54 protein-coding genes (1 of these 54 running past the window's edge) are annotated in these 57,671 nt (G+C 40.8%); 9 read left to right on the top strand and 45 right to left on the bottom strand.

Annotation, left to right across the window (positions count from 1 at the left end; translation table 11 throughout):
- Window positions 1–70 precede the first annotated feature (70 nt).
- Both MUS1_RS12885 and MUS1_RS12890 read right to left on the bottom strand, forming a co-directional pair.
- A complete protein-coding gene (locus MUS1_RS12885; protein ID WP_036163226.1) occupies window positions 71–301 on the bottom strand; it encodes a hypothetical protein in 231 nt (76 codons plus the stop codon).
- A gap of 3 nt (window positions 302–304) precedes the next feature.
- Window positions 305–1,387, bottom strand: a complete 1,083-nt coding sequence (locus MUS1_RS12890) for a DUF2066 domain-containing protein (RefSeq protein ID WP_036163227.1) — start codon at window positions 1,385–1,387, stop codon at window positions 305–307.
- A 116-nt stretch (window positions 1,388–1,503) separates the two neighbouring features.
- Here MUS1_RS12890 and purM point away from each other — a divergent pair, with 116 nt between their 5' ends.
- From purM to MUS1_RS12905, 3 genes are read left to right on the top strand one after another with little or no spacing between them, the layout of a single operon-like run.
- Window positions 1,504–2,562: a phosphoribosylformylglycinamidine cyclo-ligase gene (gene purM / locus MUS1_RS12895; protein WP_036163228.1), complete on the top strand. Its 1,059-nt coding sequence runs from the start codon at window positions 1,504–1,506 to the stop codon at window positions 2,560–2,562.
- A complete protein-coding gene (purN, locus tag MUS1_RS12900; protein WP_036163229.1) occupies window positions 2,559–3,212 on the top strand; it encodes a phosphoribosylglycinamide formyltransferase in 654 nt (217 codons plus the stop codon). Before purM ends, purN begins: the two co-directional genes overlap by 4 nt.
- 13 nt (window positions 3,213–3,225) lie before the next feature.
- Window positions 3,226–4,017 (top strand): DUF3108 domain-containing protein, encoded by a 792-nt coding sequence (locus tag MUS1_RS12905; RefSeq protein WP_036163231.1) that lies wholly within the window; start codon window positions 3,226–3,228, stop codon window positions 4,015–4,017.
- A 34-nt stretch (window positions 4,018–4,051) separates the two neighbouring features.
- On the opposite strand, the gene mobA is transcribed toward MUS1_RS12905, so the two are convergent.
- The 14 genes from mobA to MUS1_RS12975 form a co-directional block, all read right to left on the bottom strand.
- Complete coding sequence (mobA, locus tag MUS1_RS12910; protein WP_036163233.1) at window positions 4,052–4,627, bottom strand: molybdenum cofactor guanylyltransferase; 576 nt, start codon at window positions 4,625–4,627, stop codon at window positions 4,052–4,054.
- Window positions 4,628–4,637: 10 nt separating this feature from the next.
- Window positions 4,638–5,636, bottom strand: coding sequence for a glycosyl transferase family protein (locus MUS1_RS12915; RefSeq protein ID WP_036163235.1), 999 nt, complete (start codon window positions 5,634–5,636; stop codon window positions 4,638–4,640).
- A complete protein-coding gene (locus tag MUS1_RS12920) occupies window positions 5,633–8,311 on the bottom strand; it encodes a nitrate reductase (RefSeq protein ID WP_036163236.1) in 2,679 nt (892 codons plus the stop codon). Before MUS1_RS12920 ends, MUS1_RS12915 begins: the two co-directional genes overlap by 4 nt.
- 286 nt (window positions 8,312–8,597) lie before the next feature.
- Window positions 8,598–8,933, bottom strand: coding sequence for a nitrite reductase small subunit NirD (gene nirD / locus MUS1_RS12925; protein WP_036163239.1), 336 nt, complete (start codon window positions 8,931–8,933; stop codon window positions 8,598–8,600).
- A 4-nt stretch (window positions 8,934–8,937) separates the two neighbouring features.
- Window positions 8,938–11,496 carry a nitrite reductase large subunit NirB gene (gene nirB, locus MUS1_RS12930; protein WP_036163241.1) on the bottom strand — a complete coding sequence of 853 codons (2,559 nt, stop codon included), beginning with the start codon at window positions 11,494–11,496 and terminating at the stop codon, window positions 8,938–8,940.
- Between the two features lie 44 nt (window positions 11,497–11,540).
- Window positions 11,541–12,770, bottom strand: a complete 1,230-nt coding sequence (locus tag MUS1_RS12935) for an NAD(P)/FAD-dependent oxidoreductase (RefSeq protein ID WP_245595812.1) — start codon at window positions 12,768–12,770, stop codon at window positions 11,541–11,543.
- Between the two features lies 1 nt (window position 12,771).
- Window positions 12,772–13,617, bottom strand: a complete 846-nt coding sequence (locus MUS1_RS12940) for an ABC transporter ATP-binding protein (RefSeq protein ID WP_036163247.1) — start codon at window positions 13,615–13,617, stop codon at window positions 12,772–12,774.
- 57 nt (window positions 13,618–13,674) lie between these two features.
- Window positions 13,675–14,646, bottom strand: coding sequence for an ABC transporter permease (locus MUS1_RS12945; RefSeq protein WP_036163249.1), 972 nt, complete (start codon window positions 14,644–14,646; stop codon window positions 13,675–13,677).
- Between the two features lie 63 nt (window positions 14,647–14,709).
- Entirely contained in the window at window positions 14,710–16,119 is a 1,410-nt protein-coding gene (locus MUS1_RS12950; protein ID WP_211236466.1) for a CmpA/NrtA family ABC transporter substrate-binding protein, read from the bottom strand.
- A gap of 317 nt (window positions 16,120–16,436) precedes the next feature.
- Complete coding sequence (locus MUS1_RS12955; RefSeq protein ID WP_051436255.1) at window positions 16,437–17,627, bottom strand: CmpA/NrtA family ABC transporter substrate-binding protein; 1,191 nt, start codon at window positions 17,625–17,627, stop codon at window positions 16,437–16,439.
- Window positions 17,624–18,229: an ANTAR domain-containing response regulator gene (locus MUS1_RS12960; RefSeq protein ID WP_036163250.1), complete on the bottom strand. Its 606-nt coding sequence runs from the start codon at window positions 18,227–18,229 to the stop codon at window positions 17,624–17,626. The genes MUS1_RS12955 and MUS1_RS12960 overlap by 4 nt, the downstream gene beginning before the upstream one ends.
- A gap of 198 nt (window positions 18,230–18,427) precedes the next feature.
- Entirely contained in the window at window positions 18,428–19,060 is a 633-nt protein-coding gene (locus MUS1_RS12965) for a response regulator transcription factor (protein WP_036163251.1), read from the bottom strand.
- Window positions 19,061–19,164: 104 nt separating this feature from the next.
- Entirely contained in the window at window positions 19,165–20,496 is a 1,332-nt protein-coding gene (locus MUS1_RS12970; protein WP_036163253.1) for an HlyD family type I secretion periplasmic adaptor subunit, read from the bottom strand.
- A 2-nt stretch (window positions 20,497–20,498) separates the two neighbouring features.
- Window positions 20,499–22,796 carry a type I secretion system permease/ATPase gene (locus tag MUS1_RS12975; RefSeq protein WP_036163254.1) on the bottom strand — a complete coding sequence of 766 codons (2,298 nt, stop codon included), beginning with the start codon at window positions 22,794–22,796 and terminating at the stop codon, window positions 20,499–20,501.
- Between the two features lie 140 nt (window positions 22,797–22,936).
- Here MUS1_RS12975 and MUS1_RS12980 point away from each other — a divergent pair, with 140 nt between their 5' ends.
- Complete coding sequence (locus MUS1_RS12980; protein ID WP_036163256.1) at window positions 22,937–23,308, top strand: hypothetical protein; 372 nt, start codon at window positions 22,937–22,939, stop codon at window positions 23,306–23,308.
- A 39-nt stretch (window positions 23,309–23,347) separates the two neighbouring features.
- On the opposite strand, the gene MUS1_RS12985 is transcribed toward MUS1_RS12980, so the two are convergent.
- Genes MUS1_RS12985 through MUS1_RS13005 form a run of 5 tightly spaced genes read right to left on the bottom strand, consistent with a single transcriptional unit; the run spans window position 23,348 to window position 27,683 of the window.
- On the bottom strand, window positions 23,348–25,297 hold the full coding sequence (locus MUS1_RS12985) for a bifunctional diguanylate cyclase/phosphodiesterase (RefSeq protein WP_036163259.1): 1,950 nt from the start codon (window positions 25,295–25,297) through the stop codon (window positions 23,348–23,350).
- A gap of 10 nt (window positions 25,298–25,307) precedes the next feature.
- Window positions 25,308–25,997 (bottom strand): transglutaminase-like cysteine peptidase, encoded by a 690-nt coding sequence (locus MUS1_RS12990; protein WP_084035621.1) that lies wholly within the window; start codon window positions 25,995–25,997, stop codon window positions 25,308–25,310.
- A gap of 7 nt (window positions 25,998–26,004) precedes the next feature.
- On the bottom strand, window positions 26,005–26,298 hold the full coding sequence (locus tag MUS1_RS12995) for a DUF1244 domain-containing protein (RefSeq protein ID WP_036163261.1): 294 nt from the start codon (window positions 26,296–26,298) through the stop codon (window positions 26,005–26,007).
- A gap of 17 nt (window positions 26,299–26,315) precedes the next feature.
- Complete coding sequence (locus tag MUS1_RS13000; protein ID WP_036163262.1) at window positions 26,316–26,930, bottom strand: tRNA-uridine aminocarboxypropyltransferase; 615 nt, start codon at window positions 26,928–26,930, stop codon at window positions 26,316–26,318.
- 27 nt (window positions 26,931–26,957) lie between these two features.
- On the bottom strand, window positions 26,958–27,683 hold the full coding sequence (locus tag MUS1_RS13005; RefSeq protein ID WP_036163265.1) for a pyridoxine 5'-phosphate synthase: 726 nt from the start codon (window positions 27,681–27,683) through the stop codon (window positions 26,958–26,960).
- A 146-nt stretch (window positions 27,684–27,829) separates the two neighbouring features.
- Here MUS1_RS13005 and MUS1_RS13010 point away from each other — a divergent pair, with 146 nt between their 5' ends.
- From MUS1_RS13010 to MUS1_RS13020, 3 genes are all read left to right on the top strand, one after another.
- Window positions 27,830–28,504 carry a DNA-3-methyladenine glycosylase I gene (locus tag MUS1_RS13010; protein ID WP_036163268.1) on the top strand — a complete coding sequence of 225 codons (675 nt, stop codon included), beginning with the start codon at window positions 27,830–27,832 and terminating at the stop codon, window positions 28,502–28,504.
- A 37-nt stretch (window positions 28,505–28,541) separates the two neighbouring features.
- On the top strand, window positions 28,542–29,183 hold the full coding sequence (locus tag MUS1_RS13015; protein WP_036163271.1) for a DsbA family oxidoreductase: 642 nt from the start codon (window positions 28,542–28,544) through the stop codon (window positions 29,181–29,183).
- 168 nt (window positions 29,184–29,351) lie between these two features.
- Window positions 29,352–29,546: a (2Fe-2S)-binding protein gene (locus MUS1_RS13020; protein WP_036163273.1), complete on the top strand. Its 195-nt coding sequence runs from the start codon at window positions 29,352–29,354 to the stop codon at window positions 29,544–29,546.
- A 12-nt stretch (window positions 29,547–29,558) separates the two neighbouring features.
- On the opposite strand, the gene bfr (MUS1_RS13025) is transcribed toward MUS1_RS13020, so the two are convergent.
- The 18 genes from bfr (MUS1_RS13025) to MUS1_RS13110 form a co-directional block, all read right to left on the bottom strand.
- Window positions 29,559–30,023, bottom strand: a complete 465-nt coding sequence (bfr, locus tag MUS1_RS13025; protein WP_036163275.1) for a bacterioferritin — start codon at window positions 30,021–30,023, stop codon at window positions 29,559–29,561.
- Between the two features lie 12 nt (window positions 30,024–30,035).
- Window positions 30,036–30,509 carry a bacterioferritin gene (bfr, locus tag MUS1_RS13030; RefSeq protein WP_036163279.1) on the bottom strand — a complete coding sequence of 158 codons (474 nt, stop codon included), beginning with the start codon at window positions 30,507–30,509 and terminating at the stop codon, window positions 30,036–30,038.
- A gap of 120 nt (window positions 30,510–30,629) precedes the next feature.
- Window positions 30,630–32,927 (bottom strand): DNA topoisomerase IV subunit A, encoded by a 2,298-nt coding sequence (gene parC, locus MUS1_RS13035; protein WP_036163281.1) that lies wholly within the window; start codon window positions 32,925–32,927, stop codon window positions 30,630–30,632.
- 198 nt (window positions 32,928–33,125) lie between these two features.
- Window positions 33,126–34,013 carry a GNAT family N-acetyltransferase gene (locus tag MUS1_RS15740; protein ID WP_051436256.1) on the bottom strand — a complete coding sequence of 296 codons (888 nt, stop codon included), beginning with the start codon at window positions 34,011–34,013 and terminating at the stop codon, window positions 33,126–33,128.
- Between the two features lie 345 nt (window positions 34,014–34,358).
- A complete protein-coding gene (gene aguB, locus MUS1_RS13045; protein WP_036163282.1) occupies window positions 34,359–35,237 on the bottom strand; it encodes an N-carbamoylputrescine amidase in 879 nt (292 codons plus the stop codon).
- 35 nt (window positions 35,238–35,272) lie between these two features.
- Window positions 35,273–37,171 (bottom strand): biosynthetic arginine decarboxylase, encoded by a 1,899-nt coding sequence (gene speA, locus MUS1_RS13050; RefSeq protein ID WP_036163283.1) that lies wholly within the window; start codon window positions 37,169–37,171, stop codon window positions 35,273–35,275.
- A 152-nt stretch (window positions 37,172–37,323) separates the two neighbouring features.
- Window positions 37,324–38,283: a lipoyl synthase gene (gene lipA / locus MUS1_RS13055; RefSeq protein ID WP_036163284.1), complete on the bottom strand. Its 960-nt coding sequence runs from the start codon at window positions 38,281–38,283 to the stop codon at window positions 37,324–37,326.
- A 1-nt stretch (window position 38,284) separates the two neighbouring features.
- The gene (gene lipB / locus MUS1_RS13060; protein WP_036163285.1) at window positions 38,285–38,929 is read right to left on the bottom strand and encodes a lipoyl(octanoyl) transferase LipB; all 645 of its coding nucleotides are present in this window, start codon (window positions 38,927–38,929) and stop codon (window positions 38,285–38,287) included.
- Window positions 38,930–39,235 (bottom strand): YbeD family protein, encoded by a 306-nt coding sequence (locus tag MUS1_RS13065; RefSeq protein ID WP_036163286.1) that lies wholly within the window; start codon window positions 39,233–39,235, stop codon window positions 38,930–38,932.
- Window positions 39,236–39,262: 27 nt separating this feature from the next.
- Entirely contained in the window at window positions 39,263–40,411 is a 1,149-nt protein-coding gene (locus tag MUS1_RS13070) for a D-alanyl-D-alanine carboxypeptidase family protein (RefSeq protein ID WP_036163287.1), read from the bottom strand.
- A gap of 88 nt (window positions 40,412–40,499) precedes the next feature.
- Entirely contained in the window at window positions 40,500–41,435 is a 936-nt protein-coding gene (locus MUS1_RS13075; RefSeq protein WP_036163290.1) for a septal ring lytic transglycosylase RlpA family protein, read from the bottom strand.
- Window positions 41,422–42,480, bottom strand: a complete 1,059-nt coding sequence (gene mltB / locus MUS1_RS13080; RefSeq protein ID WP_245595813.1) for a lytic murein transglycosylase B — start codon at window positions 42,478–42,480, stop codon at window positions 41,422–41,424. The genes MUS1_RS13075 and mltB overlap by 14 nt, the downstream gene beginning before the upstream one ends.
- Window positions 42,477–43,598 (bottom strand): rod shape-determining protein RodA, encoded by a 1,122-nt coding sequence (gene rodA, locus MUS1_RS13085; protein ID WP_036163293.1) that lies wholly within the window; start codon window positions 43,596–43,598, stop codon window positions 42,477–42,479. Before rodA ends, mltB begins: the two co-directional genes overlap by 4 nt.
- Entirely contained in the window at window positions 43,598–45,472 is a 1,875-nt protein-coding gene (gene mrdA / locus MUS1_RS13090) for a penicillin-binding protein 2 (RefSeq protein WP_036163296.1), read from the bottom strand. The genes rodA and mrdA overlap by 1 nt, the downstream gene beginning before the upstream one ends.
- Before the next feature lie 9 nt (window positions 45,473–45,481).
- Window positions 45,482–45,949 carry a 23S rRNA (pseudouridine(1915)-N(3))-methyltransferase RlmH gene (rlmH, locus tag MUS1_RS13095; protein WP_036163297.1) on the bottom strand — a complete coding sequence of 156 codons (468 nt, stop codon included), beginning with the start codon at window positions 45,947–45,949 and terminating at the stop codon, window positions 45,482–45,484.
- 10 nt (window positions 45,950–45,959) lie between these two features.
- Entirely contained in the window at window positions 45,960–46,313 is a 354-nt protein-coding gene (gene rsfS, locus MUS1_RS13100) for a ribosome silencing factor (protein WP_036163299.1), read from the bottom strand.
- 14 nt (window positions 46,314–46,327) lie between these two features.
- Window positions 46,328–46,993: a nicotinate-nucleotide adenylyltransferase gene (gene nadD / locus MUS1_RS13105; RefSeq protein WP_036163301.1), complete on the bottom strand. Its 666-nt coding sequence runs from the start codon at window positions 46,991–46,993 to the stop codon at window positions 46,328–46,330.
- Window positions 46,983–48,242, bottom strand: a complete 1,260-nt coding sequence (locus tag MUS1_RS13110; protein ID WP_036163303.1) for a glutamate-5-semialdehyde dehydrogenase — start codon at window positions 48,240–48,242, stop codon at window positions 46,983–46,985. Before MUS1_RS13110 ends, nadD begins: the two co-directional genes overlap by 11 nt.
- Before the next feature lie 134 nt (window positions 48,243–48,376).
- On the opposite strand from MUS1_RS13110, the gene tsaA reads away from it, so the two are divergent.
- Window positions 48,377–49,090, top strand: a complete 714-nt coding sequence (tsaA, locus tag MUS1_RS13115) for a tRNA (N6-threonylcarbamoyladenosine(37)-N6)-methyltransferase TrmO (protein WP_036163305.1) — start codon at window positions 48,377–48,379, stop codon at window positions 49,088–49,090.
- Window positions 49,091–49,101: 11 nt separating this feature from the next.
- A complete protein-coding gene (locus tag MUS1_RS13120; RefSeq protein WP_036163307.1) occupies window positions 49,102–49,350 on the top strand; it encodes a hypothetical protein in 249 nt (82 codons plus the stop codon).
- 135 nt (window positions 49,351–49,485) lie between these two features.
- Here MUS1_RS13120 and rpsA read toward each other — a convergent pair whose 3' ends face one another.
- From rpsA to gyrA, 6 genes are all read right to left on the bottom strand, one after another.
- Window positions 49,486–51,168, bottom strand: coding sequence for a 30S ribosomal protein S1 (rpsA, locus tag MUS1_RS13125; RefSeq protein WP_036163308.1), 1,683 nt, complete (start codon window positions 51,166–51,168; stop codon window positions 49,486–49,488).
- Between the two features lie 178 nt (window positions 51,169–51,346).
- Complete coding sequence (cmk, locus tag MUS1_RS13130; RefSeq protein WP_036163309.1) at window positions 51,347–52,030, bottom strand: (d)CMP kinase; 684 nt, start codon at window positions 52,028–52,030, stop codon at window positions 51,347–51,349.
- 19 nt (window positions 52,031–52,049) lie between these two features.
- Window positions 52,050–54,272 (bottom strand): bifunctional prephenate dehydrogenase/3-phosphoshikimate 1-carboxyvinyltransferase, encoded by a 2,223-nt coding sequence (locus tag MUS1_RS13135; RefSeq protein ID WP_245595814.1) that lies wholly within the window; start codon window positions 54,270–54,272, stop codon window positions 52,050–52,052.
- Window positions 54,273–54,343: 71 nt separating this feature from the next.
- Window positions 54,344–55,462, bottom strand: coding sequence for a prephenate dehydratase (pheA, locus tag MUS1_RS13140; protein ID WP_036163310.1), 1,119 nt, complete (start codon window positions 55,460–55,462; stop codon window positions 54,344–54,346).
- Between the two features lie 8 nt (window positions 55,463–55,470).
- A complete protein-coding gene (gene serC, locus MUS1_RS13145) occupies window positions 55,471–56,550 on the bottom strand; it encodes a 3-phosphoserine/phosphohydroxythreonine transaminase (protein ID WP_036163312.1) in 1,080 nt (359 codons plus the stop codon).
- A gap of 95 nt (window positions 56,551–56,645) precedes the next feature.
- On the bottom strand, window positions 56,646–57,671 hold the final stretch of the coding sequence (gene gyrA, locus MUS1_RS13150; RefSeq protein WP_036163313.1) for a DNA gyrase subunit A. 1,683 nt of this gene lie beyond the right edge of the window; the window shows 1,026 of its 2,709 coding nt (coding positions 1,684–2,709); the start codon falls outside the window, past its right edge; it ends in the stop codon at window positions 56,646–56,648.

Consider the following 57,671-nt stretch of genomic DNA (forward strand, 5'->3'; position numbering starts at 1 on the left):
GTCCAACTATTGGGGGTCACTTCATTCCGAGGCGCGGTTTTTTTTATATCTATGAACAAAAATAGAAATTCTATTCTTCGTCTTCTTCAACAATCTCAGTAATCGTTGACTGACCACACCTTAAACACTCACCCTCAATCCAAACTCGATCCGAGGTTTCAAACTCCTTAGGATTCTTCATTCCTAAATCGACTTCGCCACAAGAATTACACCAAGTCTGTGATAAAAAATCATGTTGCTCTTCCGCTGAACGAGCGTAAAAATCGCGTTCAACAGCATCTTCTTTTAGTAATTCTGTCATTTATCAGCCCCCACTGTATTGATAAGATGCCACTCGATTAGCATCTGGATCCAAAGCATTTAAAGGTGCATTAATAAGTAATTGGCTCAAAGAAATACTATTAAAAAGTTTTTGTTTGTCTCCATCGATCTCTACAGAAAACTCAACTTTTTCACCATTCACTTCCACTAAAGCAACATCACGAACAACACTAATGCTTTCTAAATAAGACTGAACCTTGTTCATCGCACTGTAATTTTTAATACCAGCTACTTGAACACTTAACTTACTTGCTGCAGCATTATTGCGTACCGAGGCATAACGGGAAGAAAACACCTTGGCTAAATTAATACCTGCTTGCTCAATAATTTCAGTTGTCGTATCTCCATTTAAGACAAAACGCTCACTTTCGCCATTTTTTAGCAACACTAATAAGCTACCGCCAATATGTCCCGCATAACTACTCACTCTTAAAGCGGCAACCGCATCAGTTTGATATCGGCGACTCGCATTCGTAATACTGTCTTCAAAAAAACCCCAGACATCAGAAGCACTGATACTTTTCTGATCAACATCATCAAGTAATGGAGCGTAAATAGGCACACCGAGTTTACTTGTCGACAAAGCAAATTCTCTTAACACTGTAGAAGGCGCTCTTGATCCTGACAATGTTCGAACACCATTATTTTCATTAGCCAACCAGATAAGTACAGAAGGTCGATTCCCTCCCCAAACTGGCAAACTATTTTGAGATAAAAAGCCATCAATAGACTCTTGATAAAAAGCCACCTTGATCTGCTTACCAGGAACAAGCCCATCTTCAGAAGCCATTAAATCACTCAAAGAAGAAACAGAATGCTGCGCTACCCACGTGGATGCTTTTTTCTTGGCTTCTTTCAATAAGTCTCCAGTGATGGCTTTTTTATCACCAGACACCTTTATTAAGACTTCTTCCGCAGCCAAACCAAACGCTTCATTAAGCATTTTTGCTTCAGATTGAGACACAGGCAAATTAATTTCAGCATCATACAATCCCTTAATTGAGACGGCATTCACTGATGAAATACAAAAAACACTAATAAGTAGTAAAAATATACGAGAATTCATAGCCCTTCCTTCGTTTATTTGCCTATTCTACTGTCTTAATGACAAAGAACCATAGCCCTAATGCGTCACTATGCTAAAATGCATTTTTTTCCTCGTACCATGATAAGGCATAGGCAATGACCAAGTCAGATAAACCATCAATTAGTTATAAAGACGCAGGCGTAGATATCAACGCAGGTAATCAACTTGTTGAACGCATAAAAGGCGTAAGCAAAAAAACCCGTCGCCCTGAAGTAATGGGTGGTTTGGGTGGATTTGGTGCTTTGACACGCCTTCCAACAAAATACAAAAATCCCATTCTTGTTTCTGGCACCGATGGTGTTGGCACTAAGCTTCGTTTAGCAATGGATTTAAACCAACACGATACAATTGGCATCGACCTTGTTGCCATGTGCGTTAACGACTTAATTGTCGCTGGTGCAGAACCTTTACTCTTCCTTGATTACTACGCTACAGGCAAGCTAGATATCGATGTTGCAGCAAATGTCGTAACAGGCATTGGCGAAGGTTGTTTACAAGCGGGTTGCGCTCTAGTAGGCGGTGAAACGGCTGAAATGCCAGGCATGTACCATGATGGTGACTACGATCTAGCTGGTTTCTGTGTTGGTGTTGTAGAAGAAGCCGACATCATTGATGGCACAAATGTAAAAGCTGGCGATACACTGATCGCACTTGGATCATCTGGCCCTCATTCAAACGGTTACTCTCTAATCCGTAAAATTTTAGAAGTAAGTAAAGCTGACTTAAATCAGATCGTTGATGGTGTCGCATTAAAAGACGCATTAATGGAACCAACACGTATTTATGTGAAATCCATCCTTAAATTAATGGAAAGCATTTCTGTTAATGCACTTTCTCATATTACAGGAGGTGGTTTACTTGAAAACATTCCTCGTGTTTTACCTGAAAGTGCTGCTGCTAAAATCGATGCAACAAGCTGGAAACGTCCTGCTGTATTCGACTGGCTACAAGAGCAAGGCAACGTAGAGCAAGAAGAAATGTACCGAGTATTAAATTGTGGTGTTGGTATGGTCCTTGCGATTGATACAGACAAAGCAGAAGAAGCCTTAGCAATTCTAAAAGCTGAAGGTGAAAATGCTTGGATCATCGGTGAAGTGTGCGCTCGTAACGGCGGAAAAGAGGTATTAATCTCTGATTTAGAGACTCAGGCATGAGCTTTCCAATCGTTGTCTTAATTTCTGGCAGCGGTAGCAACTTGCAAGCTTTGATTGATCAAAGTTTGCAAGGTGAACTGGATATTAATATTTGTGCTGTTATCAGCAATAAAGCAGATGCCTATGGATTAGAGCGTGCAAAGTTGGCGGGCATTGCGACTCACGCCCTAAATCATAAATCCTTTGGTAGCCGTGAAGAGTTTGATTCTGAGCTACAAAAAACCATTGATCAATATCAACCTAAGCTTGTCGTACTTGCTGGCTTTATGCGCATTCTCACTGAAACTTTTACGAAACATTTTGAAGGTAGAATGCTTAATATTCACCCTTCATTACTGCCTAAGTATAAAGGGTTGAATACACATCAAAGAGCAATCGATGCAAACGATACAAAACATGGAGTTTCTGTTCATTTTGTTAGTTCAGAACTTGATGCTGGAGCCATAATACTTCAAGCTAGCACTTCGATAGAAAAAGAAGAAACAGCAGAAACCTTAGCTGTTAAGGTTCACGCCTTGGAATACATAATCTATCCGCTAGCCGTTAAATGGTTCAGAGAAGACAGATTAACACTCCATAATGGCCATGTTATTTTAGACGGAGAAACGCTTCCAGAAAGCGGTATTCGTTATCAAAAAGTACTCACATAATATAAGGAAAAGTATGCGCGTTCGTAAAATATTAATGTCTTTGACTGCCATATTAATGAGTATCACGCCCATACTTTCTCTTTCTATCGAACCACCTACATCTGCAGCACAATCTACTTCAACGGAATCACCTTCTCAAAAACCACCAAAAAAAAACACACCTGATGTAGATCCTTTTCTAACACCTTATTCTGCGGTTTACAGCACAGTTTGGAAAAAAGGAATCAGTTTAAAAGTCGAAGGTAAACAAACCTTATCCAAAAAATCAGACAACCTTTGGCAGTTTGTTTTTTCAGCCGATAGCATGATTGCATCTCTTGATGAAACATCGGTATTTTATGTTGAAGACAACCAAATAATTCCAACCAAATATCAATACAAAAGCAAGGTATTAGGAAAAAAGCGCTCTGCTATACTTACTTTTGATTGGGAACAAAACCTCGTTCACAATAATGTCAAAGACAAACCGTGGAACCTTGCAATCAACCCGAATACCTTAGATAAGCTATCAGTTCAATTACAAATTAGACAAGATTTAAAACTGGGTAAAAACGAGTTTGACTACCAAATAGCAGATGGCGGATACATTAAGAACTGGCGTTTCGAACGCAGACAAAGAGAAACAATCAATACTGAGCTCGGACGAGTATCCGCGATTAAAATCATTCGTGTGGATAATTTAAGTAAAGGAAAACAAACTGCGTTTTGGTTTGTTCCGAAATTCGACTATTTATTGGTTAAACTTGAACATAAAGAAGATGGCGAATCCTATCAACTGGATATAGATTCTTTTAAACAGAATTAAGCCTTTATTTACACTAAAGAACTGAGCCACACCTTTAACTCAACTCATCTGGTGTATTCACATTCAATAACTCTTCGCCTTTACCCCATACGACAGATGCACAACCAAAAAATTCATAAAACGCCATAACGCTATTACGGTTCTTTTGCTCTAAAAACCCATCAAGCTTTAATAAAGCAGCATTTGTTGGAAGGATAGCGTGTAAAGGGTGAAAGCCAGATTCGCCTGTTAAGTAATGAATCTGATTAGGTTTTTCAATACTTGCCACTTGTAAAGCAAGGAATGCAGCGGTACTAATTCGAGGAGTATCGCAAGGAGAAACCAATAGATGTGAAGTTTCTACACGCTGTAAACAAGTAAATAAGCCCGAAAGCGGCCCTTTATCATGATGCCTTTCAACATCAGAAATGACCTCAAACCCTAACTCTCGATATAGCTCTATATTTCTATTAGCATTGATAAATACAACATCAGCGACACCCTCAAGAGCAAGCGCAACCCTTAACGCCATAGGCTGACCATCAAAAAGCAGAAGCCCTTTGTCTTGGCTTGCCATTCGTGTACTTTTGCCACCAGCTAGAATCACGCCAGCAAGAGATTCATATGCCATAACGCCTCTTTTATACTACTTTAACCAACCAAGTCTTGTTACGTTTGGACCAAATTTCATCCGCTAATGCCAAGCACTCTTCATGAGGAATAACACCATAAATAAGTCCAGCAACCGATGCGATAGTTTGCCTTACCGCCTGATCACCAAACTGATCTATTTCTTCGCCACTCCAATGGTCTATCAAACGAGATAGATCTAAATTGTTTTTGAGTCGCTTATGCTCTTTTTCCGCTTTTAGCCAACCAGTCGAACTCGATTCACCCTTTTGCCATTTCCACAGAGTAACATCTCGCTCTGGGTTTACTTCAGCTTCACCATTACCACCACGAAAAATAAGCACAGAAGGGTCTTTCAATTTTTCACTAGCAGATACATGTAAAATATCATAACCCGTATGAAATACCCCATGAACGCTATGAGCGGCACCAAATGGATTCATCATACGAACGACAGTATTCACAGGAGAACGTAATCCAAGGGTATATTTCAAATTCATCATGTTACTTAATGTAGAATCTATGTCTGATAATGGCATGTAAGCAAATTTATTCTGAACAACACTCTGCTCCACTTCGATAGGCGAATGACAAATAGGCAAACCTAAAGCTTGAATGGTCTGCTCAACAAAAATACGTTCCTCGCCTTTAAATACATGACCATGCATGACGGTTTTCACACCATAATTAGCCAACGCCAAAGCGGCCAACAAAAACCAAGGCAATTCATTGCGTTTTCCTGCATACGCTGGCCAATCAAGATCAACATCTACATCAAACATTTCTTTTTCATAAAGAAACGCCCGTGTCGCTTTTGTAAAACCCACGGTTTCATCGACGGTTTCTTCACGAATACGAATCAACATCCAAAAAGCACCCAATTGTTCTGGTTCGACATTTCCCGACAATATAAGAGACATCGCTTGATACGCTTCGGCTATAGTTAACGTACGCGACCCTTTTTTTCCTCGCCCTAGGATTTTAACATATTGTGTAAAGGCATTACTCATACAGTGAGCTCCGTGATAATCGGTATAAAGTGTTTCAATTCAGGTAAACAAGAGCCGCAATTTGTTCCGCATTTTAAACGCGCTCCAAGCTCTTCAACAGAGCCCACACCCTCTTTAATGGATTTTTCAATTTGCTTACTACCCACTTGGAAACATGAACACACTATAGTGCCTTTGTCTTCAACGTTCGCAGGTGTTCCAACAAGAATAGCCATTCGATCTGATTCAGAAAGCGTTTCACCTTCTGCTAATTTAGATACTAGCCAATCACATGAAATAAATTCAGGTTTGGGATGGATATACACCACCGCAGTCAAAATATTGCGATAAATATGAGCCAATCGAGTTTGTTGTGTGTTGGGATTATTATACTCTAGCCATTGTCCATTTGATTGCTCTCTTTGATTGAATAAAGACAGAATCGATGTAACATTCTTATTCTTTTCAACAGAGCAAACCACTTCGTAATGATAGCCTTGTTCGGATGGAACAAGACACCAATAAATAAAGTCTAATAACTCTAAAGGTGTACTCGACACAATGACGCCATAACTAACCCCATTGACAGCTTCAAGTTTCACTTGAGCATGCTTCGATTCGGGCTGACCCGATAACGGATCAACCACTTGAGGAATAAGCTTTGAGACAACCGCCGCATTTGAAAATTGCCGCGTCCAATGTATGGGTGCAAAAACATTCCCCGGTGAGACAGCACGGCTGACTTTGGCTTTTAACAAAGCCTCACCATAAGGTGAAGTAATACTGACTAACGCCTTGTCTTCAATTTTAAGGTGTTTAGCATCTTTCGGATGAATTTCTACATAAGGTTGGTCAGTGTGCTTTGTTAATAAAGCGGCATCCCCCGTTCTCGTCATAGTGTGCCATTGGTCACGAACTCGACCCGTATTAAGCGTAAATGGCCATTCAGGCGTTGATGTATGAACCGGTAATACTGGAGTAATAGGAATAAATTTAGCACGTCCATCTGGCGTAAAAAAACGCCCATTCTCAAACATACGAGCTGTACCTTCCGGTTGTCCTTTTGGAACAGGCCATTGCACAGGAATTAAAGCATCGTATTCTTCTTTCGTCATTTGACTAAAATGGCCAATATCAAAATCTCGTTTACCGTTATTTTCAAAAGTAGACAATGCGGCATGCTCAACAAAAATTTCATGCACGCTTTTGTATGAAAATGCGGATTGATAACCTAGACGCTTGGCAACTTCGCAAATCGCCCACCAATCATGCTTAGCGTCACCCGGAGCAGGCAACAAACCTCGCTGACGAGATATTCTACGCTCTGAGTTCGTTACCGTTCCGTCTTTTTCACTCCAACCTGTTGCTGGAAATAAAACATCGGCCATCTCTGTCGTATCTGTATGCGCTTTGCAGTCACTGACAATCACTAATTCACATTTTTCTAATGCACGCCTTACTTGATCCGTGTCAGGCAAACTCACCATTGGATTAGTCGACATAATCCAAACCACTTTGACTTTACCTTCTTCCATTGCTTGAAATAGATCCACCGCTTTCAAGCCATTTTCAGTGGCCATATTTGGTGCTTGCCAAAACGTTTGAACTAACTGGTGCGCGCCCGGTGTTGCAAAATCCATGTGTGCAGCCAACTGATTCGCTAATCCACCCACTTCTCGTCCACCCATTGCATTAGGCTGACCTGTAATGGAGAATGGTCCAGCACCTTCTTTTCCAATGCGCCCAGTTGCCAAATGGCAATTAATAATCGCATTGCATTTATCAACACCAGATGAGGACTGATTAATACCTTGAGAGTAAAACGTCACTGCTTTCGGAGTTTCGTTCCACCAGCTGGCTAACTGCATAAAATCTTGTTCGCTGATACCGCAAAAGTTGGCCGCAGAAAACAGTGTTGGCGTTGACTCATTAGCTTGCTCCAAAGCTGCTTTAAAGCCATTGGTATGGCGAGAAATAAAACCATTATCAAGCACACCAGCCTGAACGGAATGATGTAACAAAAATGAGAATACAGCAGCGTCTGTGCCCGGCTTGATGGCTAAATGTAAATCTGCAATATCACAGGTAGCGGTTTCTCTTGGGTCAATAACAACAATTTTCATATGAGGGCGTTGTTTTTTAGCTTCTGCAATACGTTGGTATAAAATAGGATGCGTCCACGCTGCATTAGAGCCCACCATAATAAGCAAATCACACAACTCTAAGTCTTCGTAATTACAAGGAACCGTATCCGAGCCAAAAGCACGCTTGTAACCAACAACCGCTGAAGCCATACACAAACGAGAATTGGTATCGACATTTGCTGTGCCAATAAAGCCTTTGGCTAACTTATTCGCCACATAATAATCTTCCGTCAAAATCTGCCCAGAAAGATAAAAAGCAAACGCATCAGGCCCATGATCCTTTACTACTTGAGCAATTTTCTCCCCCACAGTATCAACAGCCGACTCCCAAGAAACGGATTCACCTTTAACAATAGGTGTGAGCAAACGGTCATCAGACTGAATAGTTTGCGCGAGACTACTCCCTTTTACACAAAGGCGGCCAAAATTAGCAGGATGATCCACATCACCAGAAACCGGAGGTATAGCTTCCATTGAAGAATCTGGAACCGATAAATTTACACCACACCCAACACCACAATATGGGCAGGTTGTTTTTCCGATTGTTGCCATAGAACACCTTTTCACCTTTTTCAAAAACAAAAAAAGGCCCAATCGCTTTTCTAGAAAAGCGATTGGGCCTCGTTGCCTTTTGTAATATCTGACTGCTTTATGTGTAAACCTTCGTCGACTTACGGTGCATCAGTTGCTTTGTATTAAGCAATAACCAAGCCAATATTAACAAAGTACAAAAAATCCTTCTATTATTTATCAATCCCTTATAAATAGACTCGTTTCCATCTACTGACACCAAAATCCCTTCACAACTTGCGCACTAAAATAATGCAAGACATGCGCATTAAGGCTCAGAAATGTACACATCTTCTCCTTCTAGTTTCGCTTTCCAGTAAGGAATTCGAGCCGTATCGTCTTCCAGACATTCTCCAGAAGACAACACAAAGTGCTGTTTATACAAAGGACTAGCAACTGTCCAGTTACCTTGCAGGTGAGCAACCAAACCGCGGGACAAAACGTTCGCTTTGCCAAATGGGTCCCAATTACCGATAGCAAACACCTTATCATCAGACTCAGGAATATAGAAAAGCGCCACTTGCTGACCATCGACCATAGCAGCCACTCCAGCACCTCTAATAAGATCACCTTGCTTACAAACTAATTTCCACTGTGATGCCATCTTATTAACCCACCTTCGCAATTAATTCTAACTTTTCTTTTTCTGTCGCAGGGCGAATTTGGGCACGCTCTTCAACGAAAACAACATTGTCATCAACACCATCATAGTTAACAAACTGACGGAATGTTTTCAACGCCTCAGGATCTTCCAATGTTGTTTTCCATTCACATTGGAAGGTATCAACAACATAATCCATCGCGGCATCCAGTTCCTCACACATTCCCAGTTTATCTTCTATAACCACTTCTTTTAGATACTCTAGACCGCCTTCAAGGCCATCCATCCAAACTGAAGTTCGTTGTAGTCGATCCGCGGTTTTTGTGTAGAACATTAATACGCGGTCAATGTATTTTATGAGTGTTTCGTCATCTAAGTCAGTAGCAAATAAATCACCATGGCGCGGTTTCATCCCACCGTTACCACACACATACAAATTCCAACCACCTTCTGTCGCGATCACACCAATGTCTTTACTTTGTGCTTCTGCACACTCACGGGTACAGCCAGACACTGCAAATTTGATCTTATGAGGAGAACGCAAACCTTTGTAACGATTCTCTAAATCAACCGCCATCGTCATACTGTCGTTCACACCATAACGACACCAAGTACTACCAACACAAGATTTAACGGTTCGTAATGATTTACCGTAGGCTTGTCCCGTTTCAAAACCCGCATCGACCAGCCTTTTCCAGATTTCTGGCAACTGAGGTAAAGTAGCACCAAATAAATCAATACGTTGACCACCTGTTACCTTGGTATACAGTCTGTATTCTTTTGCCACTTCACCAAGTACAATCAATTTTTCTGGCGTAATTTCCCCACCAGGAATACGAGGCACAATAGAGTAAGTGCCGTCTTTTTGCATATTACCTAGGAAGCGGTCATTGGTGTCTTGCAGGATGATATGCTCTTTTTTCAAGACATATTCGTTCCAAACACTGGCTAAAATAGAGCCAACCGCTGGCTTACAAATTTCACAACCGTGTCCTTTACCATGTTTTTCTAACAAATCATCAAAGCTCTTAATCTTGCCGATTTTAATGATGTTATATAAATCCTGACGCGTGTAAGCAAAGTGTTCACAAATGTCTGTACTGACCTCAACGCCTAGTGCAAGCAACTCGTTGTCGACTACCTTTTTAAGCAAAGCCGCACAACCACCACAACCCGTTCCGGCTTTTGTCACTCCTTTCACATCACCAACAGACAAAGCACCATTACAGACAGCGTCGCTAATATCTTGTTTCGATACGTTATGACAACTACAAATAGACGCTGTCGCCGGCAAGGCATCAACACCCAACGCAGCGGGTGCGCCATCCATTGCTGGTAAGATCAAAGATTGTGCTTGTTCAGGCAGGTCAATCGCATTCAAATAGTATTGCAACAAGGTATCGTAATAACTGTTGTCACCGACTAGCACCGCGCCTAACAGTTTTTTACCGTCTTCTGAGACAACCATTTTGCGATAGCTCTGGCTCAGTTCATCTTGATAAACAAAAACTTTGCAGCCTTGTGAAGTACCATGGGCATCACCAACTGATCCCACATCACAACCAAGCAGCTTAAGCTTGGTGCTCATATCTGCACCAGTAAATAACAAGCCAGCATCGCCCATCAAATGACCCGCTGCAGCTTTCGCCATGGTATAACCTGGCGCAACTAAGCCAAAAATTCGGTTATTCCAAAGCGCACATTCACCAATCGAGTAAATATCTGCATCGCTGGTTTGGCACTGATTATTAATAGTGATACCACCACGCTCACCCATTTCTAGGCCAGACTGCTTTGCCAATGCATCTTGAGGTCGAATACCTGCGGAAAACAAAATCAAATCTGTTTCGAGATGTGTACCATCCGCAAAATTCATACGATGGAAAGCCCTTTCCCCATCAACAATTTCTTGGGTCGCCGTGTCGGTATACACCTTTACGTCTAGACCTTCGATCATCCCCTTCAGAACACTACCGCCCTTTTCATCTAACTGAACAGGCATAAGGCGAGGAGCAAACTCTACAACACTGGTTTCAAGGCCGAGATTTTTTAATGCATTAGCGGCCTCTAAACCTAACAACCCACCACCGACAACCGTGCCTCGAGTCACTGTTTTAGCGCAGTCTCGAATGGCATCCAAATCCTCCAATGTTCGATAAACGAAGGTGTTATCACGTTTGTGACCAGGAATTGGCGGAACGAAAGGATAAGAGCCTGTCGCTAAAACAAGTTTGTCATAAGGTAAAGAGTCGCCATTTTGCAAGAGTAGCGTTTTAGCTTTACGATCAATCTCTGTTACAAGGCTATTTGTAAAGTAACGAACGCCATTATCGTCATATAGCGTACCGTCCGTCATAGCCAAATCGGCCGCGCCTTTACCGGTAAAATACTCACTTAGATGCACACGGTCATAGGCTAAATATGGCTCTTCACCAAATACCGTGATGTGAAAAGTTTCGTGTCCACCTTGGGCAATAATCTGCTCAACAAAATGGTGGCCGACCATACCATTCCCCACTACAACAAGACGTGGTTTATTGGCCGATAGAGGTGTATTGAATGTCATCGTATTCCCCTTACTTTTAACTAGCAACGTCTAAAACAGCTTAATTAGGCTACTTTTGGGCAGCAATATGCTTCCCCAAACACCAATAGTTCAAGCATGTCAGAGACATTGGTTTTGTTTTGAATTAGCTGGAAATACCAGCTTCCATCGGCGACGTTGCCATAAAGAATTGCCCCAACTAATACGCCATCGTTGACGATCAGCTTGCGGTAATGATTTGCTTCGATATCCTTAAAGAAGATGCATGAGTCATCCAGGTCGGCTTGAACCTTCCCGACTGAAAAAAGATTCACACCAGATACTTTTAATTTGGTTGGAGTTGGCTCAATTGAAAATCTAGCATCTTTATCATTCAATACGCTGATTAACACTTTTATCTGATCCCAAATAGGAGCCACCAGACCAAAAGTTTGCTGATCAAATTCACAGCATTCGCCTAATGCAAAAACATCTCGATAAGACGTCTGCATTTTTTCATCCACTACAATCGCCTGATTTGTTTTTAGACCTGCCAACTTCGCCAAAGCAATTTCTGGTGAAATTCCTGCTGCCATAACAACTAAGTCAGCAGTCATACGCTCGCCATCCGCACACATAACCTGATTAACCAAGCCACTTTCCGACTGAATAAAAGAAGATGGCGATTCGCCCAAGCGGAACTCGATTCCCATTTGCTCTAGTCGACTGCGCAATAAAGCAGCGGATTCAGCGTCTAACTGTCGATTCAATAACCATTTTGAGCGATGAAAAACAGTAACTTTATGGCCTCGCTTGACCAGCCCAACAGCCGCCTCTAATCCCAGCAAGCCACCACCAATCACACAAACAGACTGTTTTTTTTGAAGACTTGCCATAATGTTGACATCGTTCCAAGTACGAAAACCCATTACATTTGAAGCCTTTGCTCCATCAATAGGCAGGATCCTTGCTCGTGAACCTGTTGCCATGATCAATTTGTCATAGCGAATAGTTTTAGCACTAACCAAACAAACTACTTTCGTCTCAAGGTCAATACTCTCAACCCCATCACCAGCAATGATAGACACACCTTCTTGTTGCATTTTTTCAGTGTCCACCAAAGACATTTCATGATCTGAAATATCTTTGGCTAACAAAGAAGACAACATGATTCGGTTGTATCCAACCTGAGCTTCTTCGCCAATCAGGGTAATAGAATAATTTGCATTTTTCTGCTGCATCAAATCAAACGCCAGCTTGCTGCCTGCCATTCCAGCACCAACAATAACAATGTGAACGCAGCTTACTTGTCCCACTTTAAGCACTCGCCGCTGTTTTTGTGTCTGTTGTTTTTTTCGCTTTCACAGCAGAAATAGGCTCAACTTTGCGCTGTTTTTCGTATAAGAAAGTCAGCACTTGTGCGCGGTAATCGACATATTTAGGGTCATTAGCTAATGCTAGTCTGTCTCGTGGGCGCTCTAAATCCACTTTTAAAATTTCGCCTATGGTCGCCTCTGGACCATTCGTCATCATGACAATACGATCAGACAACAAGACCGCCTCATCAACGTCATGGGTAATCATGATGACGGTGTTATTTAAGTCTTTTTGAATTTCCATCAGGGAGTCTTGTAGATGTGCTCGAGTTAAAGCATCCAATGCACCAAAAGGCTCATCCATCAGCAACACACTCGGCTCCATTGCCAAGGCTCTGGCAATACCCACACGCTGCTTCATACCTCCGGATATTTCATCAGGGCGTTTATCTGCAGCATGGGTCATATGAACAAGTTCTAAGTTGTGCATGATCCATTCGTGCATTTCTTTTTTCGATTTGGTTTTCTTAAACACCTGCTTAACGGCCAACTCAACATTTTGGTATGACGTCAACCAAGGCAACAATGAGTGATTTTGAAAAACCACAGCACGCTCTGGGCCAGGACCTTTTACTTCTTTTTCGTCTAATAAAATACCGCCTTCCGTTGCATCATAAAGACCTGCAACAATATTTAAGACGGTTGATTTACCACAACCAGAGTGACCAATTAGGGAGACAAACTCCCCTTTTTCAATTTTCAAGCTGACGTTATCAAGCGCTTTAAATGACCCTTTCGCCGTTGGAAATTCGATAGAAACTTTACTGATATCTAAATGTGTCGACATGCCACTCTCCAATTCATGTATCTTTTATTAACGGTGCTCTGATTACTGCAGCTCTGACTAACGAAGAACTTGTGTTTTATCCCAAGAGACAAAACGCTGAATCGTAAGCATGGCTCTATCCAATAAAAACCCGATAAAACCTATCATCAACACAGCAACCATGATCCGACCTAACGAATTGGAACTGCCATTTTGAAACTCATCCCAAACAAACTTTCCTAAGCCTGGGTTTTGCGCCAGCATTTCTGCGGCAATCAGTACCATCCAAGCAATACCCAGTGACAAACGAAGTCCGGTAAACATAAGAGGAATTGCCGATGGAATCACAATCTTGGTGACATGAGTCATCCAATTTAGACGCAACACTTTTGACACGTTTAACAAATCTTTCTCTACCGCTGCCACGCCTACTGCGGTATTAATCAATGTTGGCCACATACAGCACAGAGTCACAGTAAACATGGAAGTTAAAAATGATTTTGAAAACATAGGGTCATCAGACACATAGCTTGCACTCACTACCATGGTGACCAAAGGCAACCAAGCAAGAGGAGAGACAGGCTTAAACACTTGAATAATGGGATTCAGCGCGCTGTATACAGAGCTGTTCAGGCCAATCAAAATACCAAGCGGAATTGCAATCAAACTGGCTAAACCAAAACCTGCTAATACGGTATATAAACTGGTAAATATTTGATCAAAAAAGGTAGGCTTACCTGTATAAGCTCTCAACTTGCCTTCATAACTGGGATCTTTTGCTTGTCGAGCTTCAATACGCTTTTCTTGACGCTCGTAGAATTTATCTTCTTTTACTCGTTCGTTATGATGTTCAGCAACTAAGCTATTCCATTGTTCATATACAACAGACGGCCCTGGAAATTCACCTAAAGAAGTATGAACTCGGCTTGCGCCAACTTGCCATAACAAAACGAAAGCTAAGATACCAAAGAGTGGAAGCAACAAACTTTTCAGTGAAAAGCTTTCAACTCTTTCTTTCAGTGACGCGATGGATAAGCTTGGTATATTCATATTTCATGTCTCACTTAATTAACTGGATAAGACGGTCATACAACCGCCTTATCATTCCTTTATTTATATTTGGTCATTGCCTTTCAAACCAATTTCAAAGCTTTTCAAGTAGTCATTCGGTTTTTTACCGTCATAAGTAACACCGTCGATGAAGTCACTTTGTGGAGCTTTAAATCCATCTTCTTTGTCAAAATCAGGAAACTCAGACGCCATCATCAAACCATCGTCAATCAAGGCATTGGCCGCTTGTGCATAAACATCTGGGCGATAAACGTCTTTCGCTGTTTTCATGAACCATTCGTCAGATTTAGGCTCAGCAATTTGTCCCCAACGACGCATTTGCGTTAAGTACCAGATCGCATCGCTGTAATATGGGTAAGTTGCGTTATGACGGAAGAACACGTTGAAATCAGGCACTTCACGTTTATCGCCTTTTTCATACTCAAAGGTGCCTGTCATACTGTTAGCAATCACATCGTAATCAGCCCCGACATAATCACTACGGGATAGAATCTCTACCGCTTCTGGACGGTTAGCATTGTTGTTTTCATCCAACCATTTCGCCGCACGGATCATGGCTTTCACAACACGAATGTGTGTATTAGGGTTTTCCGCCGCCCAATCGCTGTTTACGCCGAACACTTTCTCTGGATTGTTTTTCCAAATTTCATAATCGGTAATTACTGGAACACCAATGCCTTTAAATACAGCTTGTTGGTTCCAAGGTTCACCCACGCAATAACCGTGAATTGTTCCGGCTTCCATTGTTGCTGGCATTTGAGGTGGAGGTGTTACAGACAACAATGCATCGGCATTAATCTGGCCACTTGTATCGCCTTTTGCTGGTGCATAGTAACCAGGGTGAATACCACCAGCGGCTAGCCAATAACGCAATTCATAGTTATGAGTAGAGACAGGGAAAACCATTCCCATTTTGAAAGGCTTACCTTCTGCTTTATAACCATCAACAACAGGCTTTAAAGCACTCGCACTGATTGGATGAATCGGTTTGCCATCCGCACTATGAGGAATGTTCTTTTTCATTTCAGCCCAAACATCATTAGAAACAGTAATACCATTACCGTTTAAATCCATGCTAAAAGCCGTCACTATGTGTGCTTTTGTTCCGTAACCAATGGTCGCACCAAGTGGCTGCCCCGCTAACATGTGAGCGCCATCAAGCTGACCATCAATCACTCGGTCTAGCAATACTTTCCAGTTAGCCTGCGCCTCTAGCGTGACGTACAAACCTTCATCCTCGAAGTAACCTTTTTCATAGGCAATCGCTAACGGCGCCATATCGGTTAATTTTATAAATCCGAATTTAAGCTCTTCTTTCTCTGGATAACCAAGCTCAGCATGAGCAAGTCCAGATAAAAGCGCAGAACCAACTAATAAAGAAATTCCTATTTTTTTAGTTGAATATGCTAGCTCCGGCAAAGGTAAAACCGTTTTCAAAGATCTCATGTTCATAACTGTGCTCCACTTGAGAAACGTAAAAAAAACAAAAAAAGGCGCGTGCGAATCACAAAAAATGTGTTCGCAGGCGCCTTTGCCATTCATAAACAGCTCTACATTGAACTGTTAATAATGTGGGTGACAGTTAAGCATCATTGCTCACTTCACCAAATTTTCATTAAAATCTATATAGAAATATAAAGCATATTATATGCCAACACAGTCAAGCAATTGATTTATAATGAATTTATTACAAATTAATATCGTGCGAGATCAAAAAAAACATTACGTCGTGCTCACTTCTTACGCACTACGCACTATAAAAAGACACGTTATTCATTAAATCCTTTCAAAATACCCTCTGAATGCAAACGAACATCTCCAGAAGACACGGCCTCTAACCAATTAGGCTCTATACCAGAACTTAGTCGCCAAGAATCATCATCATCCATATCAAGACCTAATGCTTTATAATAAAGATCCTTACGATACACTTGCTCAGCCACGTCATTTAACGAAGGCACTTCTTCCAGTTGTTGCCAACGATGCATTTGCGCCATGATCCACAAAGCATAACTCGGTAAAGGTTTGTTAATTTCACTTCCAGAAAAACGCTGATAGGCTTCCATTGGCCAATCAAATTGGCCTTTGGGTTTTATCGCACTAAAGCCATACACTAGCTGCTCAACAGTGCTATTCAAATAATCGGGATGACTTAATATGCTTAATAATTCAGGTTGATTCGCTGATTCATCAACCCAAGCACAGGCTTTTTCTAAGGCACGAATAATAGCCAAATGAACTGGCTCATTTTGCTCAGCCCAAACAGAGCTCACTCCGAACACTTTCTCAGGTGTACTCCCCCAGATTTCATAACCCGTTACCAACATGTGCCCGACACCTTGCTCTACTGCAAGACTATTCCAAGGCTCACCAACACAATAGCCATCTATTTCACCTGACTTTAGCGCATCGAGCATTTTAACGGGAGGTACGACTGTGATTTGCACATCCTTATCAGGGTCAATACCAACACGACTTAACCAATCCCGTAACTGATAATTATGTGACGAATAAGGGTACACGATGGCAAAACGCAAAGGCACAGCTTGGTGATCACGACTGTCTATAAGCTTTTTAAGGGCAGCACCAGAACGAATATCAGCAGATGAATCTGAATAATGTTGAAGCTCATCATATAGCGCATTACCAATAGTGATGCCATTACCGTTGTGACTAACCGTAAAACTGGTTTGCATTGCCTTTTTTATTGTGCCGATTCCCAAAGTAGCCGCTATCGGCATAGACGCCAACATATGAGCACCATCGAGAACGTTAAACGCAACCTTATCTCGAATGCTCGCCCAAGACGCCTCTTTAGAAAGCACAACATCCACACCTTCATGGGCAAAGAAGCCTTTCTCTTTTGCAATCACAAAAGGAGCACAATCTATTAATGGAATAAAACCGATGCGAACAGGATCACTAGGCAAAAGAAGTATGTTTTCTTTTATAAGGCTCATTTTGAGTCTCCCATTAGTTCCATAACTGATATGATATTTCGAGCAACGTCTGTCATACGCTGACTACGATCCATAGCCAGTTTTCTTAATGCTTTATAGGCAGCAGGCTCATCACATTGTTGATGTTTCATAATTAAACCTTTCGCTTTGTCTATAAGTTTTCTATCTTCCAGTTGGCTTTTTACCGACTCTAATTCAGATCTAAGTGCCTGAAATTCACGAAACCGCGCAATAGCAACTTGCAGCAATGCTTTTACGCTTCCGCTATTCACTCCGTCGACGACATAAGCGCTGACACCAGCTCTAATCGCGGCTTCAACGTGTCGAGAATCGTCTTCTTCGGCGAACATAACAATAGGACGGGGGTTGTCTTGACTAAGACGTGACATGTTTTCCAACATATCCCGATCAGGGGATTCAATATCAATAATAACCATATCTGGCTGATATTGATTAACTGCTTCTGTTAGATTTTTTGCGTTTTCAAGCCGTCTAATGACACGGTAACCGCTGTCGGTCATTGCTTGTTCAACAATAGCTGCTCGGGCAGGCTCGTTATCAACAAGCATCACGGTTAATTCTTTCGCTGGGGGCTCTGTCATGGTGCATTCTCTTAAAAAAACGACTAATACACTTAGATAAATGCAAAATATGCGCCATTAAGAAACACTGAAGTTTAAAATAAGGACAACGAAAAAAACCTATTACAAGGCTTTAATGAAGAAAGGATCGAAGAATTTTGAATCAACTAAAGAGTAACGAGCAAAATAGGTGCAAACACCTATTTTGAAAAAACCAAATCAGAGCGTTTGATCGTTACTTTGCGCCAGTAAGCCTAAAGCCAGCCTATCCTTGGTATTGGTCTTTTTGAAGATGGAGGTTAAGTGTGCTTTGACAGTGCGTTCTGTAATACTCATTTCGAGAGCAATCTGTCTATTTGATAAACCTTTTGCAATATACTGAGCAACACTCAATTCACGCTCAGACAAATCTTCTAAATCATTATGCTGAACATTTATCACTGTTGCTGCTGATTGAGTGATCAACTGTTGAATAAAGGCTTTGCCACCCCAAATCTCACCAGATTCGACAACAGATAAAACCAAAGATAATTGCTCCCGGCCAATGTACGGCGCACATTGCCCACTAACACCGACAGAGAAAAGTCGTAGAGCCGCCTGCTGACTTGACTGATTAGGAAACACTATGATTTTTTTATTAGGAAAATTTAAACACAATGTTACAACATTCTCGACTTGCTTAGAGAAAGAGTCATCACTCAAATAAATAAAACAGTAGTTGAAAGATTGCTTTTGAAGTGACTCGTTCAAATCGTCAAATCTATCAACGCGTTCTAGAGAAGCATTGCTATCGATCACCTGATTCCAATGCTTCCATACGGCATCATCTGCATTCCAGCACAAAATTTTCAAAATAAGTCTCGTCTAATCAAATACGACATAAACATCTTATCTAATAAATAAAAGTAAAATGTTAACATTTGTAACCATTCACAGAACTTGTCTTTTTTTTGTAACTATCTTTCACGAAGCGCATTTTGCTTAGCTTTTAAAATAGGCTTCAGTAAATAATCTAATAACGTTTTCTTGCCTGTAATTATGTCTACTGTCGATTGCATACCGGGAATAATGGGCAAAGGTGCCTCTTTCGTTCCCAAATAGTTTTTATCTGTTCTAACCCTTACTAAATAAAAGCTATTACCCTCTTCATCTAAGATAGTATCTGCACTGATATTTTCAACTATACCATGCAAACCACCAAAAATAGCAAAATCGTAAGCGGACAGTTTCACCACCGCACTAAAGTCAGGCTGAATAAAACCAATATTCTCTGGTCGAACTTTAGCTTCAATCAGCAAAGAATCTTCAATAGGAACAATTTCCATCAAATTCATACCGGGCTTAATCACACCACCCACTGTATTAATTTGAATTTGTTTAACAATACCTTTCACTGGCGATCGAACTTGTGTTCTAGACACTTTATCAGCCAAAGAAACACTGGTTTCTCTTAATTGATCAAGCTTGCTGCGTACGCTGGTTAGATCCTCTTGTGCATCGACACGAAAACTAGCCTCACTTTCTTCTAGCTTACTTTGCGCTTCTTTTAAGGCAGATCGTGCACGAGGAATAGCCAATTGCGTTGCTTCTAAATCACCTTGCAGTTGATTTACTTGACGTTCAAGTTGCAAAAGTTCCACCCGAGAAATTGCGCCTTGTTCAAACGCGGGACGAGTTAAATCTAGCTCCTCTTTCGAAAAAGCATAGCTTTGTTTTAAATTATCCAACTTTGCTTGTAGCTCGATAATCTCTTGCTTTTTCTGCTCTATTTGCTGCTGAAAACTCACTTGATTAGTACGTAAGGAATCCAATCTATTGTTGTATAAATCAAGCTCTCGCTTCACCACTAACGGATAGGCCGTTTGAGTGTCTGCGTCAAACTGTGGAGTCAGTCCGTACGATTCAGCTTGCAAACGAGTAGCACGAACCTGCAAATTGATATTTTCTGCTTGCTGCTCTCGTAAAGAAGACAAAGCCTCAGTATTTTCAATAGTCATCAAAATCTGACCACTATCGACTACTTGCCCAACCTGAACATTAATCTCTTTTAGAATACCACCTTCCAAATTCTGGATTTGTTGGACTTGGCTGGATGGAATAACTTTACCTTCACCAACAGTCACTTCATCAAGTGACGTGTAATTAGCCCAAACCAAAGCTGACGCTATAAAAACAAAAATCACCCATAAAATGATTCTGCCGCCACGCGGCGTTTTCAGCATTAAAGCTGCATTGCGGTCTGTCAGGTACTCTAAATCTTGTTGAGAAATCGTATTTTTATCACTCATAACTAACTGACCTTCAACTTACCTTGACGAAGTGCTTCATGAACTTGTGCTTTTGGACCATCTGCAATCAATCGACCATTATCCATTACGATAATTCGGTCAACCATATCCAACATAGAAGCTTTGTGAGTAATCAATATCAGAGTCTTATCTTTTAAACCGTCAATCAAACGACGCTTCATCCGAGATTCTGTTGTGTTGTCCATTGATGCAGTTGGTTCATCCAAAATCAAAATGGGTGGATCAAATAACAAAGCCCTTGCAATCGCAATACTCTGCCGCTGGCCGCCTGACAACAAGACTCCACGCTCACCAACAAGACTATCCAAACCACTCGGTTTACGATTGGCAAATTCAGATACGCCTGACAAATCGGCAGCACGAATAATGGCATCGTCTTCCATATGAGGAACACCCATCACAATATTGTCTTTGATCGAACCATAAAACAAATTCACATCTTGCGAGACAGCACCAACGTTTCTACGTAAATCGGTAGGATTCACTTGTCGGATATCAACACCATCAATGCGTATTGCACCGCTGTCTGGCGTATAAAGACCAGTCATTAATTTACCAAGAGTTGATTTACCTGAGCCGATACGCCCAATAATGGCAACTTTTTCACCTTGTTTAATATTAATATTAATCGCAGTTACCGCAGCTTGTTCTTGTTCAGGGTAAGAAAAGTTGACACCTTCAAATTGGAAATCACCTTTAAATACAGGTCGATGAACAAATTTGACGCCTTCAGGATTCTCTACGGGAGAAGCCATAATTTCATTTAAAGAAGTAAAAGCTGACTTGGCCTGGTTGTAACGTGTCGCTAAACTAGCCACTTGAGCCATAGGACCAAGCGCGCGCCCAGTCAACATTACAGCAGCAACCAAAGCCCCCATACTCATCAAGCCTTCAGAGATTTGATACACACCGACAATAACAATAATGACCGTTGTTAGTTGTTGAGCAACCATGGCGAAAGAAGAGCAGGATTGAGATAACTGACGAGTTTTAACACCCCAGTCTGCGATATTACCTACCGCATTTTCCCATTTGGTTTGTAATACACCTTCCGCATTATTGAGCTTCACACCTTCTGCGTTATAAAGACTTTCAATCAACACCGCATTTTTCTGTGAAGCCGTTTTCTGGCTTTCTTCTATAGATCGTCTTAGAGGTATCTGAATAATGACGCTATAAAGAATAATTAACGCGATGGTAATAATTGGAATATAGCCAACTGGACCGCCGATTAGCCAAATGACACCGATTATCAAAAACATAAACGGAATATCGACCAAAGTTGTGATCGAAGCAGAAGTGATAAAATCACGTATACTTTCAAATTCTTGGAGGTTTTTGGCGAAAGCCCCAACCGACTTAGGTCGAGATGCCATAGTGATATTATTTACTTTTGAAAAAATAGCGGCTGAGATCAGGATGTCAGATTTTTTTCCTGCAATATCTATGAAGTATGCTCGTAACGTCCGTAATAAAAAATCGAATAGATAAACCACTGCAGCACCAATAGCTAATACCCATAATGTATCAAAGGCATTGTTCGGAACCACGCGATCATAAACGTTCATAACGAACAAAGGGCTTGCAACAGCAAAGATATTAATCAAAAGCGAGGCAATAAACACATCACGATAAATACGCCATGAACTCGCAATGGTTCCCCAGAACCAATGCCCTTTCTTATTGGCTTTTTCATCACTTTTTTCTGAACGTTTATCAAACTGGTATAGAGGTCGTACAAAAAAGCAATAACCCGTAAATAATTCGAGTAGCGCTTCTAAAGAAACAATGACTTCACCTTCACCAGATTCAGGACGAAATATTTTTGCTGAACCTTTCGCTCTATCTACTTCAAGCAATACACAGGCTTGCTTATCTTTCAGTAAAAGAACCGCAGGAAGCACCATGTCTGGTATTTTTTGCAAAGGACGCTTAACAAAACGTGCACTGATTCCAATACGTTTGGCAGCACGTTTAAAAAGTTCAGGTGTCATGGCATTGTCGGTAATAGGTAAACCAGCCGCGATACCATCTGCTGTATAAGGGTTATGGAAATACTTACTCAATAACACTAAGCAGTCTAAGAGAGGGTTAGGATAGTCTAATGTCGCGCTTTGAGTATCCCACTGTTTGTTAGATACATTAGCGCGGTCTTCATTATCATCGCTTAATTCATCTGCTATTTTTTCGTCAGACCCATTAATGATTTCAATTTCATCATGCGAATCATTTTCGACAGGTGACGAAGAGTTCTGTTCTGAGCGATCAGAGTCAGACATACTCTATATTCTCCTAAACTACCTAAAATCTAATTTACAAATCACAATACGATGATTTTGGTCTAGAATAGTATTTATTAAGTAAGATGGGAAGCGAACTACGCTGTTCAATACAAATTGAAACATAGAAGGAAAATAATATGTTATACGCAAAGGTCAATGAAAAAGGTGAAGTCATTGACGTAGCCACTTCTCAATCAAAGGAATACACGCTTCTAGTAGCACCAGATCAACCAGTTGTTGCCAACATACTAGAAAGTAAGTTTTCAGAATCGAGTGCCAACACTCAAGATATGTTGACTGACTCAGACAGTGATATGATGCGAATAATAGAAGACTTAATAGATCTTTTATCTGAAAAACGCCTCATTCAATTTACTGAATTACCTTTGGCTGCACAGAAAAAATTACTAAGCAGGAAGTGGGTTCGTGGCGTCCACAACGGTCATGATGATAGCTTAATGATTGATAGTAATCATGACGAAGACAGCCAAGATGATGCTTTGATTTAATACGCTTTGAAAGAAACAAATAGCAAGATAAGTAGCACTCTACATATCTTGCGCGTGCCCTATAAAGAAACCTTGTCCACCAGCCACATCAAATCGTGCCAATGATGTTAATTGCTTTTGGTTTTCTATACCCGTTGCAATCACCTCTATATTTAAACTATTAAACATTTTACACAGTGTGTGCATAAAGAAGGATTCAGACTCTTTACCAGCCGCCATACGTGTATAAGAAGAATCGACTTTCACATAGTCTGGCATAAGTGTTTGTAAGTATTGGAACGCTGAAAATTGCTTACCAACATTATCTATACCAAATCGTACATTCTGGCTTTTAAGCATTTGCACTAAGGTATTCGTTTGCTCTTCTTTTGCCAATACGCTTTGCTCAGAGACTTCAAAGGTCAATTTACTTTTCACTTCAGGCTTAAGCAGGCTTAATGTTTTATCTAACCATGCAATAAAATCAGGCTCAGCATAGGAGGAAGCCAATAAATTCACTGTTAGAGGCGCTCCAACGTGTTTTGATTTAATGTACTCAATAACTCGTCCAATAACGACCTGATCGATTTGACGCCCTAAACCAAATTGATCCGCTAACTCTATGAAATATCCAGCATGATATATTTTTCCATAATGCTCTATATTCATAAACACCTCTTCATGCAGTGTTTCTTCTGTATCACCTAGCATCACTACTTTTTGCTTTTTGAGACCAAACGATTGTTTCTGTATTGCTGTTTCTAAAATACTTTTCCACACAGTTCGGCTAATTTCAGCATCTTTCCCCATTTTAAGATCAAACACCTTACAGGTATTAACCCCTTTGTGTTTTGCTTCTCGTAAGGCGGCATCTACTTGTGACATAGCGCTAGAGCGGTCAACATCACCGTCGATAATTACTGCTCCTATATTGGCGACAGAAATAGAGTAACTAATGCTCGCCGTATTTAGATCAACCAAATCAACCATAATGTCATCAACAATTAACTTAAGCTGATGACAATCAATATTTGGAATCAACAACACAAAGTCTGCGCCAGATAAGCGAGCGACAGTAGCAAGAGAAGATATCGATGCGACCTTCTTCGCCAATATGTCTGCAGCGGATTGAATAAACATATCGGCAGATTCATAACCACATTCATTGTTTAGTTTAGCCAAATCTACAAGGCTCACTAGAGCTAAACCATCGATACCACGCTCTCTTTCTGCGAAGTGTGATTTCATACGATTTTCAAAATAACTTCTGTTGCCCAAACCACTTACCGTATCTTTAAAGGCTTTCGCCTGTAGCCACTGGGCTGTTTCCACTTCCGAGGCAAACTCTTTCTCAAGTTTTTCGGCCATACGATTCATTGAGAGAACAACAGACCTTAACTCTCGTGTTTTCGGAACACGAATTGTTTTAATAAAACGACGCTGCTGAATTGCCTCCGCCTGTTTCTCAAGTTCCACTAGAGGCTTGAATAAATAACGCAATGCAATGCTACCGAAAATAAGCGTAACAGCACCAATAATGAAAAAAGAGATCAATAAATCTCGAGTGGCAAGCCAGAGTTGATGATAAGCATAACCAGCATTACCAGTAATATAGACTTGTCCGAGTTCATTCCATCCATTGGATATTACAGCTTTAGCAACAGGGACATCAAAATCGATTAGCTTAATAAACCAATTTGGCACACCTTCTATTATGACGTCAGAGGAACGATCAATATTTTGATTATTATCATAAGCATGAATTCTCACTTCCGAGAAATAACCGCTATCAAAAACCGCATTGATACTACTTTCAACAGCAGCATAATCCTCCAGTGCCATAAAGTCTGATACAGACATGCTCAACGAAGTAGCTGAGTCATTTGCCGTTGATTTTAACTGTCCGATTAAATATCCTTTCGTCGAGTTGAAATTGATTCCCATAACAACAATCAGCATCAATGAAAATATAGCGATAATTGTCAGCATTAATTGGCGGAACAACGTCATACAATGTCTCCTAATTTGAAATCGTATCAAGTCGATTATTTAAGTCTGTCCACAAGCTCAAACGTGATGAGCCACCTACTAACAAGCCACGCCCTTTCTCTTTTGAAAGCCATAAATTTTCAGCATTAAAGGAATAGATAGGCAATAAATCAGGGCGTTTTGATGCCGGTTTTAATTCTTTATCAATATTATCAAGCAAGACAGGAACCGAAGTCGGTTTATGATAGTAAGCTAATACCATATGGTGTTGATTCAAGGTTAAGGCTTTAACGTAAACTAAACGTAATTTTTCATCTGGTACACCAAGCTCTCGAAGAGTGAAATACTTCGCGATCGTAAAGTCTTCACAATCTCCAGCTTGCATGCCTAAAAATTCAATTGGTGTTGCCCAGTAATCTTCCTTCGCCCACAAAATATCATCGTCGACGAACTCCATCTGATTAAAGAAACGATTTACTTCAGTAAGCTGATCAACAACTGATAGTGACCGGCTACTTTCAATGAGCCGACGCCAAGCTAAGACTCGTTTCTCAGCTCTATCGCCATAAACAAGCCCTGCTTGCTTAGCTAACTTCTGGTACTTACTAGAGACGTCAGCGTATAACCACCATTGTGGTATAAAAAACACAACAAGAAGCACACAAACAAAACGTTTCGAGCCTCTAAAAAAACAGAAAAACGAACCTAATCGTTTTTTCATTTCAAAATTACTTTTTAGAGTCGAACTTTGCATCAAACGCAGCAAGCTGTTCAGCGGTTGCTTTAGGCTGATATTTCACCTTCCAATCGTCATAAGGTTCGCCGTAAACATATTCACGAGCCTCATCATAATCAATGTTAACACCTTGCTTCTCTGCTTCTGCCATATACCACTTACTTAAACAATTACGGCAAAAACCAGCTAAATTCATCAAATCAATATTCTGCACGGACTTGTTATCGTCTAAATGCTTCAAAAGGCGACGTAACACAGCGGCTTCAATCTCTGTTTTATTCTTCATAAACTCAATCTCTTTGTTTAAAGTCGACTTTTACATTCAACATGGCGGTGTTTCAAAGGCTGTTTTCTCCACTGCCACTCTTGCGCCTCGTTCATAAAATCACGTAAAGGCTGCATATTTTCTAACGTTATCTGCTCGATGGCATAAGCACACGCTTCCAATGTAGACACAGATAAATCATTGGGTGATTTACGAATAGCATATCGCCCAACAGGCGGATGTAAAAAAGTAATAGCATCGAAGCGCTGTAACAATGACTCTGTCAAATACATTTTCTTAGCTTTTCGCCATGTTGCATCCAACAAGATAACACCTTCCATTTGAGAAGCAGCCATCCTATTCATAGATTCAATAGGAATGGCATCATTAATAGGAAAAACCAATCGCCATTTATTCTGATCTAATTGAGACAAAACACCTTCCAATTGGCTTCTATCATCAATAGAAACACACTGCACAGATGGTAAGCCCAAGCACAGTAACGAAACCGTATTCTTCGCATGCTTCGCTTCTTTAGGATCCTGTAAAACCAACATTTTCAATGCTGTTTTCAACTTAGGAACCCATTGGCAAACACACTGCTCGGCTAAAAAACAACAATCGTCACAGCGTGCTCTTTTCTCTACTTTCATAGATTAAACCAATTTAACTTTCATAGATTATACCAACTTAGCAAGATAAGCCTTAACCACATTATCCCAACCAAGATCTAACGCTTCGACGGTTAAAGCATGACCAATCGAGACTTCCATAATTCGGCCTGGCGCGCACAAAGTCTGAACATTGTTCAAATCTAAATCATGTCCAGCATTCACGGCTAAACCAACATCTAAAGCCGCTTGTGCTGCGTTCTGATAATTATCAAGGATGTCTTCAAATCCAGTTTTGCCAAACGCGTTTGCATATTCTTCTGTGTACAATTCAACACGATCAGCACCTACCTCTTTCGCCAACACCATACTCTCAGGATCAGGATCCATAAATAAGACAACTCGAATACCTTTCGCCTTTAGCTTAGCTATCACTGGACGCAAAGCGTCTTGGTCACGAGCAATATTCCAGCCATGATCAGAAGTTAGCTGATTTGGGTCATCAGGAACAAGTGTGCATTGATCAGGCTCAACTTCCAAAACGACGTCTAGAAACTGAGCTTCTGGAAAGCCTTCAATATTTAATTCTGCACCAGGAAAGCGTTTTAGCAGTTCTTTTACATCATGAGCATCTTGATACGTTGCATGACGCTGGTCAGGTCTTGGATGAATCGTAATACCAAACGCACCTAACTTAAGAGTACGTTCTGCCATATCCACTAAATTTGGATAGTCTCTTCCTCGAGAATTACGAAGCAAGCCAATTTTATTCAGGTTTACGCTTAAATGTGTCATTCCATCTCTCTCGATTAGGTCATTTGCGAGTATTATAAGACAAACTAACGGTTTCAATCACTAAAATACCGAACAAGATACATACTTGATCCATTATATAGAACAAGGCTTATGATAAACTGCGCCCAACAAAATAGGAGTCCAAGATGCAATACGAACTCTTTCAATCAATCTATGATCGCGCAGCACTGCGACATGGTGGACCAAAACACCTTGAACAAAGACTTTCTCGTCCATTAAGTTCAACAGAATTGAACCAACACACAGACGACAGGTGGCTGGCCGCTTTTTCTCAAAAAGTTTTCCAATCTGGAATCAGTTGGCAAGTTGTCCGAAATAAATGGTCAGGATTTGAAGAGGTTTTCTTTCAATTCGATATCGAAAAAATGCTGCTTATTCACAATGAAATGTGGGAAGAAAAAGCCAAAGACATCCGTATAATAAGACACTTCGGTAAAGTCATGACGATAAGAGAGAATGCTCTCATGATCATCGATTGTCAGGCAAGCCATGGTTCTTTCGCTCGCTTTATTGCAGATTGGCCTAGTAACAATATTATTGGCTTATGGGCTTATTTGAAAAAACACGGCGCTCGACTTGGTGGAAATACCGGACCTTATACTTTAAGAGCCATGGGGAAAGACACTTTCATGTTAACTAAAGATGTTGAAGGCTATTTGCGCTTACACGAGATCATTAGCACAGGGAGAGATACTCAATCTGCCTGGAGAGCCGCTCAGGAAGCCTTTAACCATTGGCACAAAGAAAGTGGTCGTTCTTATACAGAAATCAGTCAATGCATCGCTTTAAGCATTAACTAAATATCTATTATTCAATATAAATTGTTCAGGAGAAAACATGGCCGATCTACGTATCGACATTATTTCAGATGTAATATGCCCTTGGTGTTACTTAGGCTATTCACGCCTCAAACAAGCCATCGAGCAATTAGGTGATGATTATCGTATCGACATCCGCTGGCAACCTTTTGAGTTGCACCCAGATATGCCACTAGAAGGCGCAGACCGAGACACCTATCTTGGCGAAAGATTTGGCAGTCCAGAAAAGCTAAATGAAGCAACTCATGCCTTACAGCAAGTTGGTATTGAAGCGGGAATACAATTTAATTTCTCAGAAAAGGATCGCGTCCCGAATACTAAGCTAGCACACCAATTTGTGCTTGCGGCAACAAAAGCAAATCTGGCGACACCTTTTGTTCTCGCCTTGTTCCACGCTTATTTTACCAATGGCAAAGACATTGGATTAAAAAGCATCCTTGAAGAAACCGCGCTCAGCATTGGTATGCAACAAACTGATATTGAATACGCTTTAAGTGACAAGGCTCAGTCTATTACTGAAAAGAAACTGACGCACTTACGCAGCTTAGATATTAACTCAGCTCCAACCTACGTAATTAACGATAAGTTTATGGTGCACGGTGCTCACGATTCAGAGTCTTTCTTAAAAGTTCTCACAGACATAGCTCAAAAAGACATTTAGCTCCGACTTTAAGGGAAAGGTAAGTTCTTAACATTTAACTTTCCCTTAATCATTTCCATAAGAAAAGCTATCAATATAAAGAAATAGATAAAATTTTATCTATTGATAATCATTCACATTAAAAATAGAATCGAGAGATCAAAATATTAGTGCGAGTGATTTTCATTTATGTACGTTTGTATATGTAACAAAATATCAGACAAAGACATTAAAGCGTCTATACAAGAAGGCGTGACTACCATGCGCGCTCTGTATAAAGAGCACAGCATTGGCAGTCAATGTGGCAAGTGTTGTCAATGTGCTAAAAAATTACTAAACAATGAGCTAATCAAAATAGCTGAAAATCAATATCAAGTTGCCTAAACAATCACAACATTACATTTGGGATTGAAGGTAATTTTCAATACCAGAAACAGCTATCAAATGCTGTTGAGTTTCAAGCCAATCAATCTGCTCTTCTTGCTCTTCCAATATTTTTTCTAATGCATCACGACTCATAAAGTCCTGTTTCTGCTCACACAAATCAATGGCAGCTTTTAAAGTTGGAAGTGTATCCAATTCAAACTCCATGTTTGCAGAAATCATTTCTTCACTATTTTCACCAATACGAAGACGACCTAAATCTTGAAGATTCGGTAAGCCTTCTAAAAACAAAACACGCTCAATCAAACGATCTGCATTTTTCATTTTCTGGATAGACGTCTTATAGTCAGCTTTGTCTAATGCACTAAAACCAAAGTCTTTATACATACGCGCATGAAGAAAATACTGATTAATACCAACCAACTCATTTGCCAATACTTTATTCAGATTGGCGATAACATCACGATCTCCTTTCATAAAAGTATCCCCTTAATTGCCCATCTGAGATTGATAGTAATTCTGCATACCGATTTTTTCCATTAGCCCAAGCTGCTGCTCCAACCAATAAACATGATCTTCCTCAGTATCAAAGAGTAATTTTTCAAGCGTTTCACGAGTTTGGTAATCACCTTCAGACTCACAAATAGCAATAGCGCTACGTACACTGCTTACTACTTCTAATTCAAGTGTAAGGTCGTTGCTCATCATAGATTTCACGTCAGAGCCGATTAGCAAGTCGCGGCGTTTGGTCATACAAGGAACGCCTTCTAAAAATAGAATACGTTTAATAAGCCAATCTGAATGCTGTGTTTCCTCTTCCATTTCATGATTAAGGCGCTCATACAATTTATTTAAGCCCCAGTCATCATACATACGAGAATGAATAAAGTATTGATCGATTGCAGCTAACTCATTAGCTAACAATGCATTCAAACTGTCGATTACTTTTTGGCTGCCTTTCATTTTTGTTTCCTCTTCATTGATCTCGAATTCGCTTTACACCATGTGTATCCAAGGCTCATTCGAAATATCATTGTAACCTGACTCATTAAATCTATGACCACAATGGTCGTTTAGCCATGATTAAAATAAATCTTGTTTTGGAACATCATCCGATTTAGCCAGTTTGCCTTCACCAACTTTTACTTCAATACTGTCTATTCGCTGGAAGCCTCGAGGAAGTTTTAAACCTCTTCGACCACGTTCGCCAAGGTACTCTTCTAGATCTTTCTCAATAAAAGATATAAAGCGTTTACCCGCATAAGCTGTCAAAAGATCATCAGGCTGAATGCATGCCATGGAAACCATTAATTCTTCTCGATCGGCAGCACGAGCAGTAGGAATACTGATCATTTTATTGCCTTTACCTTTCGCCATTTGTGGTAGAGAAGCCACATCGAAGGCCAGCATACGTCCTTCATTGGAAATAGCGATCACTCGGCCTTGCTCTGGATTTTGAACAAACATAGGCGTCATGACCTGCGCACCTTTCGGCAAACTTAAGGTTGCTTTACCGGCCTTATTCTTCGCATATAGATCTTTAAGCTGAGCAACAAAGCCGTAGCCAGCATCACTTGCAATCAAATAATGCGCCTCTTCATTATCAAGAACCGCCGACACGATCGTCGCGTCTTTCTCTAATGAGATTCGCCCTGTGATAGGTTCACCTTGACCACGAGCAGAAGGCAGAGAGTGCGCTTTAACAGAATAAGTTCGACCATTAGAAGCCAATAGCACCAAGATTTGATTCGAACGACCTTTAGTACTGATTAAGAACTCATCACCAGATTTATAGCTCAAACCATGAACATCAATATCATGGCCTTTTGCTGCGCGAATCCAACCTTGTTTTGAAATAACCACGGTAATCGGGTCATTAGACATTAAATCTTCTTCGCTGAACGCTTGAGACTCTTTACGAGCAACTATAGGCGTACGGCGATCATCACCAAATAAATCAACAGCTTCTTGAATTTCGTCCGTAATAAGTTTTTTCAACTTACGATCAGAAGACAGTAAACCCTCTAAATGCTTGCGCTCTTTTTCTAGCTCATCTTGCTCACCCTTGATACGCATTTCTTCAAGTTTGGCAAGGTGGCGTAATTTTAACTCAAGTATTGATTCTGCCTGTGTATCGCTAAGACCGAATCGAGCCATTAACTCGACTTTTGGTTTTTCTTCTGTACGAATAATGTCGATAACTTCATCAATATTAAGATAGGCTATCAATAAACCTTCTAAAATATGCAGGCGATTAATGACTTTATCTAGGCGGAACTGCAAACGACGACGAACAACATTGATACGAAAACGTAGCCATTCAGATAAAAAGTCTTTTAATGGCTTAACTTGAGGCAAGCCATCCAAACCGATGACGTTCATGTTAACGCGATAGGATTTCTCTAAATCTGTTGTCGCAAAAAGATGCGTCATAACAGAATCAATATCCACACGGTTTGATTTCGGCACGATCACCAACCGAGTAGGGTTTTCATGGTCAGATTCATCACGAAGATCAACAACCATTGGCAATTTTTTCGCCTGCATTTGAGCCGCTATTTGCTCAAGAATTTTACTTCCTGAAACTTGATGAGGTAGCTCATTTACAATAACTTCGCCCTCTTCAACTGTAAATCTGGCCCTCGCTCTGATTTGCCCTTTACCTGTCTCGTACAGCTTAACAATGTCACTTTTAGGCGTGATAATTTCGCCACCTGTTGGAAAATCAGGCCCTTGAACAAAGTTAAGTAAATCATCTAACTCCGCTTTTGGATTATTAAGGAGATGGATACAGGCTCCACCAATTTCGCGCAAATTATGAGGCGGAATGTCTGTCGCCATGCCAACAGCAATACCCGTCGTACCGTTTAGTAGTAGATTAGGAAGCCGAGAAGGTAGAACCGTTGGTTCTTGCAACGTGCCATCAAAGTTAGGAACCCAATCAACTGTACCTTGGCTAACTTCTCTTAATAATACGTCTGCGTATTTTGAAAGACGAGATTCAGTATAACGCATAGCGGCAAATGATTTTGGATCATCCGGTGCGCCCCAGTTACCTTGACCATCTACCAATGGATAACGATAAGAAAAAGGCTGTGCCATTAAAACCATGGCTTCATAACATGCACTGTCTCCATGTGGATGAAATTTACCCAGCACATCACCTACTGTACGAGCAGATTTTTTATACTTAGCACTGGCTTTTAGCCCTAATTCACTCATTGCATAAACAATACGTCGTTGAACCGGTTTTAATCCGTCACCAATGTGTGGCAAGGCTCGATCCAAAATAACGTACATAGAATAATTTAAGTACGCTTTTTCTGTATAGTCTTTTAATGAAAGGGTTTCATTTGACTCGAAATTTGACAATTCACTCAAGGAATCTTTCCTTCTACAAATGTTTACATGTCCACATTATCGCACATGAATATTCCACAAACTATTATGACGGGCTCAACTATAAAGAAAGAACACAAGATGCAGCAACACTAGTCATAAGGTTATCATAGAGGGAACATTATCCAACTATAGCCTTACATATGTACTATTACTTTCCTTGTCGTTATAGACAAAATACTACCGAGCAGTAAATGCCGTTAGTATATGATCCTCCCAAACACCGTTAATTTTTAAGTATTCTTTTGCTATGCCTTCTTTCGCAAACCCCATTCTTTCCAAGACTGCAGCACTTTTCGCATTTCTCGGCATATAACTCGCTTGAATGCGACTGATGTTGAGCTCTTTTTGAATATACTCTACTCCAGCACTCAACATTTCATGCATTACTCCTTTACCTTGTTCACTCTCTCTTAAACTGTATCCTAGATTGCAAACTTGGCAGACACCTCGATTAAAATTAGAATAATTACTATAACCAAGCATCTTATCTTCATTAGGTGAAAGAAGGCAAAGCACCACCCCTTTACCTTCTAAGAAATCCTGACGCATCTCACGCACCCGCAGCAAACAGGTTTCAAAAGAATAATAACCTTCACTTCTCGTTGGTTCCCACGGTGTTAAAAATGCCTTTTCTTGATTAACATAGTCATGCAAAAGACCAGCCTGTGATTCATTTAAAACCTTTAAAATCCCTCGCTCTGTAACGATTCGAGGAAAGCGTGAAGCATATAAACTTGGTGCTTCTGCTTTGAATAACGTATCTCTCAATACTTCAAATAATTTTACCGAGTACTCTTCGTACCAAAAGCTTTCACTTAAAGACAAAAACCGACGCTGCATATCGTGATTCAACCACGCCTCTGCTGCTTGCTTTGTTTGCCAATAAATCACTAAAAAACCGACTTCTCCGGACCCACTTTCTGAACCAAGGTAGCCTGGCTGATTGCTTGCCAGCTCACGAACTTTAGCGGCCATAATGTAATGAATTGGATCATCCAACATCAATTTACTAGACAGCATAGTGGCAAAATAAGGTTTCTTTTGTGAAGAACTAAATACGCTCATTGGATCTCTAAAGTAGATAGATTGGAGTTTGATAATTAAAAGCCTAGTTGATTATATTCACATTTATCAAAATCACAGACTATAGTTAATATTCAAGCTTTATTAGGATAGATCTATGCTGACGAATGCAACAGAACACTAAATACCAAGTATTTTATTATCCTGAGGTAACCGTCAGAAAAAATAGCGCACTATTAAAAATATTTCGGCTCCAAAAAGACAAGTGCGGTAGGATCTCCCTTATTGAGACTTTCCCTTAATCAATAAGGATATGGAAAGCTTATGCCCGCCTATTTCGGCGGGCATTTTTTTGATCTAGTTATTTAATCTAAACCCATTAACTACCTATTTTTCCCAAGTAGAACCAGCGCCTGAAGTAATTGCTTGATATTGATCTGGACGACGATCTCGGAACAGCCCAAAAGACTGGCGCGCCTTACGAATAACAGCCAAATCATACTCAGAATACAAAATCGTACTTTCATCCCTACCTGCTACACATTTCATCGCGCCCATTTCGTCAGTCATAAAAGAAGAGCCGTAGAACTGTATAAAACTGTTTTCGCCATTTTCACGACCTACGCGGTTTGAAGCAATCACTGGCACCATGTTCGCAGCAGCATGGCCTTGCATGGTTCTTTGCCAATGATCCTTAGAGTCCAAATCCGGATAAGGGGGTTCAGATCCAATCGCTGTTGGGTAGAAAATAAGTTCGGCACCTTTTAGAGCAAGCTCTCTTGCCAATTCCGGAAACCACTGATCCCAACAAATACCACAACCAATTCGGCCAAACCTTGTATCCCAAACTTTTACACCTGTGTTACCTGGCGTGAAATAGTACTTTTCTTGATAACCAGGACCATCTGGGATATGAGTTTTACGATATAGGTCAAGCACTTCACCATCAGCATCAATCATTACAAGAGAGTTATAAAATACATTCCCATCCCGCTCAAAGAAGCTAATAGGCAAGACAACACCCAATTCTTTCGCAAGCGAGCTCATAGTCTGAATTGCCAGACAGTCATTGACTGGCTGTGCCCAATCAAAATATTCAGGCTTTTGATCGATACAAAAATATGGCCCCATAAAGAGTTCTTGTAAAAGCACAACATTTGCCTGATTGGCTGACGCCTCTCTTACTTGAGCAACAGCATTATCTAAATTTGCTTGAAAATCAGTACCAACCGACATTTGAACGCAGGCTACCTTTACTTTATTCATCAATCCATCCTTCAAAAAATCGTTATTGAATCAGTTCATGCTAAATAGGTTGTACCGCTCAACACCTTTTTATAAAGCGCAAGCAAGTCTACTTTTTCATTTTCACTCAATGGGCTCAAAGCGATTTTTTCTTGATAACGGTTCAGCAGCACTTGTTCATCATAGCTAACATACTTCAAAACGTCCTGAACGCTATCGCCTTTTAAAATATGGTCGATTTTGAATCCTGTATCAGTCAAATATACGTCGACAGAGCAAGTATCACCGAATAAATTATGCAAATCACCCAAAGTTTCTTGATATGCACCAACTAAGAAAAAGCCCATCAAATAGTCTTCACCTTTTGTTGGCGGTGGAGGCAAAGGCAGAGAAGATTCAATACCTTGACCATCAACATAACTGTATAAACAGCCATCTGAGTCACAAGTAACATCTTGAATTTTACCTCTAAAAGAAGGCGCTTGATCCAACCCCTGCAATGGCAACACAGGAAAAAGCTGATTAATTCCCCACGCGTCTGGCATAGATTGAAATACAGATAAATTGACAAAAACCTTCTCAGCTAATCGCTCATTCAACTCATCTATGACTGCTCGATGACCACGATTACGATTATCCAGTTTAGGCAATAAATTACGACAAGCAGATAAAAACAGATTCTCAGCTTGTGCTCTTTGAGAAAGGTTGAGTTGCCCATGATTATATAAAGTTAAGCTGTCATTAAAGTCATCTAACAAATCATGGTAAATCTCAACCAATGAGCGGCTTTCCTCATCGTTTTCACTTTTCAGGCTTTGGTAAGATGACCACAAACGTTGTAATTCTAGCTCACTACCATCAACGGGTTCTTCTATTGGTAAAAGCTCTGCACCATGAGAAAACACATCCGCAATCATCATGGCATGATGAGCCGTCACCGCACGGCCAGATTCTGAAATTATATGGGGATGAGGAAGGTCATATTGCTCACATACATTATGGAAAGCAAAAACCACATTATTCGCATACTCACCAATACTGTAGTTCGCCGAGAAATCATTCTGGCAACGAGTACCTTCATAATCGACCCCCAAACCACCACCAACATCAACCCATTTCACTTTCACATCCATATGATGTAATTCTGCGTAATAACGCGCGCACTCTTTCAAGCTGTTTTGAATGTCTCGAATACGTGTTATTTGTGAACCTAAATGAAAATGAATGAGTTCTAAACAGTGCAGTAAATCCAATTCGCGCAAACGATCGACTGCGCGCAATAATTGAGACGTGGTCAACCCAAACTTAGATTTTTCACCACCACTGTTCCCCCAGTGAGTTGTGCATGTGGAAGCCAATCGAATACGAATACCAATACGAGGTTGAACACCAATTTTTTCAGCTTCTTCTAAAATCCAATCCAGTTCATGCATTTTCTCAACAACGAGAAAAACTTGATGCCCCATTTTCTCGGCCATCAGAGCAAGATGTATAAATTCTCGGTCTTTATATCCATTGCACACAATAATACCGTCGGCATTTTTATGCATAGCCAATACAGCCATTAACTCAGGCTTGCTGCCGGCTTCTAATCCAACAGTAGATAAATTATCAGGTTGGCAACCCGCAATTTCTTCAACAACACGCCTCTGCTGATTCACTTTAATTGGATAAACAATCGCGTACTTGGCTTGATAGTTATAATGCTCTATCGCTTGTTGAAAAGAGTTGGTGATTTTTTCAATACGTGAATGCAGGATATTAGGAAAACGCACAAGACATGGGTAAGGAATACCTTGTTCTTTAAGAGCGCTAGACAGTTCCGTCAGATCAATGTTGTTTTCTCTATCAGGTAAAGCAACGACCCGGCCTTTATCGTTAATGGAGAAAAAACCACTACTCCAATGACTCACATTATAAAGCTCCATTGAATCTTTAATGGACCAAGGTTTCATATTATCTCCAAAACTAAATCGCTGTGGGTAACACAGGCGTTAAATAATGTATGCCATAGAAAAGATAGTGGCACTTTTTTCTTTTATTAAGAATAAAAAAAGCGGGGCTAAGAAAAATCTTAACTCCGCTTTTACTTCACTGTACAAAGAAATTAAGAAACGTGTTCACCATGTGCTTGTTTATCTGCATGATAGGACGAGCGAACCAAAGGTCCACATGCGGCATGCTTAAAACCAAGGTCTTTTGCTACTTGCTCATAACGTGCAAACTCTTCTGGTGGTACAAATCGCGCCATAGGAAAGTGATGCTTAGAAGGCTGCAAATATTGACCTATGGTCAACATCTCAACATTATGCGCTCTCAAATCTTTTAAGACCTCAACAATCTCTTCGAAAGTTTCACCCATACCAACCATTAAACCAGACTTAGTTGGAACATCTGGACAACGATCTTTAAAGTTTTTCAACAAATCTAATGACCATTGATAATCAGATCCAGGCCTTACTTGACGGTACAAACGTGGAATAGACTCCAAATTATGATTAAACACATCAGGTGGCGCGATAGAAAGTGTATCAATCGCTACTTCCATACGTCCACGAAAGTCAGGAACCAAGGTTTCAATCTCAATATTAGGACTTGCCGCACGCGTTTCAGTAATACAGTTAACAAAATGCTGTGCCCCGCCATCACGTAGATCATCACGGTCTACAGAGGTAATAACCACATACTTTAACTTCATATCACGAATAGCAGCAGCAAGCTCTTTTGGTTCATCTTCTTTCAAAGGGTTTGGACGACCATGAGCGACATCACAGAAAGGACAACGACGGGTGCAAATCTCCCCCATTATCATAAAGGTTGCAGTCCCGTTACTAAAGCACTCACCTAGATTCGGGCAATTAGCTTCTTCACATACTGATGCTAATTTATGTTCTCGCAAAGTACTCTTGATACGAGCAATTTCTGGCGATGCTGGCATACGAACACGAAGCCAATCAGGTTTTCTAGGAATTTCTTCTGTTGGAACAATCTTGATAGGAATACGTGCCATCTTATCGGCACCACGTAATTTTTCCCCTTGAACAACGCGTTTGCGTTCTGCTGTCATTTCACTTCCACCCTTTCTGGATAGTCGGATACGTATACCCGAGTAGTTCAGCAAGCTGACTGGCCAACTGAATTTTAATATTTGATAAAACTACATCGTTATTCAAACGCTTCATATCCACCATTTTCAGGCCTTGGTAGCCACATGGGTTAATACGATCGAAAGGTGTAAGATCCATATCTACATTCAAAGCAAGCCCATGAAATGAACAACCTCTGCTTACACGTAACCCCAATGAAGCAATTTTCTGTTCATTAATATAAACACCTGGCGCATCTGGTTTGGGATAAGCATTTATTATGTTTTTAGCTAAGACTTGAACAATGGCACTTTCCAATACATTAATCAGATCACGAACTCCAATTCCCAAGCGTTTAAGATCGATTAATACATAAGCAACCAATTGCCCTGGTCCATGATACGTGATCTGACCACCACGATCGACTTGAATTACAGGAATATCCCCTGGTGCCAAAAGATGCTCCTCTTTACCCGCTTGCCCTTGAGTAAATAAAGATGGATGCTCTAAAAGCCAAATTTCGTCTGCATCGTCTTTCGAACGAGTTTGAGTGAAGTTTTTCATCCGAGCCCATGCTTCGGAATATTCAACCACACCCAAATCCCGGCAAATCAAATCGAGTGTCACTTACATAACCATTTTAACGGCTTCTATCGCCATTAAATCACCATGTAAAGCAGATAATTGTGCCTCACTTCTTGCCACAATTCGAAAACTATAACTTACAAAACGCCCCTTACTTGAACGATTTACCTTCGCTGTATCAGGATTCATTTCAGGTGCATGAACTTTAAAACACTCAGCAAGCGTTACATGAATATCTTCAACTTCAAGTGAAACTACTTTTATAACGTAGTTCTCACACGGAAATTCTATTTTCGGTGCGTCTGCTGCGTTCTCAGCTTGATCACCATCTTTTGTAATTAGTGCCATTAAATTACCATTCACCCATATTAAGGCTTAAAACAAATTCATAAAAAAGAGCTTAATGCTATCAAACATACGCTTGAAGAAACCACCTTCATCAACCGCCTCTAACGCAACAACAGAACGCTCCAATAACACGTTATCTTTTGTACCAACAACAATAGTACCTAATACGTCACCAATCGCGATAGGAGCAACAATTTGCTGCTGCATATCAAGACTAGCTGGAATAGATTGCCCTTGTTGACGAGGAATTGTAACTAATACATCCTCAGCAAAACCGACTTTAACATTTGACTGACTTCCACCCCAAACACGTGCATTGTTTACCACTTGACCACGACTATAAAGTTTACGTGTTTCATAATATCTGAAGCCATAATCCAATAGTTTTTGAGATTCTACCGCTCGTGCATTATCAGATTTCGTTCCCATTACAACTGTGATCAAACGCGTTCCATTACGAACAGCAGAAGCCGCTAAACAATAACCAGCGGCGTCTGTATGGCCAGTTTTTAAACCATCAACGGTTTTATCACGCCACAACAGCTTATTTCGGTTAGGTTGACGAATGTTGTTATAAGTAAAATATTTCTCAGAATACATTGAATAATTTTCAGGGAATTGCAAAATTTTCGCACGAGACAATTTAGCAATATCATGAGCGGTAGAGTAATGCCCTTCTGCAGGATAGCCGGTAGAGTTCACAAAATTACTGTTCGTCATTCCTAGTAACTGAGCATGTTGATTCATAAGATCAGCAAAAGCAGATTCGCTTCCAGCAATATGCTCTGCAGCCGCAACACTAGCATCATTACCAGATTGAATAATAATGCCACGCATCAAGTCTTCTAACGACACTTGCGTTCCTTCTCGAATAAACATTCGAGAACCTTCCATCCGCCAAGCTTTTTCACTAACGTTAATTTGATCACTAAATGATAAATTTCCGCGAGCCATCTCATATTCAATAATATAAGAGGTCATTAATTTGGTCAGGCTGGCTGGTGGCAATTCTTCGTCCGCATTATGCTCAACTAATATATCACCAGTGTAAGCATCCATAAGAATATAACTGCTTGCTGATAATTGAGGCGGAGCTGGAATCAAAGTAGCAGCAGCCAAAACAGAATTGCTAACAAAACTAAAAATAAGGGTTAAAGTAACCAGGAGTTTTTTCATACTCAAAATGTCGTCTTCTAAAAAAATGTGAATAAATAATACTAGAGCACTAAACGAATCTCTAGCCCAAACAAAGAGCTCTTAAGGCTTAAGGTATCAGAACAACCCTAACAGGGTTTCCAAAACCTTCTTTTTGTAACTTTTCTTGCCAACTAGTCAACTCATTAGCATCACTATAAGGTCCTACTAACACTTTAAAAAGACCATCATCTTGCTGATTGACTAAAATTTTAATCGCTGTATCAAAAGACTCAAATAAACGCTGTTTCAATCTATCTGCTGATTGTTCCGCACTAAAAGCGCCAAGTTGCAAATGTGTGAATTGCTGCTCAGTAGAGATCACTGACACGCTACTTGACGTTACAGGCAACGCCTTAGCAGGTAAGCTTTCTGGTGAACGAGCTATATCTTCATTCACATTGTTCACAGGATTATATATTTCTCCTTGCTCTGGTGTAATAGCTTCAATTCGAACTCGGGCCAAACCTTTCTTATGGTAATCCAGTCTTGCCGCTGCCGCATATGAAAGGTCAATTAATCGGTCACCATGAAAAGGCCCTCTGTCGTTGACTCTAACAATCACAGTTTGCTTATTATCCAGGTTAGTCACCTTTAAATAAGTTGGAATTGGCAAAGATTTATGAGCCGCCGAAAAAGTATACATGTCATATATTTCTCCATTTGAGGTTTTATGACCATGGAATTTCTTGCCATACCAAGAAGCGGTTCCTTCTGCTGAATAGCCTTTAGCAGAATCCATAACCTGATATGTCTTACCCCAAACTTCATATGAGCTCTTGTTACCACCTCGACTTTTAGGTTCCCACTTAGGAACCAAATCAGGAAGATGGTCTACCTTGATATCACCCGTTGGTGCATGATCTTGTAAAATTGAGTAGCGACCACCACCAGACGCTTTGTCATAATCAATATCATCTTGCCCCAAAACGTGACGAGTACTCAGGCACCCATTTAATGTAAGCAAACAAATGCCTGCAACAAATAGTATATTAATTATTTTCATAGCTTCCGATGCTCACAGCAAGTTCTAATACAGACATGGCATAACGCCTGCTTGGGTTATAATCCATAATTGTAAAAAAGTTTTCATAAGCAAGCCAGTAAGTCATATCTTCTGAACTTGTTCGCAAACCAATTAAGCCTGTTTTTACTGGTAAAAAAGACTGTAAAGGCAATACTCCAAGAGAAGACCAGGTTGCCATATCTGTATCAGCTACTCGACCACGATTAATATCAGCAACTACTTTTTTAGGAGCTGTGACTTGAGCAAGAACAAACCAATCTTGATTCGTCACCCAGCCATGGTGCTTAAGATAATTAGCGACACTACCGATTGCATCTGCTTCAGAACCCCATAAATCAATATGACCATCTTGATCATAATCTACTGCAAGCTTTCTATAGTTACTCGGCATAAACTGAACCATACCCATAGCACCACTGTAAGACCCTTTCGTCTCACCAATATTCCAGCCCTCTTCGCGAGCGAGTAACAAATAAGCTTCAAGCTCACTTTGGAAATAGTCTTTTCGCCTTGGGTAATCAAATGCTAATGTCGTTAAAGAAGTAAATACATCTTTCGAACCTGTTATGCGACCGTAATAGGTTTCCACACCAATCAAGGCAACAATCACATCAGATTCAACGCCAAATTCTTGCTCTGCTTTTTTGAGCCACTTCTCATTTTCTTTAGCAAACTGATAGCCCGACTTAGCGCGGGATTCTGTCACAAAACGCGTTTTATATTCATAATAAGGTGTAATCGATTCTGGCTGATTATCCGATTTTTCGATAACAGTAGGACGTACTTTGATATGAGAAAAAGCCAGTTCTAAACGCTCTTTATCATAATCATGATCTAGCGCCATTCGATCAATAAAAATCTGAACATCTGGATTTACAACATAAGAATCAGTCCGATCGTTAGGCATGTCTTCGAGAAGGGAGTTACTAATCCCGGAATTTGAAGGTAGTGAATTATGATCTGCACCGCTACACGCTGTAAGACCAAGTACTAAAAACACTAATACAGCTTGTTTAATCATCATCTAGCTCTCTTATGTGTTTGTATCGACATCAGAATACCGAATGTCGCCATGATGGTAATAATAGAGGTACCACCGTAACTTACGAGTGGTAAGGGTACCCCAACAACTGGCAGAATGCCTGATACCATACCAATATTTACAAACATGTAGACAAAAAAGGTTAAGGTCAAACTGCCCGCTAATAACCTAGCATAATTGTCCTCTGCATTAGCAGCGATATACAAACCTCGAGCTATAATAAGCAAATAAGCCAGAATTAATAAGCCACAACCGAGCATTCCAAATTCTTCAGCAAGAACCGCGATAATAAAATCCGTATGACTTTCGGGAAGAAAATCCAATTGCGCCTGAGTCCCTTCCATCCAACCTTTACCATAAAGACCACCCGAGCCAATCGCTGTTTTTGATTGAATAATATTCCAACCAGATCCTAGTGGGTCACTCTCTGGGTTTAAAAAGGTCAGTACTCGCTGACGCTGATAATCATGCATAACTTGCCACAAGGTATACCCAGCAATAGGCGCGAACGCTGCCGCTCCAAGAATATAACGCCAACCAAGCCCAGCCAAAAACAAAACAAAAATACCTGACACAGCAACCAATATAGAAGTTCCTAAATCAGGTTGCTTAGCAATTAACAGCACAGGCAAAATAATCAAACCCAATACAGATACTATTTGCTTAAATGAAGGAGGCAATTGTTTATCTGAAAAATACCAAGCGATCATCATTGGCATGACAATTTTCATAATTTCTGAAGGTTGAAACCGCAACCCCCCTGGCAAAGACAACCAGCGTTGTGCACCTTTAGCCCCAACACCAAATAACAACACACAAACCAAAAGGCCGGCTATAAAAACAAACAAAGCTGGGGAAGCACGCCGCATATATTTAGGCGGCAATTGCGCTAAAGCTAAACAAATAATTCCCCCTATAATTAAACGAAACACTTGTCGCTCAACCATGGCTTCATTTTGCCCAGAAGCCGAGTACAGAACAAATAAACCACCACCGATCAAAAGTAATATAGAGCCAACAAGCAAAATATCAATATGTACCAATTTCCATAAGCGCGCATTTGTAAAAACCAATGCTCTACGATAAAAGCTCTCAGTCATTATTGCCTACCTTTCAAATAGTCATATTTTGCGGGGTAGTTATCATAAAGATAAGCATCAAATAACTGCTTACTTAAATCTGCAGGTTTAGAACTACTTCCACCATTTTCGAAAATAGCAAACACTGAGATTTTAGGATTTTTAGCTGGAGCAAAGCCAATAAATAAAGCATGATCATGCAAGCGTTTATCTAGCTTATCGGAATCATATTCTTCATCTTCTTGTAAGCTAAAAACCTGCCCCGTTCCAGTTTTACCTGCGATTTCATAATCTGTTCCCTGCAAACGTCTGGCTGTCCCCTTTGAATCAGTGATAACTTTCTTCATCGCATTTGTCATACGATCCCAGTTACGCTGATCATTCAAGATAATGTCGTGAACACCTCCTTTATCACCTTCAAAGGTTGCTGGTTGACTACCAACCATGTTCGCCATACGAGGATTATAATAGTGCCCTTTACTTGCCAGTGCAGCAGTTGCAGAAGCAATCTGCACTGGAGTCGCCACCATAAACCCTTGACCAATACCAACATTCACAGAGTCACCTGGATACCAAGGCTCTTTATACTTCGCTTTTTTCCATTCATTAGAAGGTAGCAAACCAACACTGCTGCCATTTAAATCCAACAAATTACTTTTACCGAAGCCAAAACGAGATAAAAAATTATGTATCGGTGTAATACCCATTTTATGGGACAATTGATAATAATAAGTATCGACAGATTCAATAATAGAGCGTTCTAAATCAATCCAACCATGACCTGTTCGTTTCCAATCTCGATATCGCCGCCCATCAGGATTAATCTGATAATAGCCTTTTGCAAAATAACGCTCAGTCCATGAAGCAAAACCATATTCAAGACCAGCAAGAGCCATAAAAGGCTTTATTGTTGAAGCAGGAGGATAGCCGCCACGTAAAGCACGGTTAAAAAGGGGAAGTTTTTTAGATTGACGAAGTACAGAATAGTCGTCAACTGAAATACCACGGACAAACAAGTTAGGGTCAAATGCTGGCTTAGAAACCAACGCCAAAATCCCGCCTGTCGCAGGATCAATCGCAACAACCGAACCAGTATAGTCCCCTAATAGATCATAAGCATATTGTTGCAATCGAGCATCTAAATACAGATGCAAATCTTCACCAGGCACTGGACTCTGACTCTCAAGTTCAGACATGATCCGCCCACGAGCATTTACTTCAACCTTACTTAGTCCAGCCTCACCGAATAACTCTTTTTCATAAAAACCTTCGATGCCTGTTTTACCAATAAACAAAGCACCTTGATAAGCAAGCCTGTCAACTCGTTCTAGATCATTTGGTGTAATTCGCCCAACATAACCGATAGCGTGTGCAAAAGCTTCACCAAATGGATAATAGCGCGTTAGTTGTGCCTCAACCTGGATGCCGTCTAACTTATACAAATCAACAGCAACTTTTGCCCATTCTTTATCTGACAATTGAGACTTCAAGGTAAGGGATTGATAGGGACGACGATATTCTTTTAGTCTGCTGTCAAAATCTTCCCACTCACTATCGGTTATATCAATAATATCGGAGAGTATATCTTTAAGCTTAGAGAGATTTTCAACACGCTCAGGAATAACAGTTAAACTGTGTATAGGTCGATTATCGGCAAGCACTAAACCATTACGATCAAAAATCAAACCACGAGGTGGTGGATCAGTAATCAGCATAACTCGGTTATCATTTGCCTTGGTTTGATAGAGTTCATGCTCTATAACTTGAAGGTAGAACAGACGAGCCATTAATATGACGACTAACAACACCACAAAAATAGCAGCCGCAAACAAACGACGCTGAGTGAGTCGTTTCTCTTGATGATAATTACGAAAATTTTGATGTCGACGGCTCATCAGTTCACTTTATCGATGATACGGGTGATTATTCATAAGTGTCCAAGCGCGATAGATTTGTTCTGATAGAAGAATCCTCACCATAGGATGAGGCAGAGTCAAACGAGACAGCGACCAAACCTGATCAGCACGAGAGGTACATCGTGGATCAAGCCCATCGGGACCGCCTACTAATAGACTAACGTTGTAACCATCCATTCGCCATTGCTCGGTTTGATCTGCGAGCTGCTCGGTAGACCATTCTTTGCCCAGCACTTCCATAGCAATCACCTTATCTCCAGAAGGAATAGCATCAAGCATGGCATCTCCTTCCTTACGAATGGCTTTCGGTATATCTGTATTTTTACCCCGTGGCGACATAGGTATCTCAATAAGTTCTAGCGCAAAGTCTTTTGGTAGACGTTTTGCGTAATCATCATAACCTTGAGTTACCCACTTGGGCATTTTATTACCAACAGCAATCAAACGAACTCGCATTGCAAAAACCTTATAAAGCTTCTGGTTTAATGTCCCATAACTTCTCAAGATCATAAAATGCTCGAGCTTCTTCAGTCATTACATGAACAACAACATCATGTAAATCAACCAACACCCAATCACTTCCTGCTCCTCGACCTTCAAACCCTAATGGTTGAAGCCCTTTAGATTTCAAGTGCTCAATTACATTTTGCCCCAAACCATTAACATGACGTTTAGAAGTACCGGTACAGATCACCATGTAATCCATCATGTCGGTATGGTTCCCTACATTCAACACAGTGATCCTATCACCCTTAACATCTTCTAATGCTTCAACGGCAAGAGCTAAAATTTGATCTGCTGTGAGATTAAGCTGACTCATATGATTACGTTATCCTATCGATATAATTGATGTTGTTCTATGTATCTTTGGACAGGCTCTGGCAGTAAATAAGCAATAGATTCATGTTTATGCACCAATGCCCTAATCATGCTAGAAGATATATCCAAAGGAGTTAGTGTCTCAAACCAGACACGACCCGAAGGCGCGCATTGTAACTCATGCGATGAAAAGGCACGATAGTTTTCGCAAAAAGCACTTAACTCCGAAATCAGATCAGGCTCCCACCCAGGACGAGAGACCACTAAAATATGCGCGTACTCAATCAATGACTGCCAATCATGCCAAGTAGAAAGGTACAAAAAACTGTCCATTCCTAATACCATAATCAATGGTTCATCAGGCCCAATATCCGCTCTAATATCCCGCAACGTATCAATACTATAGCTTGGCCCTTCTCGCTTTATTTCACGACAATCGACTTTTAAATTTTTATGACTCGAAATAGCAAGTCGAACCATATCTAAACGTTGTTGAGGAGTAACGCCAGGCCGCCCTTTATGAACAGGCTGAAAACAAGGAATCAACCTCAATTCAGAATATTGATAGCGCTCTAATACTTCGACTGCAGTTCGCAAATGGCCATTATGAATGGGGTCAAATGTTCCGCCCATAATAGCGATACCCGATTTCCCAGCGACCTTATCTATTTTAATTGTCACGAGTATGCCCGTCACCAAGCACAATGTATTTCTGACTTGTTAAGCCTAATAATCCAACCGGGCCACGAGCATGAATCTTATCTGTTGAAATACCAATTTCAGCGCCAAAGCCGTATTCAAAACCGTCAGCAAATGACGTTGAAGCATTTACCATGACAGATGATGAATCAACTTCAGTCATAAAAGAACGAGTTTTTGAATAGTTTTGAGTCACGATAGCATCCGTATGGTGTGAGCCATATTGATTAATATGAGCAATAGCCTCATCCATATCGGTAACGACTTTAATAGACAGTTTCGGCGCATGATATTCCGTATACCAATCTTCTTCTGTTGCCATACCAATAGAGACAGAAATAGATCGAGACAACTCACAACCAACCAGCTCAACACCTTTTTCTTCAAACGCACCAACCAATCGAGGCAATATTTCTTTCGCTATATCAGCATGAATCAATAAAGACTCCATCGCATTACACACACCATAGCGACGTGTTTTTGCATTTAATGCAATATTAAACGCCTTATCAAAGTCAGCTTCATTATCAATATAAACATGGCAGTTGCCATCGAGATGTTTAATCACAGGTACACGAGCATTTTTACTAATACGTTCAATTAAACCTTTACCGCCACGAGGCACAATCACATCCACATATTCCGGCATAGTAATAAGCTTACCTACCGCCTCTCTATCTGTTGTATTTAGAACTTGAACAGCAGTCGAAGGCAACCCAGCAAACTCCAAACCTTTAACAACAGCTTCCGCAATTGCTTGGTTTGAATAGAAAGCTTCAGAGCCACCGCGCAAAATAGTCGCATTACCTGATTTCAAACATAAACTCGCAGCGTCAATGGTTACATTTGGACGAGACTCATAAATAATACCAACAACACCAAGAGGCACTCTCATTTGACCACGCTGGATCCCTGAAGGCAGATAAACCATACCTGATATTTCACCAATTGGATCTGGTAAAGAGGCAACCTGTTTCAAACCTTCGATCATGCCATCAATACGCTTATCGTTAAGTAACAAGCGATCTAACAAAGCATCATCAAGCCCTTTTGCTCGACCATTACCCATGTCTTTTAGGTTTTCCTCTATCAATCGAGGTCGTGCATCTTCTAAGGCATCAGCCATAGCAAACAGCGCCATATTTTTTTGCTGAGTGGATGCTTTAGCAAGCAGACGAGAAGCCGCCCTAGCCTGCTGACCAATTTGATTCATATAAGACTCTAAAGACATTTTTAATCTCTAACAAAAAGTAAAAATAACAAACAATAGACCGCAAAATAGATCGTGATCCAATCAGACAAGCCAGTATACTATCACAATATTTTTATTCATTTAGTGCAGATTTTCACGAAAAGGAACCTCCATTGCCAGACTATCCGTCTTTTACGCTCTCGACAATCGGCATAATTCACTCCTGCTATAAAGAAAAGTTTGGAATTCCTCGACAACCAGGATTAGTAACTGAATCAACAGCACGCTTAGAACTCATCCCGCCTTACAACCGACTCGACACACTAGAAGGCTTAAGTAATTTCTCTCACATTTGGGTTCAGTTCATTTTCCATGCTTGCTTAACAGAAAAATGGAAAGCAAAAGTTCGCCCCCCTCGTCTGGGTGGAAAAGAAAAGCTTGGCGTGTTTTCAACACGAGCCACCCACAGACCTAATCCAATTGGTTTATCGGTGATAAAAATAGGCCGCATATATCAGGAAGACAAAAAGGTGTTTATTGATTTATATGGCGCTGACTTACTGGATGGAACACCTGTTTTAGATATAAAACCTTATTTGCCTTACGCAGATAGCATCCCTAATTCCAAAGGCGGCTTTGCACCAACGCCAACTCAGACAAAAAACGTTTTATTTTCTGCAGAAGCAAAATCACAATGCGAACATTATGAAAATTTGCACAATAGAGAAATAACGACTTTAATAAAACAAATTATTGAGCAAGATCCTCGTCCATCTTATCTATCTGAACAAATAGATAGAGAGCATGGCATTACCCTTTGGGATGTGAATATCAAATGGTGTGCAAGAAACGATCATCTTGAAATTCTTCGAATAGAATATAAGTAAGAGAACAAACTATGAATAAAAAGCAGTTCTTAAATACTTACAAAAAAATTGACTCGATAGATAAAACCAAATCAGAAAAAATCGAAAAAAAGCCTCTTTATCGCTCGGAACAAGACGAACGTCTGATAAAAGACTTCCATTACGCTAAATTTCAAAAAAATCTTTATAATTCACAAAAAAGTAAGGAGCTAAAAGACTTACTAGAAAAAGAAGATTGGGACGAAAAAGACACAGAGAAACTTCTCAAAACACTGCGCTAAAAAAACATACACCGACTCTATACCCATGGTTATCCACATGTTCTGTGTATAGTTTTCTTGTCAATAAATTCACAAAAAATAGGCACAAAAAAAGCGGACCTAAGTCCGCTTTTTATAACTATTAAAAATCAAAACTTAGTTTTGGTTTTCTAGTTGTGCTTTGATCAAATCACCGATAGTGGTAGGACCATTCGCTTCAGCTTGTTGTTTCTCAGAATGCGCTTTCAACGCAGTCTTCTCTTCAGTTGCATCTTTCTGCTTGATAGAAAGAGTGATAGTACGAGCTTTACGATCAACATTGATAATCGCTGCTTCTACTTTATCGCCTTCTTTCAATACAGATGTTGCATCTTCAACACGCTCACGGCTAATTTCAGATACTTTCAAAGTAGCTTCAACGCCTTCAGCAAGAACAACAACAGCACCTTTCGCATCAACTTCAGAGACAGTACCGTTAACGATAGTGCCTTTGTCATTTTCTGCTACGAAAGCAAGGAACGGATCTTCTTCTAGTTGTTTAACACCTAGAGAAATACGCTCGCGCTCAGCGTCGATAGACAATACAACTGTTTCTAGCATATCGCCTTTCTTGTATTTACGAACTGCGTCTTCACCCGTTTCTTCCCAAGATAGGTCAGATAGGTGAACAAGTCCGTCAATACCGCCGTCAAGACCAATGAACACACCAAAGTCAGTGATAGACTTGATTGCGCCAGAGATTTTGTCGCCTTTGTTGAATGAAGTAGCAAACTCTTCCCATGGGTTCATGGTGCACTGTTTGATACCTAGAGAGATACGACGACGTTCTTCGTCGATATCAAGAACCATAACTTCAACTTCATCACCAATCTGAACAACTTTAGATGGGTGAATGTTTTTGTTAGTCCAATCCATTTCAGAAACGTGAACTAGACCTTCAACGCCTTCTTCAAGTTCAGCGAAGCAACCGTAGTCAGTCAAGTTAGTAACTTTAGCCGTTACTTTAGTGTTCTCTGGGTAACGAGCTTTGATAGCTACCCATGGATCTTCACCCAACTGCTTAAGACCTAGAGACACACGATTACGCTCGCGGTCAAATTTAAGGACTTTAACGTCGATTTCATCACCAACAGCAATGATTTCGCTTGGGTGTTTAATGCGTTTCCAAGCCATATCAGTGATATGTAGAAGACCATCAACACCACCAAGATCAACGAAAGCACCATAGTCAGTAAGGTTCTTAACGATACCTTTAACTTCTTGGCCTTCTTCAAGAGAAGCAAGCAATGTTTCACGTTCAGCGCTGTTAGTCGCTTCCATAACGGCACGACGAGATACAACAACGTTGTTGCGTTTTTGATCAAGCTTAATAAGTTTGAACTCTAGATCAACACCTTCCAAATGAGATGTATCGCGGATTGGGCGAACATCTACCAAAGAACCAGGTAGGAAAGCACGGATATTTGCGATATCAACTGTAAAGCCACCTTTGACCTTACCGTTAATTACACCGTGAATAATGGCGTTTTCTTCGTAAGCTTTTTCAAGCACAGACCAAGTCTCTGCACGTTTCGCTTTTTCACGAGACAATTTAGTCTCACCGAAACCATCTTCAACAGCTTCAAGTGCAACTTTAACTTCGTCGCCGATGTTTAAGCTGAACTCACCACTTTCCGTTAGAAACTGAGAACGAGGAATTACGCCTTCAGATTTAAGACCTGCATGAACAGTTACCCATTCGCTGTCAATATCAACAACAATACCAGTAACAATTGAGCCTGGCGCCATTTCGACGGTTAACAGGCTTTCTTCAAACAGTTCTGCGAAGCTTTGAGTCATTGTATTTCCTATATAATCGGCTTAGCTAGGCTAAACCTTTATCCATATTGCCAGCAAATACGGGTCAGTTTTTTTGGTTGTTGCGATAAAGGCTTGCTGGCCCTCTACCGACTTGAATAACATTTGATCTATTCTAGCATATTCTAGATGCAAAAAAGTAGACGCAGAAAAGAACAGGCTATACGAGACCTGCTTTTACCGTTTCGGCAAAAACAATCTCGACAACCTGTTCTACTGTCAAATCTGTACTATCAATTACTAAGGCACCTGCAGCAGGCACAAGAGGAGCAATCGCTCGATTTGCATCTCGCTCATCTCGCTCTTTAATCGTCTTAACAAGTTCCGCTAGATTAACAGCTTCCCCTTTTTGCTGCAATTGCTGCAAACGCCTCTGAGCACGCTCTTCAGCAGATGCCGTTAAGAATATTTTAATTTGAGCCGATGGAAAAACCACCGTACCCATATCACGACCATCAGCTACCAATCCAGGCTGTTGCGAAAACGCTCGCTGACGAAGTAACAAACCTTCGCGAACAGCAGGTATGGCAGCAAGCTTAGATGCGTTATTACCTACTTCTTCGGTACGAATGGCTTGCGTAACCTTCTCACCTTCTAGAATAATTTCAACCTTACCGTCGTCTGATTGCTCAAACTGGATATCCAGATGTTCAGCCAACACTTTGAGCGTATCAACATCATCTACAGACATACCATGATGGGAAACGGCAAGGGAAAGAAGACGATATAATGCACCGCTATCCAGCATGTGCCATCCCAGCTTTTCTGCGATTAATTGACTTACAGTGCCTTTACCTGCACCACTTGGACCATCAATCGTAATAACTGGGCCTTGGTTAATCATAACAATTCCTCTTTAAAAACTATTGCGCCACTAAACAATGAAAACCTAATTGCAAAGCAACACTCTCTAACTCACTAAATTCTTCTAACAATTTTTGACAGTCATTTATTTTAGTTACTGCCTTACTTCTGGCGCCTAACGCAATCATGGCGAGCGCAAGCCGGTCATCACCGGCACAATCCAACTCCCCACCTTGCGGCAAACCGCCCTTAATAATTAATTCACCATTTTCATAGACACTGGTAATTCGCATTTGCTCAAGCGCATCAACTAACGCCAAAATTCTATCTTCATAATAATAAGGTAACTGACTAATACCTTTTATATGACTCTCTCCATTTGTATAAGCAGCAGCCACACACAATAGAGGTAACTCATCTCTAAACTGATAACTTTGTTCAGAACTCAACGAAAATGCTTTCAGCTCAGAAAAGCAGACCCGAAGAGCTCCCTCATGAAGCCCCATCAAACCCGCAGAAGGTAATGAAATATCCGCACCGATTGACTGCAAAAAAGACAAATAATCAAATGATACCGAATCCAAACCTACATTTTCTATTATCAATTCAGAACCTGGCAATAAACTTGCTAACAAAACTAACCAAGCCGCTTCATGCTCATCACCAGATAAAATAATATGGCTTCCAACAGGAGCTGACGGCTCAACATTAAAACCATTGTCCGTTTCGGATATCGCTATACCAAAACGACGTAATAAAACCTCACAATGAGACAAACCAAGCATTAAGGGTGTCACATAACCATTACCAGGCGCATACAATGTGGCTAAAAATGCTGCCATCCGAAGACGCTCTGAACCACTCTTTAAAGAAATGGAAATCTTGGAACATTCACCTGGGGACAATATCGTAGGCAAACAATCAGCTACTTCCGAAGTAACCTCACAGCCCATATCCCTCACTAAAGAAAATAAGTCACTCAGCGACTGATTCAATAATTTGCCCTCAGCAGCAACCGAGGCAACAAAAGACTGCCCAGCTAAAACTGGCAATAACAAATACAGACTTTCTCTAGATTCATAGACATTAATGGGCGCAATAGGGGCTTTTAGCCCACGAAGACCAACACCATGCACTCGAAGCTGATCGGTAGCCATCTCTTCGATAACTACCCCCATATCCCTAAATGCCTGAATAGTGATGCGTACATCACCATTTAAATCAATGTTCTTTAATTCACTAATACCTGTAGATAGCGCCGCTATAGTAATCGCTTTATGTGACAAAGATTTGTCACCCAATAAAGAAATGCTCCCCTTTAATGCAGAAGCAGGCAAAACAGATAACGAGACGGGACGCACTTCTTTTGTGGATCCAATTGTACGCTGCTCTAAGACTCGAAGAAAATGATCTCGCGCAGACTTTGCCCGAGTAAAAACACCAAACATACTCGCGCCATCACCTTGCTCTATTGCAGTTCGCATATCAGCAAGACGATCTGTAAAATGATCCAATGTCGCCAAGGTTGCGTCTTTATTTGCCATAAAGACATCTCGCCACATAACTGGGTCACTAGACGCAATTCGGGTAAAATCACGGAAGCCACCAGCAGCAAATTTAAATATATCCTGATTACGCTCGCCATTAGCAAGCGCATCAACCAAGGTATAAGCAAGCAAATGCGGCAAATGACTAGACGATGCTAAGACATGATCATGATGCTCAACATCCATACTCACGACATCCGCCCCAACGGAACGCCAGATACGATGCAAACGATCTAGCAGCACAGGATTACTGTCCGGCAAAGGCGTCACTATTGCCATGTGTTTTTCAAACAACAAAGGGTTAGAAGCTAATACACCACTTTTTTCTGCACCAGCAATTGGATGACTTGGAATAAAATTAGAGGGCACTTCCTTAAAAACACGACGAACTGCCTCAACAACACTTCCCTTCGTTGAGCCCACATCAGTAATCAATGTACGTTCAGATAAGAAAGGTTTTATTTCAGATAGAACTGACTCCATCGCTCGTACTGGCGTCGCCAAGATAATAACATCCATCTTGCCAATATATTCTGCTGACAATTCAGCCGGGTAATCAATAACGCCAGTCGACACACCTAATGCCAACTCACCTTCTCGACGGTCAGCACCATAAAGCGTTGCCAAACCACGATCTTTGAGCGCTTTAGCGAAAGAACCACCAATCATGCCAAGACCAATGATCATGACATTACCGAATTTCTTTTTTTCTTGAGGCATAGTATCCAGCGGCATTTAAAAATTACTCTTATCTATCAAAGCGCGACATATCTAGCAATATTGAAAAGTGATTAGTGACTAGTGACTTAAAGTACAGCCACAGGATAAGAACCCAACACCTTCACTTCAGATGCTTTCTCACGTAGCTCATCAATAACAGTACAACATTCGTCATCTAGATAATGACCAACGAAATCGATGTAGAAAATATAACCCCAACGACTCATCAAAGAAGGACGAGTTTCTAATCGCGTCATATCAACACCATGTCGCTCAAATGCTTCGAGTAAATGATACAAAGCGCCTGGTTCATTCTTAGCGCTAATCAACAAAGACGTTTTATCTTTACCACTAGGCGGCACATCCTGATTACCAACAATCAAAAAGCGCGTTGTATTATCAGGACGATCTTCAATATTCGCCGACACTTTTGACAAACCATATAATTCACAAGCTACTTCACCAGCAATCGCAGCAATAGCGCGACCACCTTTACCCGCATCAGCAACAAGACGAGCCGCTTCTGCGTTAGAACTCACAGCAACACGCTCTGCGTGAGGCCAATAACGATCCAACCAAGCTCGACATTGCGCTAAGGATTGTTGATGCGAATAAATATGTGTAACGTCTTCTGGGTTAATATTAGGGCTAACCAACAAATGATGATGGATACGCTCTTCCACTTCTCCACAAATTTTTAATTGAGAATCGCGAAAGCTATCTAGAGTGTGATTAACAACACCTTCCGTCGAGTTCTCAACAGGCACAACACCATAATTTGCAGCGCCTGATTCAACCTCACGAAAGACTTCATCAATGGCAGCCATTGGCGCACTGATTATAGACTTCCCAAAGTGCTTTAACGCTGCCTGTTGAGTGAACGTCCCTTCTGGCCCCAAAAACGCAATACGCATTGGTTTTTCCAGTGCGAGACAAGAAGACATAATTTGACGAAAAATCTTCGCCATCTCTTCATTACCGAGAGGCCCTTCATTGCGTTCCATCACACGCCGCAATACCTGCGCTTCACGCTCTGGGCGATAAAAGACAACGTCATCACTTTGCTCAGCCAGCTTCACTTCAGCTACTTTTTGAGCACAACGCGCACGTTCATTTATCAATATTTGGATTTGCGAATCAATTGAATCGATACGATCGCGCAATAATGGCAGTGTATTTGGCACCGCACTTTTAGAGTTAGACATATTCTTTATTACCCGTGACGTTCTTCAAAATCGCGCATAAAGTCGATTAATGCAACCACACCTTCCATTGGCATAGCGTTATAAATACTTGCTCGCATTCCACCAACAGAGCGATGACCAGCCAATGTACGCAAACCAGCCTCTTCAGATTCTCTGATAAACAAAGCATCTAATGAATCATCCGCCAAAATAAAAGGCACATTCATGCGAGACCTGAATGCTGGGTCAACAGGATTTGAATAAAATGCACTAGAATCGATAAAGTCGTATAGAGCTTTTGCTTTACGAATATTGATTTCCTCAATCGCCTCAACACCGCCTTGCGCTTCCAACCACTCAAACACAAGATCAGCTAAATAAATGGCAAAAGTTGGCGGGGTATTTATCATGGAATCGTTTGCCGCTAAATTAGCAAAGCTCCAAACAGAAGGTAGGTCATCACTAGAGCGAGCCAATAAGTCCTTACGCACAATACAAATAACCACACCAGCAGGGCCAACATTTTTCTGAGCGCCAGCGTAAATCATACCGTATTTACTAACATCGATTTTGCGAGACAAAATAGTCGAAGATAAATCCGCCACAATAGGCAATTGAGTTTCCGGTAAATCAGAAAACTCTACACCGCCGATTGTTTCATTAGGGCAAAGGTGTAAATAAGCGGCGCTTTCATCTAAGTTAAGACTAGAAAAATCAGGAACGGTTGAATAATTTTGCTCTTTGGAAGAACCAACAACATTCACTTTCGTGTAACGCTTCGCCTCTTTAATCGCTTTAGAAGACCAAGCCCCAGTATCTAAGTAACAAGCCGAATCAAAACCATTCACTAGATTTGCAGGAATTTGAGAAAATAAAGTAGACGCCCCACCCTGTACAAACAAAATTTCGTAATCATCGCTGACATTAAGCAAACGGGACAAACGAGCTTTAGCCGAAGCCAGTATTGACATAAACTCATCACTACGGTGACTCATTTCCATAACGGAAACACCAGCACCATGCCAATCTAACATTTCAGATTGCGCTTTCTTCAAAACGGCTTCTGGAAGCGCTGCTGGACCAGAACAAAAATTATATACTCGGCTCATCCTGTTTATTACCTCTAATATTCTCAGGAATTACTTTAAAAATCACAAGAACAATGCACAACAAAAGCGACGCACCTAGGTGCGTCGCTTATTTACTATTCCGTATCAGCTTCTGTGATATCTGGAGATTCATCGCCATCATTGGGTGCTTGATCGATAACCGCGTCATCCGCTTCATCAATCTCGATTTCCCCTTCATCGTCTTCCACTACGCGCTCAATGCCAACCAAATGTTCATCATTTGTTAAACGAATCAAAGTCACACCTTGCGTGTTTCGTCCTTGACAAGACACCTCGGTTACTCGAGTACGAACTAATGTCCCTTGGTCTGTAATCAAGATAATTTCATCCGTTTCATCAACCTGAGCCGCGCCGATGACTGGACCGTTACGATCAGATACTTGAATACCAATAACACCTTGACCACCACGACCATAGACTGGGAAGTCATCTACTAACGTACGTTTACCAAAGCCGTTTTCACACGCCATCAATACAGCAAGATCATTCTGCGGAACGATGAGAGAAACCACTTTCGCGCCCTCACTTAATCGAATACCACGAACACCGGCTGCTGTACGACCCATAGGTCGGACATCTGACTCTTTAAAGCGAATTGTTTTACCTGAAGACGAAACCAACATAATGTCGCTTTCGCCATTTGTAACAGACACACCAACTAATTCATCGGTTTCATCTAGGCTTAATGCTATCAATCCAGTCGAGCGAGGACGTGCAAAATGCTGCAGTGCAGTTTTCTTAACCGTACCGTTCGCGGTTGCCATAAAGATATAGCTGCTCGCTTCTACGATTGCGTCTTCAGCCATGTTTTCAATAACGTCTTCAGAAGCTGTTTCTTCACCTTCTACTTTGTCTTCCGTCTCAACGACTGGTAAAGGCAACAAGGCAGAAATAGATTCACCTTCTCTCAAAGGTAACAAGTTAACAATTGGACGTCCTTTAGCACCACGACTCGCTACTGGAATATCAAACACTCTCATCCAATAAACTTTACCAAAATTACTAAACAACATAATGGTGTCATGACTACTAGTCACTAATAGATGCTCAATATGATCTTCGTCCTTCATGCTCGCAGAAGATTTACCACGACCACCACG

Origin of the sequence: Marinomonas ushuaiensis DSM 15871, from assembly GCF_000521805.1 — a bacterium.
Classification (GTDB): domain Bacteria; phylum Pseudomonadota; class Gammaproteobacteria; order Pseudomonadales; family Marinomonadaceae; genus Marinomonas; species Marinomonas ushuaiensis.

Excerpts from the sequence above, each read along its gene's own strand:
- MUS1_RS13005 (WP_036163265.1), bottom strand. The coding sequence starts at position 27,683 with ATGACACATTTAAGCGTAAACCTGAATAAAATTGGCTTGCTTCGTAAT.
- cmk (WP_036163309.1), bottom strand. The coding sequence starts at position 52,030 with ATGATTAACCAAGGCCCAGTTATTACGATTGATGGTCCAAGTGGTGCA.
- MUS1_RS12990 (WP_084035621.1), bottom strand. The coding sequence starts at position 25,997 with ATGAAAAAACGATTAGGTTCGTTTTTCTGTTTTTTTAGAGGCTCGAAA.
- MUS1_RS13065 (WP_036163286.1), bottom strand. The coding sequence starts at position 39,235 with ATGGCACTAATTACAAAAGATGGTGATCAAGCTGAGAACGCAGCAGAC.
- lipA (WP_036163284.1), bottom strand. The coding sequence starts at position 38,283 with ATGACAGCAGAACGCAAACGCGTTGTTCAAGGGGAAAAATTACGTGGT.
- rsfS (WP_036163299.1), bottom strand. The coding sequence starts at position 46,313 with ATGAGTCAGCTTAATCTCACAGCAGATCAAATTTTAGCTCTTGCCGTT.
- purN (WP_036163229.1), top strand. The coding sequence starts at position 2,559 with ATGAGCTTTCCAATCGTTGTCTTAATTTCTGGCAGCGGTAGCAACTTG.
- aguB (WP_036163282.1), bottom strand. The coding sequence starts at position 35,237 with ATGAATAAAGTAAAGGTAGCCTGCGTTCAAATGTCGGTTGGTACTGAT.
- MUS1_RS13075 (WP_036163290.1), bottom strand. The coding sequence starts at position 41,435 with ATGAAAATAATTAATATACTATTTGTTGCAGGCATTTGTTTGCTTACA.
- MUS1_RS12905 (WP_036163231.1), top strand. The coding sequence starts at position 3,226 with ATGCGCGTTCGTAAAATATTAATGTCTTTGACTGCCATATTAATGAGT.
- rpsA (WP_036163308.1), bottom strand. The coding sequence starts at position 51,168 with ATGACTCAAAGCTTCGCAGAACTGTTTGAAGAAAGCCTGTTAACCGTC.
- MUS1_RS12885 (WP_036163226.1), bottom strand. The coding sequence starts at position 301 with ATGACAGAATTACTAAAAGAAGATGCTGTTGAACGCGATTTTTACGCT.
- MUS1_RS12985 (WP_036163259.1), bottom strand. The coding sequence starts at position 25,297 with ATGACGTTGTTCCGCCAATTAATGCTGACAATTATCGCTATATTTTCA.
- rodA (WP_036163293.1), bottom strand. The coding sequence starts at position 43,598 with ATGACTGAGAGCTTTTATCGTAGAGCATTGGTTTTTACAAATGCGCGC.
- mrdA (WP_036163296.1), bottom strand. The coding sequence starts at position 45,472 with ATGAGCCGTCGACATCAAAATTTTCGTAATTATCATCAAGAGAAACGA.
- MUS1_RS12890 (WP_036163227.1), bottom strand. The coding sequence starts at position 1,387 with ATGAATTCTCGTATATTTTTACTACTTATTAGTGTTTTTTGTATTTCA.
- MUS1_RS12970 (WP_036163253.1), bottom strand. The coding sequence starts at position 20,496 with ATGAGTGATAAAAATACGATTTCTCAACAAGATTTAGAGTACCTGACA.
- bfr (WP_036163279.1), bottom strand. The coding sequence starts at position 30,509 with ATGAAAGGCAGCCAAAAAGTAATCGACAGTTTGAATGCATTGTTAGCT.
- MUS1_RS13135 (WP_245595814.1), bottom strand. The coding sequence starts at position 54,272 with ATGCCGCTGGATACTATGCCTCAAGAAAAAAAGAAATTCGGTAATGTC.
- MUS1_RS12960 (WP_036163250.1), bottom strand. The coding sequence starts at position 18,229 with ATGACAGAGCCCCCAGCGAAAGAATTAACCGTGATGCTTGTTGATAAC.
- mobA (WP_036163233.1), bottom strand. The coding sequence starts at position 4,627 with ATGGCATATGAATCTCTTGCTGGCGTGATTCTAGCTGGTGGCAAAAGT.
- speA (WP_036163283.1), bottom strand. The coding sequence starts at position 37,171 with ATGAAACCTTGGTCCATTAAAGATTCAATGGAGCTTTATAATGTGAGT.
- MUS1_RS13015 (WP_036163271.1), top strand. The coding sequence starts at position 28,542 with ATGGCCGATCTACGTATCGACATTATTTCAGATGTAATATGCCCTTGG.
- pheA (WP_036163310.1), bottom strand. The coding sequence starts at position 55,462 with ATGTCTAACTCTAAAAGTGCGGTGCCAAATACACTGCCATTATTGCGC.
- MUS1_RS13120 (WP_036163307.1), top strand. The coding sequence starts at position 49,102 with ATGAATAAAAAGCAGTTCTTAAATACTTACAAAAAAATTGACTCGATA.
- MUS1_RS12920 (WP_036163236.1), bottom strand. The coding sequence starts at position 8,311 with ATGGCAACAATCGGAAAAACAACCTGCCCATATTGTGGTGTTGGGTGT.
- mltB (WP_245595813.1), bottom strand. The coding sequence starts at position 42,480 with ATGATGATTAAACAAGCTGTATTAGTGTTTTTAGTACTTGGTCTTACA.
- MUS1_RS12975 (WP_036163254.1), bottom strand. The coding sequence starts at position 22,796 with ATGTCTGACTCTGATCGCTCAGAACAGAACTCTTCGTCACCTGTCGAA.
- rlmH (WP_036163297.1), bottom strand. The coding sequence starts at position 45,949 with ATGCGAGTTCGTTTGATTGCTGTTGGTAATAAAATGCCCAAGTGGGTA.
- MUS1_RS13070 (WP_036163287.1), bottom strand. The coding sequence starts at position 40,411 with ATGAAAAAACTCCTGGTTACTTTAACCCTTATTTTTAGTTTTGTTAGC.
- nirB (WP_036163241.1), bottom strand. The coding sequence starts at position 11,496 with ATGACATTCAATACACCTCTATCGGCCAATAAACCACGTCTTGTTGTA.
- MUS1_RS12995 (WP_036163261.1), bottom strand. The coding sequence starts at position 26,298 with ATGAAGAATAAAACAGAGATTGAAGCCGCTGTGTTACGTCGCCTTTTG.
- MUS1_RS12950 (WP_211236466.1), bottom strand. The coding sequence starts at position 16,119 with ATGAACATGAGATCTTTGAAAACGGTTTTACCTTTGCCGGAGCTAGCA.
- MUS1_RS12945 (WP_036163249.1), bottom strand. The coding sequence starts at position 14,646 with ATGAATATACCAAGCTTATCCATCGCGTCACTGAAAGAAAGAGTTGAA.
- MUS1_RS12940 (WP_036163247.1), bottom strand. The coding sequence starts at position 13,617 with ATGTCGACACATTTAGATATCAGTAAAGTTTCTATCGAATTTCCAACG.
- MUS1_RS13020 (WP_036163273.1), top strand. The coding sequence starts at position 29,352 with ATGTACGTTTGTATATGTAACAAAATATCAGACAAAGACATTAAAGCG.
- MUS1_RS15740 (WP_051436256.1), bottom strand. The coding sequence starts at position 34,013 with ATGAGCGTATTTAGTTCTTCACAAAAGAAACCTTATTTTGCCACTATG.
- MUS1_RS13000 (WP_036163262.1), bottom strand. The coding sequence starts at position 26,930 with ATGAAAGTAGAGAAAAGAGCACGCTGTGACGATTGTTGTTTTTTAGCC.
- nirD (WP_036163239.1), bottom strand. The coding sequence starts at position 8,933 with ATGGCATCACAGTGGAAATTAGTTTGTAAGCAAGGTGATCTTATTAGA.
- MUS1_RS13110 (WP_036163303.1), bottom strand. The coding sequence starts at position 48,242 with ATGTCTTTAGAGTCTTATATGAATCAAATTGGTCAGCAGGCTAGGGCG.
- MUS1_RS12955 (WP_051436255.1), bottom strand. The coding sequence starts at position 17,627 with ATGAGCCTTATAAAAGAAAACATACTTCTTTTGCCTAGTGATCCTGTT.
- MUS1_RS12915 (WP_036163235.1), bottom strand. The coding sequence starts at position 5,636 with ATGAGTAATGCCTTTACACAATATGTTAAAATCCTAGGGCGAGGAAAA.
- purM (WP_036163228.1), top strand. The coding sequence starts at position 1,504 with ATGACCAAGTCAGATAAACCATCAATTAGTTATAAAGACGCAGGCGTA.
- MUS1_RS13010 (WP_036163268.1), top strand. The coding sequence starts at position 27,830 with ATGCAATACGAACTCTTTCAATCAATCTATGATCGCGCAGCACTGCGA.
- serC (WP_036163312.1), bottom strand. The coding sequence starts at position 56,550 with ATGAGCCGAGTATATAATTTTTGTTCTGGTCCAGCAGCGCTTCCAGAA.
- bfr (WP_036163275.1), bottom strand. The coding sequence starts at position 30,023 with ATGAAAGGAGATCGTGATGTTATCGCCAATCTGAATAAAGTATTGGCA.
- MUS1_RS12980 (WP_036163256.1), top strand. The coding sequence starts at position 22,937 with ATGTTATACGCAAAGGTCAATGAAAAAGGTGAAGTCATTGACGTAGCC.